Raw genomic sequence first — 57,671 nt, 5'->3', positions numbered from 1 at the left:
GAGAATCTGGCGGGCACCGTCCTCGTCGCCCATATCCAGATAGGCGCGTGCAAGGTCGAGCTTGGTCGACATGCCATTGGCCTCGGCAGCGATGACCAGGTCTTCATCGTCGCCGGCTTCCGGCAGACTGGTTTCACCAAAGTCCGCCGACAGATCCAGGTCGTCCTCCAGGTCGCCGTCGTCGCGGAGGCTGTCCTCGATTTCAAGGCCCGCAAAGTCTGTCTCCAGGGCGCTGTCGACCTCATCGGCAAGTCCCGCCGGCGGCTCGGAGAAGGATTCCCCGCCGCTGAGCAGTTCCCGGCCGCGCGCCACGCTGGCACTGTCGCCCAGCGCCTCCAGCTCGCGCAGCTGCGCCTCGGCCGCGGCGCGATCACCGATTTGCAGCTCGGTTTCCAGCAGTTTGAGGCGGTAAGCGCCGTTGCCTGGCTCGGCATTGATAGCGTTCTGCAGCAGATCCCGCGCCTGCGGGTAACGACCGTAGGCAATGTAGATATCCGCCTCTGCCAGCGCGTCGCCGGTTTCCACATCTGAGGCGTACTCGTCGTGCTTGCGCTCGCCGTAGCCGCGGTTGTCGCGGACTGGCTCGAGTTCTTCCTCGGGCTCGGCTACGACTGGCTCTTGTTCGGCTTCCGGTTCCGCCACGGCGACCGGCTCCGCCTTGAGTTTGACATCGGCAAAGGCGTCGTCAGTGGCAGTACTGCCGCTGTCATCCTCCTTGCCGCGGCGCACGAACACAACACCGAGGATCACCAGCAGCAACGCGCCCAGGCCATAAAGCAGGTAGCTCATCATCCCGCCTTCCTGGGCGGGAGCAGGGGCCGGGGCGGGCCTGGCCGCGGGTTCAGGCGCCGGCTCGGGCTCGGGCTCGACCATACCGGTAAGCTGCTCGCTGGCCTCGCCGGGGGCTCCGGCATCAGCGGAATCCGCGGTATTATCGCCGGCCCCAGGGTCAGCACCCGGCTGCTCAGCGCCTTCCATGGGCGCCAGTTCAGCCTCGTCGACGCTGCCGCCGGATTCTTCCAGGGCCGCCTGCAGGGCCGCGATCTGGTCATCTTTCAGGTTGACGATGCGCTGCAGCGTGTCCACCTGCTGCTGCATCGAAGCCAGCTCTTCCGCCATGGCGGCCTGTTCCAGCCCGGCTTTTTCCCGTTCCTCGGCAGCGGCAGCACCGCCAGCGGTGTAACCACCAGCATCAGCGGCGCCTGTCACACTCTCCTCGACCGGGTCGGCGGAGATGCGCAGTTTGGGGCCGGTCTCAATCGGCTTGCTTGCCCGCCCGGCCTGCCAGTCCTCGTTCTGCTGTTTGACTTCTGCCAGTGCCGCGGCGAGATCCTGGGAACTGATATCGTCTTCACCGGGCAGGTAGACGATATAGCCGGCCTTTATGCGGTTGATATTGCCATCGATAAACGCATCCGGGTTCATTCGCTGGATATCCAGCATGGTCTGGTGGACGGATGCGCCGACGGGTTTGGCCGCCGATGCGATCTCCCACAGGGTATCGTCCCGGTGAATCATGTAGCGGGCGCCTGAACGCGGGCTACCCGATGTTCCAGCGCTGAAATCGCGATCCGGCATTTCGCCGGGCGCGAGCTGGGATTTTTTGGTGTCTACCCGGGTGCCGCTAGTCGCCGCCGGGTCCCGGGCTTTTTTTTCGCCATCATCTGGCAGCGGAGTCCCCTCCACTTCCGCTACGCGCTGGGTGGCGGATGCCACCGGCGACGAGCTATCGAATAGCGGCGGGTCGACCAGCACCGTGTACTCACGGAGCAGGCGGCCACTGGGCCAGCGGGCTTCAACGATGAAGTCAAGATAGGGTTCCAGCACCGGGTCGTCGGAGCTGATGGAAATCGTGCCGCGTCCCTGAGCATCCACAGCAACGTCGAACTTGATACTGGTCAGGAAGTAGGCGCGCTCGACGCCCATGCGTTCGAAATCCTCGCGGGTGGCAAGGCGGATACGTATCTCGTCAGCGTGCAGGCCGTCTGTGTTGAGCAGGTCTACCTGCGCCCTCAGCGGCTCATTGAGAAACGAATCAAGCTTCAGCTCGCCCAGGCCGAGGGCAAATGAGGAGCTGGCATGAATACACCCCATAGAAAATACAACAGCAGCTAACTTACGAGCCATACTCCGACGCCCTTATTATTTTTCCCGAAAAACACCAAGCCGGCCTCCCCTGGCGCGACTTCCGAACTGATTACCGCCTTATCGTGCGCTAAAAGTTCCAGCCCTGAAAGCACTTTCTTTACTTTTCTCAAGTATTTACAGGGTGCTTCCATGCACGGGCAATCTGCCTGATTGGCTGAAAAGTATCAGTGAATCAGGGGCATTAATCAAGGTAAGTTGCAATAAGGCTCTCGGCAATTTGCACACTATTGAGGGCGGCCCCCTTGCGCACATTATCGGCCACAATCCACATATCCAGGCCCCGCGGGTGGGATATGTCCTCGCGAATCCGGCCGACATATACCGGATCGGTACCCGCGCTCTCACTCACCGCGGTGGGATAGCCACCATCGGCGTGCTCATCCATGACTTCCACGCCGGGAGCCTGGAGCAGCAACTCCCGGGCCTGCTCCGCGGTGATCTTGTCCACGGTTTCGATATGGACCGCCTCGGAGTGGCCAAAAAATACCGGCACGCGCACACAGGTGGGATTCACCTGGATACTGTGGTCGCCAAAGATCTTCTGGGTTTCCCAGACCATCTTCATTTCCTCGCGGGTGTAGCCGTTATCCTGGAAGGTATCGATATGGGGCAGCGCATTGAAGGCGATCTGCTTCGGATAGACACTGCACTCGGCTTCCTGGCCATTGAGCAGGCGCGCGGTCTGCCCGGCCAACTCCTCGATCGCTTCCTTGCCGGTGCCGGACACCGCCTGGTAGGTGCAGACGTTGATGCGCTCGATACCCACGGCGTCGTATATGGGTTTCAGTGCCACCAGCATCTGGATGGTGGAGCAATTGGGGTTGGCGATGATACCGCGGGTGGTATAGCCGGCCAGGGCTTCGATATTGACCTCCGGCACCACCAGCGGGATATCCTCATCGCGGCGAAAGTGCGAGGTGTTGTCCACGACCACGCAGCCCGCTGCCGCAGCGATGGGTGCATACTTCTCGGAAATGCTGCCGCCGGCGGAAAACAGGCCGATCTGCGCCTTGCTGAAGTCGAATTCAGCCAGGTCGGTCACGGTAACAGAGCTGCCCTTGAACATGATGGTTTTGCCGGCGGAACGGCTGCTGGCCAGCGGGTAAAGATTGCCCACCGGAAAGTCCCGCTCCTCGAGAATGGCAATCATCGCCTCACCCACCGCACCGGTGGCACCGACTACCGCTACATCGTACAACTTGCTCATATCCTTACTCCTCTATATCTGTATTCGGTTCAGCTGGACTGCAGCGCCGCCAGTACCGCATCACCCATCTCCACGGTGCTCACCAGGGTAGCGCCCTCGCTTTGTATGTCCGGGGTCCGCAGCCCCCGGTCCAGCACGGCGCTTACCGCCTGCTCTATGGCCGCGGCGGCCCCGGGGCTGGCCAGGGTGTAGCGCAGCATCATCGCCACGGACAGAATGGTGGCCAGTGGGTTGGCCTTGCCCTGCCCTGCTATGTCCGGAGCGCTGCCGTGGCAGGGTTCATACATGCCGCGCCCGGCCTGGTCCAGCGAGGCGGAAGGCAGCATGCCGATGGAGCCGGTAAGCATGGCCGCGGCATCGGACAGGATGTCGCCAAACATATTGCCAGTCACCATCACATCGAACTGTTTGGGATTCCTGACCAACTGCATGGCCGCGTTGTCCACGTAGATGTGGCTCAGTTCGACGTCGGGATATTCCTTCGCCACCTCTTCCATCACCTCACGCCACAACACTGTGGCTTCCAGCACATTGGATTTGTCGACACTGCACACCCGGTTGTCGCGCTTGCGGGCCAGGCCGAATGCGAGATGGGCAATGCGGCGCACCTCCGATTCGCTGTATTTGTAAGTGTTGTAGCCCTCGCGTTCGCCATTCTCCAGGGTGCGTATGCCGCGGGGCTCGCCGAAGTAAATGCCGCCGGTCAATTCGCGCACGATTAACAGGTCCAGCCCCGCGACGATTTCCGGCTTGAGGCTGGAGGCGCCGGCCAGCTGCGGATAGAGAATGGCCGGCCGCAAATTGCCGAACAGCTGCAGCTCGGAGCGAATGCCCAGCAGGCCGCGCTCGGGCCGCAGGTGGCGCTCGACATTGTCCCACCTGGGGCCGCCCACGGCACCCAGCAGAATCGCGTCGACTTCGCGGGCACGGGCCAGGGTTTCGTCGGGCAGCGGCACCCCGCACTGATCCAGCGCCGCGCCGCCCAGCAGGCCGTATTCCAGGTCGATACCCAGCTCGAAGCGCTTGTCAACTTCTTCCAGCACCTTGAGGGCTTCGGCCATGATCTCGGGGCCGATATAGTCGCCGGGAAGCACCAGTACTTTTTTACTCATAATCTGTTCTCGCAGTGGCCGCGCCAGGGCGCGACCGGGGGATTCACTTGATAACGTCAAACAACCAGGGCGACTGCTGGCGCGCCTTCTGCTCATAGGCGCGGATCGCGTCGGCGCTCTGCAGGGTCAGGCCGATGTCATCCAGCCCTTCCAGCAGGCAGTGGCGGCGAAACTCATCCACCTCGAAGCGGATCGACTCACCGCCCGGTGTCAGCACAGTCTGGCTCTGCAGGTCTACCGTCAGCCGGTAGCCTTCGCTGGCGTACATTTCAGCGAACAGCCGTGACACAGTGCCGGCGTCCAGGGCAATGGGCAGGACACCGTTCTTGAAACAGTTGTTGTAGAAAATATCGGCAAAGCTGGGCGCTATCACGCAGCGAAAGCCGTAATCTTCCAGCGCCCACGGCGCATGTTCGCGGCTGGAACCGCAACCGAAATTTTCCCGGGCCAGCAAAATGGACGCACCCTGGTAGCGGGGAAAATTCAGCGGAAATTCCCCGTTAAGAGGCCGCTTGCTGCAGTCCTGTCCGGGCTGCCCCTCGTCGAGATAGCGCAGTTCATCGAACAGGTTGGGGCCGAAGCCGGACCGCTTGATCGACTTGAGAAACTGCTTGGGTATGATCAGGTCCGTGTCCACGTTGGCCCGATCCATCGGCGCGACAATACCGGTCTCTACCGTAAATGCTTTCATCACTTGTTCTCCTGCCACTCACGCACGTCGACAAAATGTCCTGCCACTGCCGCGGCGGCGGCCATCGCCGGACTGACCAGGTGAGTACGGCCGCCAAAGCCCTGGCGACCTTCAAAGTTACGGTTCGAGGTCGACGCGCAGTGTTCACCCTGGCCCAGCTTGTCGGCGTTCATCGCCAGGCACATGGAGCAGCCGGGTTCGCGCCACTCCATGCCCGCCGCGATAAACACCTGGTCCAGGCCTTCGGCTTCCGCCTGCTTCTTGACCTCGCCGGAGCCCGGCACCACCAGCACCTGCTTGACGCTGTCGGCCTTTTTCCTGCCCCTGACCACGGCGGCGGCCTCCCGCAGGTCCTCGATGCGGGAATTGGTACAGGAACCGATAAAGACCCGGTCCGGGCGGATAGCGGTGATCGCCGAGCCGGCCTCCAGGCCCATGTACTCCAGCGCCCGGCTAACCGCGGAACGGCGTGACTCATCCTCGATGGTGGCCGGATCCGGCAACTGGCCGTCTACCGGCAACACCATCTCCGGCGAAGTCCCCCAGGTCACCTGGGGTTTGATGTCCTCGCCCCGCAGTTCCACCACGGCGTCGAAATGGGCATCCTCGTCCGAGTGCAGGTCACGCCAGGCAGCCACCGCCTGCTCCCACAGCTCGCCTCTGGGGGCGTAGGTGCGGCCCTTGACGTACTCCAGCGTGGTGTCGTCAACGGCCACCATACCCATGCGGGCACCGGCTTCGATCGACATGTTGCAGACCGTCATCCGTCCTTCCATCGACATGTTGCGGATTACCTCACCACCGAATTCGATGGCGTAGCCGGTACCGCCGGCGGTCCCTATCTTGCCAATAACCGCCAACACCACATCCTTGGCAGTCACGCCAGGCTGCAGCTTGCCGTCTACCCGCACCAGCATGTTGCGCATCTTCTGCTGAATCAGCGTCTGGGTAGCCAGCACATGCTCCACTTCCGAGGTGCCGATACCGTGGGCCAGGGCGCCGAGCGCCCCGTGGGTGGAGGTGTGGGAATCACCACAGACCACCGTCATCCCCGGCAGCGTGGCACCCTGCTCGGGCCCGACCACATGCACAATGCCCTGGCGCACGTCGTTGATCTCGAACTCCACCAGTTCAAAGTCGGCGCAGTTCTCATCCAGGGTCTGCACCTGCAGGCGCGACACCGGGTCGGCGATGGCGGCCACGCCGCCCGCGCGCTCCACGGACTCTGTGGGTACGTTGTGATCCGGCACCGCCAGGTTGGCATCGCGGCGCCAGAGCTGGCGCCCTGCCAGGCGCAGACCTTCAAAAGCCTGTGGTGAGGTCACCTCGTGGAGCAACTGGCGATCGATATAGATCAGTGCGCTGCCATCCTCGCGCTGTTCAACCAGGTGGTTTTGCCACAGCTTGTCGTACAGGGTTTTACCGGCCATGGGACGCCTCATGCATGAATATTTCCGGAATTATGCGCTTGCATAAAGAATTACTCAAATTTATTATTTTTATCCATTGAATTCCAAATGGTAATACTTAGTGGACACGCATCAACTCAAGGCCTTTCTCCAGGTGGCGGAGACCGGCTCCTTTTCCCTGGCGGCGGAAAAGCTGCACCTGTCCCAACCAGCGGTCAGCAAACGGATAGCCCTGCTGGAAGAGCAGCTGGACAGCGAGCTGTTCGATCGCATCGGCCGGGTGATTACCCTGACCGAGGCGGGACGGGCGCTGCTGCCCCACGCCAAGGCAGTGCAGCAGGAGCTGGCGCAGGCTGAACAGTCAGTGCGCGACCTGGCCGGCGAGGTGGCGGGCCGCCTGCGGCTGGCCACCAGTCATCACATCGGCCTGCATCGCCTGCCGCCGGTGCTCTCACGCTTCAACCGCGCCTATCCCGAGGTCAACATCGACATCGACTTCATGGATTCGGAGCAGGCCTACGAGCTCATCATGCAGGGCAAGGCGGAGCTGGCGGTGGTAACCCTGGCGCCGGAGGAAGAGGCAAGCGTGGTTTCATTGCCGGTTTGGCAGGATCCACTGGATGTCATGATCGCCCGCGACCACGATGTGCTGCGGACCACGGGCCGTCCCAGCCTGGCGTCCCTGAGCCAGCACCCGGCCATCCTGCCGGGGATGAACACCTATACCGGGCAAATCATCAAGCGCCTGTTTGATGAGCACGCGCTGCAGCTGCAGGTCACGCTGGCGACCAACTACCTGGAAACCATTCGCATGATGGCCTCGGTGGGCCTGGGCTGGACAATATTACCGCGCAGTATGGGTGATGAATCCCTGGCCATTATCGACATTCCCGGGGTGAAAATTGAGCGAACCCTGGGCCTGGTTTACCACCGGGGCCGCAGTCTTTCCCGGGCGGCCCGCGCATTCATCGATGCGGTTCAGTCCGTGGGCGACTGATCCCCGTCACCGGCCAGCCCGCGCAACAGGCCGGGGTTGACCACGCCGTCCTGGGACATCCCCGGGTGGTCCGGGAAATAGAAGGTGGCATTAAACCGGGCCACCACGCCCCGGCTGCTGACGATGACCCCGCGGGAGAACCCGAACAGGCGCTTTAGCGACACGCCTTCGCAGCGGGCCTCCAGCCACTGCCCCTGGCGCCCGGCGGAGATAAAATCCATGCTCAGGTTGATGGTCGGCGCGCCGGCGATCACCCCCCGTGCCAGGTTGGCCCAGGAGGCGGCAGCGATGTCGGCCAGGGTCATCAGTGCCCCGCCGTGGCAGATACCCATTGAGTTGGCGTGCTGTGGCTGTACCACCAGGCCCAGGAGCAGTTCCTGGTCACGCAGGCGGCGATAGCAGGGCTTGAGGTTATCGGTAAAACCGAGCCCGTCGGGCAGCAACTCAAACCCCTCTGGTACCGCCTCGATGTGATCCTGTTCCATTGTCTGTCCTTAAAAAATACCCATGCCGAGTCCCGCCGCCAGCGCCTGTCCGGTATCGAAAGCTGCCGCCAGCTCCTCCTCCCCCGGTTCGCCACGAAAAATTTGCGGGGGATTGGCCACCTTGAAGGGAATGCCCTTGAATATGCGTTCCGCCTGCCTCACCGCACCGCGGCCATCGTTGCCCGCGCTCACCAGCAGCGCATAGGGCAATACCAGTTGCCGGTCTATTGCCGGATAGAAAACCCGGTCCAGGAACTCCTTGGCGCCACCGCTGAGACTACCGCTGTTCTCCGCCGCCACCAGCAGCAAACCACTGGCCTCAACCAGATCGGCAACCCCGGCGTCACAGGCCCGCAGCAGCCTGGCCTGTACCCCCGTTTCTGCGCTGGCGCCTGCCAATGCGGCCCGGGCCAGGGCGGCACTGGCGCCACTCTGGCTGTGATAGACGATCAGCAATGAGGTCATGTTAGAGGTCATGTTCAGAGGCTCCCCCGGTCGGGGGGAATTTGAACACAGCCGGGGCACGGATGCCACGTCGCGGCCGTCCACCCCGGCTTGCTGTGCAGCAGTGCGGCCCTGGCCGGGTCTCGCCTGCAGTCGCCCGAGCAGCCGCTCAAGCCAGCCGACCCTGAATAGTTATCCACAGGCCAGGCTGTGGATAACTATGGGGACAGTCGCCTGCCCGCCGCCTGCGTCAAGCCTGTTCCGCTCCATGCACCGTCATAGTGCATGGAGCGGCATTCCGTTCTTTTGGGCAAATAATCAGGCACTTACAGCTTTTTTGCCAGCATTTTCCAGGCCCGCATCGTTTATACCCTGTATATACAGGGCTTTTTGCGCCAATGTGGATAGAGTTCGCCGCTCCAGGTTTGCAGTCGCTCACGCGCGAAGCCAGCAGGCCCCGCAGGTTTCCTAATTTGGCCGAACGGAAAGTGGGCCTTGAGCGCCCTGGCGATGAGTGATTTGCCAGCAACAATGCACCTTGCGCTTGCGCTGGAAATCCGGGTCGAGGGTGTTATTGGTGATATCGCGGCAGCTGAACTGCTGCGCAATGCCGGCATCCAGGCTAAAACCACGGCGATTATTGGAAAAGTACAGCGTGCCGTCGCCGCGCAGCCGGGCCATGGCTGCCCGCAGCAGTTGCGGGTGATCCCGCTGGACGTCGAAACTGTCGTCCATGCTTTTCGAGTTGGAGAACGAGGGCGGGTCGAGCAGGATGAGGTCGTAGCTGCCGCTATCCTCCTCCAGCCACTGCAGGCAATTGGCGCGCACCAGGTGGTGGCGGGTCTCCGCCAGGCCGTTGTGGGCCAGGTTCTTGCGCAGCCACCCCAGATAGGTGTTGGACATGTCCACACTGGTGGTCGACCTGGCGCCGCCGATAGCGGCGTGCACAGTGGCACTGCCGGTGTAGCAGAACAGGTTGAGGAAATCCCTGTTGCGGGACTCACTGGCGATCTTCAGCCGCAGCGGCCGGTGATCGAGGAACAGGCCCGTGTCGAGGTAGTCCCACAGATTGACCAGCAGCTTGGCCTGTCCCTCACGCACACTGAGGTACTCTCCCCTGCTGGCCTGTTTTTCATACTGGGCGCTGCCCCGCTGCCGGCGCCGCTGCTTGTAGGCAATGACCTCAGGCGCCACCCCCAGGGCTTCCGGCAACGCCGCCCGCACCTCACCGAGGCGCCGGTCAGCGGCCTCCTGGTCAACGCCGCGGGGCGCCTGGTATTCGGCGACGTGCACGGCGCCACCGTAAATATCCACCGCCACCGCGTACTCCGGCATATCGGCATCGTAGAGGCGGTAGCAGTCTATACCTTCCCGCTGCAGCCACGAGGACAGGCGTTTGCGGTTCTTGCGGATGCGGTTGGCAAACATTTTCGCACCGTCGCTGAGCTCGCTGCCGGAGGTGCCAGGGGGGCGGCCGCCATGATCGCTGGCGGGGGCGGCGTCGCGCAGCCGGTTGCCCTCCAGATTGAACAGCAGCAGGTGCGTTTCCAGGGCTCCATTGAACAGGGTATAGCGCTTGTGACTGCGCAGCCCGGTAGCCCGACCCAGGTCCAGGTCGGAGGTGAACAGCGCCGCCTGCCAGTCCGGGAATTCACGCACCATCATTGCACCCAGTTCGCGATAGAGGAACTTGAGGCTGTCCTTTTCCCCCAGGCGTTCACCGTAGGGCGGGTTACAAATCACCAGGCCCCGGGTCAAGGGTGTGTGCGTGGGTTTGCGCAACTCCCCCAGCGCTTTGCAGCTGACCCGCACATGCTGCTGTAAACCGGCGCGGGCGATGTTTTCCTGGGCCCGGCGTATTACTGACGGATCCGCGTCATAACCGCGCACTTCCGGTAACTGGCGGGCTTTTCCGCGTTCGGCCCGCCCGCTGGCGTCTGCCAGGATGGCCTGCCACTGGGCTTCATTATGGTCTTTCAGGCGCTCAAAACCGAAGCGCCGGCGACCCAGCCCGGGGGCCATGTCGGCGGCCATCATTGCCCCCTCCAGCAACAGCGTGCCGGAACCACACATGGGGTCGATCAGGGCGCCTCCGCGGGCCGCCATCCCGGGCCAGTCGGCGCGCAGCAGAATCGCCGCCGCCAGATTCTCCTTCAACGGCGCCACCCCCGCTTTCTGCCGGTAACCCCGCTGGTGCAACGAGCCTCCCGAGTAGTCGATGGAAACCACCACACGCCCCTTGCTGAGACGGATGTTGAAGCGCACATCAGGCTGCCTGCGCTCGACACTGGGCCGCTGGCCCTGGCTGTCGACAAACCAGTCGACAATGGCATCCTTGCTGCGCTGGGCACCAAACTGGGTGTTGCGAATGCTGCGGCTTTCACCGGAAAAATCGATGGCAAAGGACTGGTCGACGGAAAACAGCGAACCCCAGTCGATGGTTTTCAGCTGCCGATACAACTGGTCGGCATCCGCGACTTCGAGGGTAGCAAGCGGCCGCAATATGCGGTTGGCCAGCCGCGACCAGAGGCAGGCGCGGTAGCCGATGGCGCTGGGGCCGTGGAAATAAACCCCGGCCACCGTCTCACGGGTACGCTCGCTGCCCAGGCTTTGCAGTTCCGCCACCAGGAGATTTTCCAAACCTCTCGGGCAGGCGGCAAACCACTGGTCTGCAGCCCCATCATTCATCCGGTTATACCTTTTTGCGTTTGGCGGCAGGCGCGCGCTTACGCTTGGGGGCGGCCTTTTTCTTCGCTGTAGTCTTGCGGCTGGTGGTTTTGCTGGCGGTGGTTTTGCGACTTGCGGTGCTGCTGCCGGAGCCGGCCTTACTGGTGGCGGAGCGACGTTGCGGGGCGCTCGCGGCGGCGGCCTTTTCCTTCTCCATGACATCCAGCACCAGGTTGCAGGAACTCTCCATGTAGCGGATAAAGCGGTCGTATTCGTCATCGTTGAACTGGCGCAGCGAATCGTGTTGCCGGTAGAGGTTGACGAAACGGCGTTCCCGTTCATATTGCTTGGGCAGCGCCAGTACGCCCAGCTGTTCGAGGGTTTGCTCCAGCGACGGATTATAGGTGCGCATGAACTTGATCAGGAACGGGATCGGGTCATGCCGGGCCAGTAGCGACGCCGCTCGCAGCATGGCCTCGAGCGGCATGATGGTCTGCCCGCTTTCGATATCCTCCAGCACCTTCTTGTCGCTGATGCCCAGGGTCTCGGACAGCTCCTTGATGGACAGGCCCGCGGTTTCCCGGGCGTCGCGCAGGAAATGCCCCGCCTCGGCCATGGCTTCGAGCCGCTCGGGCTCCAACTGGTTGAGCACAGTGGAGCGCAGCCAGGTCTCGCCAAACATGGCTGTCATGGTGGCGGTGTTCCTGGCCAGCTCAAACGTGCCCCCTGCCACCTGTCCAGTCAGGCGGCGCAGGGACTCCAGCAGGGAGTCGTTGTCATGGTTGTCTCGGGCCATACGCCAAGCATAGCCTATTGTGCCGTGTTGGAGAAACTACTATTGTCGCCACCAGCTGCCGGCGGCAGGCCGGTCTCAAGGGCGAATATCTGTCGCAGAATCTGCCGCCACTCGGTGTATTGACTGTCAAGCGTGCCGGTAAGGCGGAACACCCTGCCGCTGGTTGCCATAATGGTAGGCGCAATCTCGTTATTGAAGCCCAGGGCCAGTTCATCCAGGTCCTGCTCCTGGATGCGGAAATTGCGGTAGGCGAAATAACTTTGCTGCATCGCGGCAAAACTGCCGGCACGGCCCTGCTGCTCCCGGTTCGCGGCGCGCTGCTCGTAGTCCTCGCGAAACAGGTTTTGTTCCCGGTCGTACGCCAGCCACAGGACGTAGGTAGCCGCCATCTGGTCGTGCAAATCGCCGAACTGCTCATCCACGTTATCGATGAACAGGTACTCCTGGTTGCGGATCCGCTCCACCCGGGACATCATCGGGTCCCCCTCCGCAGGCAGGCGCTGCAAGCGCTGATGGCCCTCCCCGTCGCGCCCGAGATAGGCGGCGAAAGCATCCGGCGACAGGCTCTGGGCATAGCGCATGAGCGCTACGCCGCGAATCTCGCGCAGCTGGCTGGCAGTGAGACCACGCCGGTAATCGAGCATATCGGCGGCTACCCGGGCGTAGAGCTGGCGATAGGGTTCGTTCCCGGGGGGAGATGTCGTGACGGCGCTGGCGGCATATTCCCGGTCCAGCCAGCGGCGGCCGGTGGCATCGATGACCCGGGCGTGAATTCGCTGCTGGCGCCCGTTGGACTCCAGTATGCGCCCCTGCACGGTCAGCTCCGACAGCACCCCCAGTTCCGGCAGCACCCGCACCACTCCCCACTGGCCACTGTCGACCAGTTCCCGGCGCAGTGTTACTGGCAGGTACTTCGCTTCCGCCTGGCGAATGCGGGGGAATATTCCCAGCTCATTATGAGTGGACTCGTCGGCGGGGATACCGGGGTCGAAAATCGCCACGCCCACGTCGAGCCGGCGCTGGTCGGCTGCGGCGGGCAGCGCCAGGCACACCAGCATTAGCAGCACCAGCGGCCTCACTGCGCCGGTCTCTCGGTGGTGCATACCTTGCCCCGGGTCAGGGTCTGTTTGCAGCGTATGCCCGAGCTGCTGGGGTCGTAGCGGCGGTAGACCCGGTCGACGGTAAAGGGCCAGGATACCTGGTCCGAGCGCAGGGTGGTGGCGATCTGCAGGCGCTCACCCTGTGGCCCCAGGGTCAGCCGATGGTATATCGACAATCCCCCGGGCAAGACAATATTGAACAGCAGCTGGTGGCTGTCCCAGCCGCAGACTTCGCTGCCCAGGGGCGACTCGATCCGGTGCAGCTGACCAGGGAAAAATTCACAGTAAAGGGCGAAACTGCCCTCGCGCTTGATGGTAATTTCAGTCTCACTCTGGCTGATGGCAAGCAGTTGCGGCTCGGTGATGATCTCCGCCATGCGGGCCAGTGCGTACAGACTGTTACCGCTATTGGCCGCCATCGAGAGGGTACCGCCACCCTGCTGCATGTTGCGGCTCTGGCGCTCCGCCTGGCGCTGCAACTCCCGCAGCAAGACATCAAAGGAGTCGCGGATGTTCTCACTCTCGCTGTAATCGACCTCCCAGTCACCGGAAAAATCCACCGCAGCAAGACCCTGCCCGGCGGGCGGCGTTTCGGTGGCCGTTCCGCAAGCGGACAGCAGTAAAATCACCAGCAGGGCGCCGGGGAGCGGTAACAATGACATGAGAGAAGGCATAGCGGCGCCCATGTTAACCGATCAGGCGCCCAATCCACATGCATTCACCGTGCTTTCACTGCTATTTCCTGAGCTCGGAGATAATCGATTGCCACATCGCGTCCGGAGCCGCGTAGGGCGCATAAATGGCCAGTCGGTCGGCATGCTCCCCATAGCTGGCTTGCAGCCTGGCGGCGATCTCTCCGGGTTTGCCCCGGGTGGTGAAGGCATCAAGAAAATCGTCGTCGATATGTTCCGCCAGTGCCTCCCACTGACCTTCCTTGGACAGCCTGTTCAGTTCCGCCTGGAGGTCACCATAGCCCACCGCCTCCATGGGCGGCCGGTAGGCCGGCGTGGACGCATAGAAACCCAGCAGGTCCTTAACCTTGCGGGTAGCCACTGCCACGGCCGCGTCAGTATCGCCGGTGATGACGATGGCGTTGATCTGGAGAATGAATTCCCCGCGCTTGCGGCCGCTCTTTGCAAGCCCGCGATGCACGGCGGGCAGCGCCGTGTTTTCCAGGAAAGGCGTGCTGTTGAAGGGATGCACGATCAGGCCATCGGCAACCTCCCCCGCCACCTCGGTCATTTTCGGTCCCAGGGCGCCCAGCAGCACCGGTGGGATACCGTGGGGGTTGGGCCCGGGATCAAACATCGGCGTCATCAGGGTGTGGCGATAAAACCTGCCCTGGAAATCCAGCCGGGTGCCGTTCTGCCAGCAGTCGAAAATCGCCTTGAGGGCCTGGATATACTCGCGCATACGGGATGCCGGCGGGTCGAAGTCAACGCCGAAGCGCTTTTCGATGTGGGCCTTCACCTGAGAGCCCAGACCGAGATAGAAGCGCCCCGATGAAAACCTCTGCAGGTCCCAGGCCTGGTAGGCCAGATGGATGGGGTTGCGGGGGAAGGCGACCGCGATACCCGTCGCCAGGTCCAGGCCGGGGGCGTGCTCGGCCGCCATGACCAGGGGCAAAAAAGGGTCCCAGCTGCCCTCCAGGGTGTAGATACCATCGTAGCCGATCGCCGCCAGTCGCCTGGCCTCCGCCGCCGCCTCGCCCAGTTGGGCGTAAAATGGCCCGTCTATTTTCATTTGCGCTCCCGGTCCTGATAAGCTTCCCAAGCTCTCTAGAATAAGTGCTAAACGAGGAGGCTGAGTAATGAAAATCGGGATTTGCCTGCCCTACATGAAAGCCGGCCTCAGCCGGAATGATTATCTGGACTGGTTCCGGGCCATCGATAACGGGCCTTTCCACGCCCTGTCCTGCGGTGAGCGCGTGCATGGCCCGACCTACGACATGCGCGTGCTGCTGGCGGCCGCGGCCGTGGCCACCGAGCGGGTCGAGATTACTCCCACCCTGTACGTGCTGCCGATGCACAGCGCCACCCGGGTTGCCAAGGAAGTGGCCACCCTGGACATCCTGTCCGGCGGCCGGGTGAACAAGATCGCCCTGGGCTACGGTGGCAGGGACAGCGACTACCAGGCCGTCGACGCCAGTTTCCAGGGCCGCTACGGGCGCATGGACCGACAGGTTGCCCGGCTCAGGCAGGTGTGGGCTGGCGATGAAGTCATCGCCGGCGCAGGACCGATCGGCCCTGCACCCACCTGGGACAGGCAGCCCCTGTTGCTGGCCGGGGCCATGGGACCGAAAAGCATCGAGCGCTGTGCCCGGTGGGCCGATGGCCTTTACGCCTGGTCGGGCAATGGCGAAAGCGATGAACTGCAACGCACCTTCAGCATGGCGGAGGCGGCCTGGGAGCGCGCCGGGCGTGAGCACGCACCCTACCGGATGGGCGGCTTCTGGTACACCCTGGCCGAGGATGGCCAGCGCAAGCTCTACGACTATGTCTACGAGTACCTGGCTATCGCCGGGCCCGAAATCGCCACCATGATGGCGGAATCCGTACACCGCAGCTCGGCAGACGCCATCCGCGAGGCCCTGGACAACGCCCGGGCCGCCGGCTGCGAAGAACTGTTCATGGTCCCGGCGACGGCGGAGCTGGTGGAGATCGAGGCGCTGGTGGACATTCTGGCCAGCTGCTAACTGCCTGCAGAATTGGCCCTGTGCCCGAGGCGCAGTTGGCGTATACTGCGCGACTAAAAATACCCCTTAGCACAATCATCGCGAGATACACACTATGGCCAAACGAGTCTACCTCTTCAACGAGGGCAACAAGGACGACCGTGAACTGCTTGGCGGCAAAGGCGCCAACCTCTGCGAAATGACCTCCATGGGCCTGCCGGTGCCCTATGGCTTCATTATCACCACTGCCACCTGCCGGGAGTACTTCCAGGCGGGTAACAACCTGCCATCGCTGCTGGAACAGGAGTACCGCGTGGCCCTGGACCTGGTGGAGAAAAAAATGGGCGCCCGTTTCGGTGACCCGGAAAACCCGCTGCTGTTTTCGGTCCGCTCCGGTGCCCCGGTCTCCATGCCGGGCATGATGAACACCATCCTCAACCTGGGCCTCAACGACGACATTGCCGCCGGACTCGCCGCCAGGACCAATAACCCGCGTTTTGCCTACGACAGTTACCGCCGCTTTATTTCCATGTTCGCCGATGTGGTGATGGGCGTACCCGGGGAGAAGTTCGAACACGAAATCGACAAGTACAAGCAGGCGCACGGCAAAACCCTGGATGTCGACATGTCGGCAGAAGACTGGCAGGAAATCATCGCCATCTACAAAACCCTGGTCGACTTTCCCGAGGACCCTTTCCAGCAGCTGAAAATGGCGGTGGAAGCGGTATTCCAGTCCTGGCATACACCCCGCGCAATCATCTACCGGGAAATGAACAATATCGCCGACACGCTGGGTACCGCGGTAAACGTGCAGGCCATGGTATTCGGCAACTTCGGTGACGACTCGGGCTCCGGCGTGGCCTTTACCCGCAACCCCTCCACCGGTGAAAAAATGTTCTTCGGTGAATTCCTGTTCAACGCCGCCGGCGAAGACGTGGTCGCCGGGATCCGGACTCCGCTGCAAGTGGAGGCCCTGAAAGAGCGGCAGCCGGAGGTTTACGCGGAGCTGTACAAGACCCAGGCGCTGCTGGAGAAACACTACCGCGATATGCAGGACCTGGAATTCACTGTCCAGGAAGGGCGCTTTTACATGCTGCAGACCCGCAGCGGCAAGCGCACCGGACGCGCGGCGGTCAAGATCGCGGTGGACATGGTCGGCGAGGGGCTGATCAGCGAGGGCGAAGCACTGATGCGGGTTTCCCCGGAGCACGTTGAGGCTTTCCTGCACCCGACGGTGGATCCAAAGGCGAAAAAAGATATTGTCGCCACCGGCCTGCCGGCCAGCCCCGGTGGCGCCACCGGTGAAATCGTCTTCTCCGCCGAGGAGGCAGAGGAAGTGGCCGCCCAGGGGCGCCCGGTCATCCTGGTGCGCAGGGAGACTACGCCCGAAGATATTCACGGCATGAAGGTTGCCGCTGGCATTCTCACCGAACTGGGCGGCATGACCTCCCACGCGGCGGTGGTCGCTCGCGGCATGGGGGTGTGCGCCATCACCGGCTGCGGCAGCCTGAGCATAAACTATGCCGAGGGCAGCGCCCACACCGACGACGGCGTGGTGCTCAAGCGCGGTGACACCATCACCCTGGACGGCACCTCCGGGGAGGTCATGTTGGGAGACATACCGAAAACCGAGGCCAGTTCCTCTGACGACTTCCAGACCCTGTTGGGCTGGGCCGACAAACACCGCCGGCTCAAGGTGCGGGCCAACGCGGAGACGCCCGAAGATGCGGCCAAGGCCCGGGAACTGGGCGCCGAGGGCATCGGGCTGTGCCGCACCGAACACATGTTTTTCGAGGCGCGGCGCATCGAGAAAATGCGCGCGATGATTCTTTCGGAGTCAAAAGAAGAGCGCCAGCAGTATCTGGATGAACTGCTGGAATTCCAGCGCCAGGACATGCTGGAACTGTTCCGGGTCATGGACGGGCTACCGGTGACCATTCGCCTGCTCGACCCGCCGCTGCACGAATTCCTGCCCCATGAAGAGGCGGAGATGCAGGCCCTGGCCGACGCGGTGGGCAAACCGCTGGAGAAAATCAGGGAAATTACCGAAGGCCTTTCCGAGGTCAATCCGATGCTCGGTTTCCGCGGCTGCCGGCTGTCAATCGTCTACCCCGAAATCACCGAAATGCAGGTCAAGGCAATCATGACCGCCGCGGTGGACGCGGTGGAACAGGGCATCCAGCCCAAGCCGGAAATCATGATTCCACTGGTGGTGAACGTGCGCGAGATTCGCCTGATCACGGAAATCATCGACCGCGGTGTGCAGGAGGTGCTGCGCCAGCGGCAGGTCTCCGTGCCCTACAAGGTCGGCACCATGATGGAAACCCCGCGGGCCACACTCGGCGCCGACAGGCTGGCGCCGGAAGTGGAGTTCATGAGTTTCGGCACCAACGACCTGACCCAGATGACCTACGGCTTCTCCCGCGATGACGTGGGCAAGTTCATCCCCAGTTACATCGAGAAAAAGCTGGTCGACTCGGACCCCTTCGTCAGCCTCGACCAGCGGGCAGTGGGACGCCTGATGGAAATGGCGGTGCAGGAAAGCCGCAGGGTCAAAAAAGGCATCAAGTACGGTATCTGCGGTGAACACGGCGGCGACCCGCGATCGATTCGTTTCTGCCACAATCTCGGTCTGGACTACGTCTCCTGCAGTCCGTTCCGGGTGCCGATCGCCCGCATGGCGGCGGCCCAGGCCCACGTGGAGGCCTCCCAGGAGGATTGATTACGCGGGAGCAGTGCTCCCGCGCCCGGTGTCAGCCGACGATATCTTCCTTGAGCACAAACTTGAGCACTTTACCCGCCGGGTTGCGCGGCAGCGCCTCGACAATCTCCAGGCGCCGCGGCAGTTTGTAGCGCGCCAGGTGCGGCTCGGCAAACTCGCGCAGTTCCTCCAGGCTCAGGCTCTGGCCCTCCTGCAGCGCCACCACGGCGGTGACCGCCTCGCCCCACTTCTCGTCGGGGGTGCCAATCACTGCCACTTCAGAAATGGCCTCGTGCTTGTACAGCACACCCTCCACCTCCGCCGGATAGACGTTCTCGCCGCCTGAAATCACCATATCCTTGAGGCGGTCACAGATAAACAGGAAACCGTCCTCGTCGAGATAGCCGATGTCGCCGGAGTGAAACCAGCCCTCCCTGTCGATGGCGTCGGCGGTGGCGTCGGGCCGGTTCCAGTAGCCCTTCATGATGTTGGGACCGCGCAGGCAGATTTCGCCGCGCTCGCCTGCCGGCAAGGGCTGGTTGTCAGCGTCGACGATGCGAGTGTCGCTGAAGATCGGCGGCTGGCCCGCCGAGCCCAGTTTCTTCACCGCCCATTCCGGAGTCAGGAAGGCGGAAAATGGCGCCGTCTCGGTCAGCCCGTAACCTTGGCAGAAGGGCACACCGCGGGCACCCCACAGCTCGATCAATGACTCCGGCACCGGCGCCGCGCCACAGATCAGGGTCTGGATGGAACTGAGGTCGGTCTCGGCGAATTTGGGCTGCTGGGACACGAACAGGAACATCGCCGGCGCCCCGAACATATGGGTGACGCGGTGTTTTTCGAAGTTTTCCAGCACCTCGGCCGGTTCGAAATTGCGCATGATGACCACGCAGGCACCCAGGTGAAAGGCGTGCAGGGTCATCACATTGAGACCGCCAATATGGAACAGCGGCGCGGCCGACAGCACCACGTCCTCGCGGGTGCCACCGAAGGCCATACTGGCATTGATGTTATTCCACAACAGGTTGCCGTGAGTCAGCATGGCACCCTTGGGCAACCCGGTAGTGCCTGAGGTATACATAATGACTGCCAGGTCGTGCTGGTCCACCGATACCGCCTCGTGAATGGGCTCTGCCGCGGCCCGTTCGCTGTCGAGATGCAGCCAGCCCGCCGCCTCACTCTCGGAGCTGAACAGATGGCGGCAGCAGAGCTCATCGCGGGCAGGTTCAATAACCGGACGCAGGGCATCGTCAACCACCAGGCTGTGAATACCGGCGTCATTGATGATGAACGTCAGTTCCTCCGCCGTCAGGCGGAAATTGAGGGGGACAAAGATCGCGCCCAGGGTCTGGGCGGCAAACAGGGTTTCCAGCAACGCCGGGTGGTTGAAGCCCAGGTAGCCTACCCGATCTCCCACGCACACGCCCTTTTCACGCAGCATCTGGGCCTGACGCCGCACCCGGTCGGCAAACTCGTCATAACGGGTTTCCTTGCCCTCGAATATGACGGCGGTACGCTCGGGATTGAGTTGGGCACGCCGCAGCATGACGCCGGCAAAATTGGGCTCTATACCAGGTCTGTTCACGATTCGATCCTCTTGAAATTATGGTTCGGGCAGGCAAGTGAACCACGGATTAAGATAGCGCTCAACAGTGCACCCCGCCGCTCCCGCCCTCAAAGCCATAGCTGCGATCAATGGGCGCTATTTCCCCGGCTTACTTAAGCCCAAAGCCGAAACCTGCTAGGGTGTCGGCCTCGCCAACAGCCAGTGGAAGCAAGACCATGACCAGCAGCTTTTTCCCACCCCAGCGCACCCTGATGGGCCCCGGGCCCTCCGATGTTTCTCCCCGTGTTCTGGGTGCCCTTGCGCGCCCGACAATCGGCCACCTGGACCCGCTGTTTGTGCAGCTGATGGACGAGATAAAAGAACTGCTGCAGTACGCCTTCCAGACCGAAAACCCCCTCACCCTGCCCGTCTCTGCCCCCGGCTCTGCTGGCATGGAGGCCTGTTTTGTCAATCTGTTGAGTCCCGGCGACAAGGTCATCGTCTGCCAGAACGGCGTGTTCGGCGGCCGCATGCAGGAAAACGTGGAGCGCTGCGGCGCAACCGCGGTGATGGTCCAGGATGACTGGGGACAAGCGGTGAGCGTTGACAGGGTGGCCCAGGCCTTTGCCGATCATCCCGACGCCGCAGTCCTGGCATTCGTCCACGCCGAGACCTCCACCGGTGTGCGCTCCGACGCCCGGGCTCTCTGCGCCCTGGCCCGGGAGCACAACGCGCTGTCAATCGTCGACGCGGTGACCTCGCTGGGAGGGATTGAACTCAAGGTCGACGAGTGGGGAGCCGACGCCGTGTACTCCGGCACCCAGAAGTGCCTGTCCTGCGTGCCGGGCATCTCCCCGGTGACCTTCAGCCCCGCCGCCGTCGACCGCATCCAGAATCGCGAGCACAAGGTACAGAGCTGGTTCCTGGACATGCAACTGGTGATGGGCTACTGGGGCGGCAGTAGCAAGCGCGCCTACCATCACACCGCGCCGGTGAACGACCTGTACGCACTGCATGAATCACTGCTCATGCTGCGTGAAGAGGGACTGACGGCGGCCTTTGCCCGCCACCGGCACAATCACCGCGCCCTGGTTGCCGGCCTGGAAGCCATGGGGCTGTCCATGGCGGTCGCCGAGCCCCATCGCCTGCCCCAGCTCAATGCGGTCAATATCCCCGAGGGGGTCGATGATGCCGGCGTTCGCGGCGCCCTGCTCAGGGATTTCAACCTGGAAATCGGCGCTGGCCTGGGCGCCCTGGCGGGCAAGACCTGGCGCATCGGGCTGATGGGCTTCTCCAGCAGCGAACAGAACGTCCTGGCCTGCCTCACCGCCCTTGAAGCGGTCCTGTCTGCCCAGGGCGCCGACATCAGTCGCGGTGCGGCGCAGGCAGCGGCGGGAGCGGTGTTCAGCGGCCGGTAATCATATCCCACATCAGCGGCACCCGGTCCCGACTGTCCTCCCGGTGAGTCCGGTACTGCACATGCTCCCGGGGCGTCGCCCCCGGCTTGAGCTCGATGCTCCACAGGGGATCGATCTGGTTGGGCAGGAGGGAGTAGCGGATGTCGATAACCCGGTTGCTGTAGACCGGGTCCCGGGCAATATAACCGTTACTGAACCAGCGGAATCGCTCCACGTCCCGGGCCTGCTGCGAGCCGGGATCCAGCCAGGGCATGTCTCGCTCCAGGACCAGTTTCTCCACTGAACTGCCGGGATATACCCGCGGCTTGACAGTGGCCCGCACCGCGTCGACGTAATAGCGTTCTGCGGTCTCATACACCGTTTTCCACACCAGGATGTTGGCAAAACTCGGTTTCGCCTCCAGGCGCAGGGGCTGGTGCCCGCGCTGGGCCGCCAGCTCATGGCCCATCGCCACCGCCGCGTCCCGCTGCACCAGGCCCAGGCCGATGTACAGCACTGCCCAGGCCAGTCCGAAGCGCGCCAGCACCGGTTTGCGCCAGATCGCCGCCAGCACCACCGCCAGCAGCAACGGCAGGGTAAACAGGGGGTCGATCACCGAGATGGTATTCCAGGCAAAGCGCTGGTCACTGAAGGGCCACAACAGCATGGTGCCATAGGTGGTGCAGGCATCCAGTAGCGCGTGGGTTGCGTAGCCCAGGGTGCAGAACAGCCAGCTCTGCCCCAGGGACAATCCCCGGCGCCGGCCAAACAGGTAGTGCAGCGCCAGGGCACAGATTGCACCACCGAAAGGAATGAAAACGAGCGCATGGGTAAAGTGCCGATGGTATTCGAGGAACAGCAGGGGGTCTGAGGACGAGCGGATCAGCACATCAAGGTCCGGCGCCATACCGGCGAGAAAACCGAGCAAGGCGGCGCTCCCCGCCTGCTGTCTGGCGGCGGTCGACTGGGGAAGGGCCGCGCCCAGCGCGCCCTGGGTCAAGGGGTCCATCTTCAGGTCCGAGTCACTACAAACGGCACAAACTACCGAATTGCCTTGCATTTAACCAGTCGTGAAAGGTTATTATTTTTTCACATAGTTTTACAGAACAACAACAGCCACGCGCTGTCCAACTCAGCCACCAAACCAAGGAGAAACGACTCGATGCGACCTTTGATGCCACTTTCCGCTATTGCCGCTGCCACCCTGCTCGCGGCCTGCACCACCAATCCCTACACCGGGGAACAACAGGCCAGCAAGGCCGCCACCTATGGCGCCGGGGCGGCCGCTGTGTGCGGCCTGGTAGGCGCCATAGACTCCGGCAAGCATGCCCGCAACGCGGCCCTGGGCTGTGGCATCGTCGGGGCTGGCGTCGGTGCCTACATGGACGTGCAGGAGGCAAAGCTGCGCGAACAGCTGCAGGGAACCGGGGTACAGGTGGTGCGCGAGGGCGACAATATTCGCCTCATTATGCCTGGCAACATCACCTTTGAGACTGACTCCTACAACCTGCGCAGCAGCTTCTACCCGGTCCTGAACTCCGTCGGCGAGGTGCTGGCCAAATACGCCGACACTACCCTCAGGGTCAGCGGCCACACCGACAATACCGGCAGCGCCCAGTACAACCAGACCCTGTCAGAGCGCCGTGCCGCAAGCGTGGCCGACTACCTGGTCACCCGCCGGGTCGATCGCAGCCGGATGCTGGTACAGGGTATGGGCTTTACCCAGCCGATTGCCGACAATGGCACCGCGGCAGGTCGCGCCCAGAACCGTCGCGTCGAGCTTTACGTCCTGCCCAGGCAGGCCTGATCAGTCGATATCGAAGGAATAGTAAAGGTCAGCGGAGTTTTCCAGCTCGCTGACCACTTCCAGCCACAACCGGCTTTGCAGGTACAATCGCGCGGTCAGCACATTGAGCGGCTGGTACAGCCCGCGACCGAATGAAAGGTAAAGCCGGTTACCAATATAACCGCTGACAGTAGCCGCGGTATCGTCCTGCTCACCGCTGGCGCCAAAGGCCACATCGCTGATCAGGGGCAGGCGATTCAAGCCATCGACGATCCCGCTCCTGTTGACCACACTGGCGCCCATCGACAGGGCCAGCGCGGTGCCGTCCGCGCCGGCGCCGGCATCCAGGCCACGGCCGCGCACCAGGTAGGACATGGCCTCACTCTGGGACATGACCGGATCGGAGTACACCTCGAGCACCGGCTCATTGAGCGGCCCCTGCAGGCGCGCGCCCACGGTGACGTTATCGGCGCGGATATCCCGCTCTGCGGTAACGTCCAGTGCCGGATTGTCCACCGGTCCGGAAAATGCGATGGTGCCGTTGCGTATCTGCAATCGCTGCCGATAGGCTTCGAGCTCGCCGCCGATCAGGTTGAGATTGCCGAAGACCTGTGGGTCCTCTCCCGGTGCCGCTACCACATGCAGGTCGCCACCGAGGGTGGCGCGCAGGCCCTCCCCCTCAACCTGGAAACGGTCCCTGATGCGAACCCAGATATCGGCGCTGAGGTCGAAGGGATCCTCTTCGGTAATCACGTTGCCCAGGGTATCGACCACCACCACCTCCCGGGACAGGCCAACACTGCCGGCCGGCAGTTCCGCATGCCGCAACACCCCCTCGTGCACCTGCACCTCACCCTGCACATCGAGCACCTTGCCGTCCAGTGACAGCGCCAGCTTCTCCGACACCAGCACCTCTGAAGCCGGCGGCAGCAGGATCAGGTGGCGCCCGCCACTGACCGTCAGCTGCACCTGTAACAGCGGTTCCCTGGTGACTTTTCCCTGCATGGAGATCGCGCCATCGCCAAGACTGGCGCTGCCCGCCAGATCAGCCTGTTCACCATCGAGACGCAGGTCCAGGGCGAGCTCGGAAAGGACGGTTGGGTTGGCCACCGCCACCATGCGCCCGTCTCGCAGGCGCAGGTTTCCGGTGGCCAGGGGCACCTGCGGTGTTCCCGTCAGCAGCAATTCACCGGACAGGGAGCCAGCCAGTTCCGCCAGTTCCGTCACCCAGGGCGACAGCATTGACAGCTGCAGGCTGTCCAGAGCGATGCGCGCCTGCATCTCACCTGCAGCGCTGGCGGGCAACGTCCCATCCACGGTCAGCACCCTCAAATTGTCGCGCGTAATGAAGCCGCTGACAGCCAGGCTATCGTCGTCCTGTCGCGCCAGAACCAGCTCCATGGCCTGCCAGTCAACACTGACCCGCTCGCCCATGCCGTAATGTCGGGTGGCGCGCATGTTGCGGCCGTCGATCCGGGCATCCAGCTGCATCCGCTGTCCGGGCTGCCAGGCGACATCCAGGCGGGCATCGAGCTGGCCGCCCACCCGGAACCCACGTGGCAACAGGCCGTTGAATGCGCGCACATTGCCAGCAAGGTCGAGGTGAAGTTTACCGCTGCCGCCAGCAGTGATGGGCTCTGCGCACAGGGTGAATTCCGGGTGGCGCCAGCAATGGCCGGCGATGCTGAGCTGGCTGGCCCCGGACAGCCACTCCAGGCCAACTGCCTCGGGCAACACCCAGTCGCCGGAACCGGTGGCCAGCCGCGACGGCGCCAGGCTCCCGGACCACTGCCCGGAATTCCAGCTGCCCGTAACATCCAGGGTACCGCTGATATCCCCCGCAGAAGCCAGTTGCAGGCGATGGCTGGCGAAGGAACCATCCAGCGTCAGCTGGACATTGCGCATCTGGTAGCCGCTACTGCTGATAGCCGGGGCCCGCACACTGGCAGCCAGGCGCTGCTCTTTACCGGCATACTCCAGCGCCAGATTTACCCGACCCAGATCGACGCCATTGACCCGTATGTTGTCGGCCCGACCGCGCAGCTGCAGTTGTTCCCGGCCCAGCGTGCCACTGCCATCCATTTCAATCTGCCCCTGGGCGCCGGCGATCCAGCGCCCGAGGTCGTCGAGCTGAAACTCCAGCCTGGCAGCGCCCTGCCCCCGCTCGGCAAGCACCTTCAGTTCGGCCCCATTGGCGCCAAGCTCCGTGGTCCCGGGCAACAGCTGCAGCTGGGAATCAATGCCGCCATCGCCCCGGGCCACGGCGGGCAAGCCGCGGTAATCGCCACTGATATCCAGCGCCTGCCAGCGCAGCGACCAGCTGTCCCCGGCTCCTTCCAGCAGCAGTTGCAGACTGCCCGCCAGGCGCCCCGCCGATCCTCCGCCCAGGTCAGGCAGGGCCAGGCCGGGGGACTCGACAGCGGCTACCAGATTCCAGCCCTGGCCCCAGTCGAGCTTGCCAGTCGCCAGCAAGCGGCTCTGGCTGTTGCCATCAACAAGCTCCAGCGACCCAAGCTCCAGCCCGGTACCGGCCACTTTCCCGGCGGCCTGCAGTTGCAGCTGCTGGTAGCCCAGACCACTGGCAGCAGTGGCGATGTTGAACTGCAGGCTGTCCAGCGTGCCCTCGAAGCCGGCTGTCGCCGGGCCGTTCAACACCACGCTGTCCAGCGGGCCATCGCTCGCCATGATTTGTCCCAGACTGGTGCCATCCGGCCACTGGGCACTGGCGCCGCCCTCAAGGGGCAGCCCCGCGGCCATGACGTTGGCCTGCAGCTCAAGCGCCAGGGCCGGTTCCCCGGCGGCCGTTACCTCGAGCAGCAGCTGCTGCAGATCGCCTTGTAAGGTCGTTCGCAGCCGCCGCCGGGCGAGCAATTCACCCCCGGTATCCGCCAGCGTTGCCTCACCATCAAGGGAAAAACTCCAGTTTGCCGCAAACTGCACCTCGCCCTCGACCGCCGCCTCGCCGAGGGCCTCGCTGCCCGCTGCCAGTTCACTCAGCTGCAGCTCGTACTGCCGCCATGAACCGGCGAGCGACAGGCGGTCGATCTGCGTCGTTTGCTCGCCGAGCTGGAACCGGGCCGCGGTAATTTGCAGACTATCTACGTGCAGCCCCAGGGGCATGAAAATGGGGGGCGGCTCGAAGCCCTGGTACCCGGCGTCGCTACTGGCGTCAGCGGCGATAAACAGCACGGGTGAGGCAATATGCGCCGAGTACACTTCCAGCACCGAATTTGCCAGTTGCAGGTCGGCGACCAGGTTTTCCTGCTGCCAGTGGCCGCCGGGCCAGCCGACGCGCAGCTGCGCTACCTGCAGATTGCTGGCGCGATAGATGAATGGGATTTCGATCAAGGCCGGCGGCTCCGGGTCCGCCTGCCCGCCTCCCTCCGCGACGTCCAGGCGCAGTGACTGTACTCGCAATGTGTCGAAACAGAACGCGCTGCGCCAGAAACAGTCGATATCGAGGCGGGTGTTCACGTCTTCCAGCACCAGCTCGATGCTGTCCAGCTCCAGTGCGACGCGCTGTAAACCGAGTTCACCGAACAGGCTACCGCTGCCGTATTCCACCTGCAGCAGCCCGGTCCCGTTGACCGCGTGCGCCAGCACCCGGGTACCGGCGGCGGAGAACGGCAACGCCAGTAACAGCAAACACAGCAGCAGCACCACTGCCGCAATCGAGGCCAGGAGTTTCAAAATTCAGCGCCTATGGACAGGTGGACACGCCAGGACGGGCTGTCGTCGGTAACCGGGTTGGCCAGGTCCAAGCGTATGGCCCCGATCTGGGTGACGTAATGGACGCCGATGCCGGCGCCGACATTGGCATCGAAATCACCCTCATCGAAGGCATCGCCGGCGTCAACGAACAGGGCCCCGCGCCAGTTCTTGTTAAAGCTGTACTGGTACTCGACGCTGGCGGTCAGCAGGCGGTCACCGCCGACCACCAGGGTGACGTCCTCGCCGTCATCGGCGACCCGCGTGATCTCGTTGCCGATGGACTGGTAGCTGTAGCCGCGGATGCTCTGGCTGCCGCCGGCAAAAAAGTTGAGCGAGGGCGCCAGCTGGTCGCGGTCACTTGCGGCCAGGAACACCGCTCCGATATCCGTGCGCAGCACCAGCCGGTGACGCTCTGCGAGGGTATGGATGAAGCCATAATTGGCGGTCAGGCGCAGCAGATCCACATCTGAACCCAGTTCCCGGGCACCGCCCTCGACACGATACCACTGGCTGAAACCGGCCGTGGGATTGACCAGGGCGCCCTGGTGCACGCGCTGCGACAGGGAAAAGCCCGGCAGCAGGTACTGGTTCTCCCGATCCAGGCCCTGCGCGTTCCAGGATTCATTCAGGGCTCGCAGGGCATAACTGTATATCCACTCATCCCGCTTGATTTCCCGGCGCACGCCCAACTCCCGCTGGTTGCTGTCCAGGTCGCCGAACTCGTTGTCCTCCACCCGGCCCGTCAGCTGCAATACATCATTGAGCGGGTCTGACAAGGGAATATTATAAGTGACGCGACCGCTGGGATTGATCCTGGAGTACTGCAGCCGGGTTTCCTGGCTGTGACCGTGGCGATTGATTCTGGGCGTGCGCCAGGTCAGGGACACCCGTTCCTGGGTGTCAGTGCTGAAACCGACCCCTACGTTAATGTTGTGGCGCTTGGCGGGAAACAGATCCAGTGTCAGCGGCACCTGGCCGTCGCTGGCAGCGGCTGGCTGGGGCCGCAGGATGACCGTGGAAAAGTAGCCGGTACGCTGCAGTCTGGCCTGGGTTTCCTGCAGCTTTTGCTGTTCATAGGCTTCGCCCTCGCGCGTCTGCATCAGCGGCTCAAGCAGTCCCGGCCTGACGATATCCTGGTCGTAGGAGAGCGGCCCAAATACAAACCGGGAGCCGCTATCGTAGTGCAGCGTCACGTCAGCCACGCCGCCAACCGGCTCCACTGCGACCCGGGCCTCACGGAACCGGCCGTTGAAGTAGCCACGGCGCAGGCCCAGGCTGCTGATGCTGCGCCGAAACCTGTCGTAGACGCCGTGGTTGAGGATCTCTCCGGACTTCAGTGGTGACTGCCGCACAAGCTCAATGAAGGCACTATCGGCGCTGGCATCACCGCTGATGCGCACGTCGATATTGCCATACACCACCGGCTCGCCGGTGTCCACGGTAATCAGCAGGGTCCAGGTCTCGCTGCCGCGGGTCAGTTTGAAGTCGATGTCGGGGCGATAGTAGCCCAGGGCCTGCAGGCTCTGCTCCACCTTGCGCCTGGCGGAGTAGAGATAGTTGCTGCGCGCCTGGGGCGTCGCCGGCGGGTCACCCAGCCAGGCCAGGGTATTCTCCCGCAGTTCACCCTCCAGTCCGTCGAGGGTGACCTCCAGTAGTTGCGCCCTGGCGGGCAGCGAACACACAGCAACCAGGACAGCCAGCAATAACGCAGGATATCGCAACAGCTACCTCAAACCGCCCTGGCGCCGCCCCAGAAGTTGTAACCGGCAAATCTGGGCGTGCCGGGAATATAGGCCTGCTCAAGGGCGCTCATGGTAAAACCTGCCTGCTGCAGCAGCGCGGGAATGTCCCGGTTGAGATTACAGCCGCCGGCGATAGCGCGCCAGAGAGGATTGATACGGTTCTGCCAGCGTTGTACGACGGCATCCGGCGCGATGCCATGCTCACAAAAAATGAGCTCGCCGCCGGGGCGCAGGACCCGCGACATGCCTTCCAGCGCTGCCACCGGATCCGGGATCGTACACAGGGCAAAGGTCACCAGTACAGTGTCGACACTGGCGTCCTCCAGGGGAATCTGTTCGCCTGGCAAACCGATGAATTCAACCTCAAACTGCAGCCTGGAGGCACGCTCGGCGGCCAGTTCCCAGGACTTCTCCGAAGGGTCGAGACCAATCACCTTCCGCACCCTTGCGGGGTCGTAATACGGCAGGTTCAGCCCGCTGCCAATACCGATTTCCAGCACCGTGCCGGCGGCCCGGGGAACAACTTTTTCCCGCTGTTTCATCATCGGCCTGGTGCTGCAGGCGCAGTTAATCGCCCGCGGTAGAACATATTTTTCGTAGATACCCATGCCGAAACTCCTTGTGTGCCCCGATTATAGTCGCTTCGCCGGGGCAAAAATACGTTAAAGTAATCGCTTAAGCTGTGATCCGGAAACACCACCGCCCATGTTCGACCAGTTTGAAGCCCAGGCACCCCTTGACAAGCATAGCTATGAAACCCAGGCGCTGGCGCTGCGCCAGCAACTGCTGGAAATCCAGTTCGCCCTGGAAGGCAGCCGCCACCCGGTTCTCATTGTACTTGCCGGGCTGGACGGCGCCGGCAAGGGCGTGCTGGTTCACCGGCTCAATGAATGGATGGACCCCCGGGGTATCGAGACCAACACCTATTGGGAACGCTCCGACGAGGAAGATAATCGCCCCTATTTCTGGCGCTTCTGGCGCCAGTTACCGCAGCGGGGCCAGATTGGCATTTTCCTCGGCTCCTGGTATACCCAGGTAACCCAGCAGCGCGTCGAGGAACTTATCGATGACGAGGCGCTTGAAGCGTTCTGCCGACGCATCAGCGAATTTGAGCGCCAGCTCACTGACGACGGCGCCCTGGTCATTAAAATCTGGGTCCATGTGTCGGAGGAAACCCAGCGCCGGCAGTTGGAAGAAAAAGCCCCGCTACGCCAGCAAAACCCGCGAGTTACCGAAAACCCCTATGAACTGGTGGGGAAATACCAGCAGGCCATGATCACCTCAAAGAAGGTCATTCAGCTGACCCAGACCTTCCAGTGCCCCTGGCATATCGTTGATGGCGAAGACCGCAACTACCGGGAGATCAAGGCCGGAGAAATCATCCGCGATGCCGTGCTACGAAGGATTGAGACGCGCGAACCACCCGCCCCCCGCGAGCAGTTCCCGCCCCCCGTGGATGCCCTGGCCAGCGTGAAACTGGACAGCGTGCTGGCAAAGAGTGCTTACAGGAAAAAGCTGCTCAAGTACCAGTCCCGGCTGCAGGACCTGGCCTGGGAAGGGTATCGCCAGAAACGCTCGCTGGTGGCGGTTTTCGAGGGCTGGGACGGCGCCGGCAAAGGCTCGGCGCTGCGGCGGGTGACCGGCGCGATAGACCCCCGGCTATACAAGCTGGTACAGATCTCCGCGCCAACTGACGAGGAGCTCGCCCATCACTACAGCTGGCGCTTCTGGCGCCACCTGCAGCGGGACGGTCGGGTGACGCTGTTTGACCGCTCCTGGTACGGACGCGTCATGGTCGAGCGGGTGGAGAAATTCGCCAGCGAGGACGAGTGGACACGGGCCTATCGGGAAATCAATGAATTCGAGCGGGAACTCACCCTGCACGGGTCAATCGTTGCCAAGTTCTGGCTTCATATCGACCAGGATGAGCAACTGACACGCTTCCGGGCGCGCGAACAGGCGGCCCACAAGCGCCACAAGATCACCGCTGAGGACTGGCGCAACCGGGAGAAGTGGCCCGAGTACGAGGCGGCGGTCAACGAGATGATCGCCCGGACCCACACCCCCCATGCCCCCTGGACCCTGGTGCCCGGCAATAACAAGCACTATGCCAGAATCAACATTCTCGAGACCCTGTGTGAAGCCATGGAACGGGCGCTGTTCTGAGGCCAGGCGAGCGTTCACCTCACCTGCTGTTCACTTGTAGGCCCCGGGGTCCAGCCGGCGCATCTCGGCCTCGATCCAGCGTTCGATTTCTTCCATCAATTCGCCCTGTTCCCGACCATCAGCCGATACCGGCTGGCCGATAGACACATCAATCGTGCCCGGGATAAACCAGAACGAACGCCGCGGCCAGCAGCGCCCCGAGGTCACCGCTATCGGAATGACGTAGGCCCCTGTGGCTACCGCCAGGCGAGTGGCGCCGGTTTTGTAGACCCCCTTGCTGCCACGTTCGGTACGGGTACCCTCGGGAAACATGATGATCCACTTGCCCTGGTCCATCAGCACCTGGCCTTCTTCTGCCACCTTGGTCCAGGCGGCAGAGCGCTTGCTGCGATCGATGTGGACCATATTCAGGCGCGCCATTGCCCAACCGAAGATGGGAATCCTCAGCAGCTCTTTCTTGAAGACGTAGGACAGCGGGTGGGAAGCCATGCTGGGGAAATAAAACGTTTCCCAGGTGGACTGGTGCTTGGGACAGAGGATCACCCGCCGCATGTCATCCGGACCGGGCAGGTTTTCTTCGCCGTGCACCTGGTACTTGACCCCGCCGACAATACGGGCGGCGCCGATAACACCCCTCAGCCAGGGTACGGCAAACCACCACCAGAGCTTCTTGTCGTCGAGGAACAGGGAACTGAGCAGCAGTGCCAAGCCCACCGGAATCACGGTGAGCACAATCCAGCAAAAAACCAGTAGCGAGCGGATGACGTTCATTAATTTTCCTTGGCAGCTCCAGGCTATGCATTAAACCAGAGCCGGGGTTGACTGAAAACCTCGCCATGGCCAGGGCCAGACCCGACGCTGGGCGAGCACCGGACCAGCTACTGTAAATACACACCCTGCGAGGTATACTGGGAGGTTTGTGAACCAGCTGCATCCGCAGCTCAACCGGGGAGCCGTGAAGAAACCCGTTTCCAAAGCCGAGATCAGGGCGGAACTGGAGCGCGAGACCGAGCGTTTCCTGCAGCGCGGCGGACAGGTGGAAAACGTTCCCCAGGGGCGCAGCGGCACGGAACCGGGCGATCCCCCGCTATTCCTCAACCGGCGACTGTTCATCGAACCCAGGTCTTCACGCACCCTGGTGCCGGAGGTCGTGGCCGCAATCGAGGCTCGTCGCCAGCAGCGATTGCAACGCAAGCCTGAGCCCAGGCGAAGCCGCCTGCCGCGGCCCCGCCGCAAAATCATCTATGATGACTTCGGCGAACCCTTGCGCAAGATCTGGGTCGACGAGTAGTCCCTGCATGCCGCAGTCCGTTTTCACCCACTGCTGCCCTACCCCCGGCCATGGTGTGAAATGTCAATGCTTTCGACAGATTCAGCGCTGGTGGCGAGTAGGCCGAGGCACTATCTTGGCCAGTCAGCCACCGGGAGTATCACATTGACAGCTTTTGAACCTGCAGAACTGGAAGCCCTTACCGGCCAGCGCCTGGGACCCTACAACAGTTTCAACCCCGTCAGCCGGGTGCAGATATGGCAGTGGTGCAGCGCCATGGGCGACCGCAATCCGCTGTACCTGGATGAGGCCTACCAGGCCAGCGTGGGTCTGCAGCAGGCAGTCGCGCCGCCCGCCATGATGCAGATGTGGACCATGCGCGACTTCAATATGGACTACGCGCCCGGGTCCACCAGTGCTGAGCCCTACAGGGTCTTCGACGAGCTCAGCTCGCGCGGCTATGCCGAGAACGTGGCGGTGAGCTATGACATCAGTTTTCACCGCTACCTGCACGAGGGCGCGCGGCCCCATCACTACACCACGGTGGTCGCGATCAGCCCGCTGAAGACCACGGCCCTCGGCCAGGGCTACTTTGTTACCGAGCAGGTCGAGTACCTGGATCAGCACGAGCAATGCTTCGCCGAGGCGCTCATCACCTATTTCCAGTATCGCGCCGCGGCCACCAGTGCCAGCACAAGCACCGAGGCCGACACCGACACCGACAATGCGGCAGCGAGGCATTTTCCGGAGAACACCCCGCCTGATTTCAGCCCGCTGGAATTCTCCAGCCTGGAACTGGGCCAGCAGCTGCCGGCACTAACCATCCCCATCACCCACAAACTGGTGGTGGGCGGCGCCATTGCCTCGCAGGACTTTATCCCTGTGCACCACAACGCGCCCGCCGCACGGGCCGCGGCCATGCCGGATATCTTCATGAACATACTCACCACCTGCGGCCTCTGCGGCCGCTACCTCAGTGACTGGTCCGGCCCCGGCGCCAGGCTGCAAAAACTGCGGTTGAAATTGCTGGCGCCCAACGTGCCCGGGGATACAATGGTGATGCAGGGTGCGGTCAGCGCACTGGGTGAGGACAAGCTGGTGGATGTGGAGTTCAGCGGTGCCAACAGCCGCGGTTTCCACGTTACCGGCAGCGCGACCCTGTCCCTCTAATTTCGAACACATGAACGCCTGGAGAAAACACCATGAGTGAAGCAAGATTTGCCGGCAAGGTTGCCATCGTCACCGGTGGCAGCATGGGTATTGGCCGGGCGACCGCCCTGCAGTTGGCCAGGGAGGGAGCACAGGTCGTGGCCTGTGCCCGGCGCATGCCCCGCCTGGAAAGTCTGGCTCAGGAAATCGACGATTTCGGCGGCAAGTTCAAGGGCGTCGAGCTGGATATTGGCAACCTGGAGGCTTTCGCCAGCCTGATCGAGCAAACCGCCAGCGACTATGGCCGCCTCGATGTACTGGTGAACAATGCGCCCACGGTCATCGGCGGCATGATCCTCGACCAGAATATCGAGGACTGGCGCGCCAACTTCGGCGTCTGTGTGGAAAGTGTTTTCATTGGCGTCCAGTCGGCCCTGAAGATCATGCAGCCCCAGGGCAGCGGCTCGATTATCAATATTTCCTCGGTCAGCAGCCTGCGGGCAGGTATGGCCGCAGGGGCCTACTCGGCGGCCAAGGCCGCGGTCAACCAGTTCAGCATGTGCGCGGCGATGGAAGCCGCGCCCCATGGCGTCCGGGTCAACGTGGTCGCTCCCGGCGCGGTGGAAACGCCGGGGCTGGATGCATCGGTGATGAAAAACGACGCGATGAAAAAATTGATGGCAAGCTCAATTCCCATTCAACGCCTGGGCACCCCGGAGGACCTGGCGAACAGTATCTGTTTCCTCGCTTCCGACCAGGCCGCATTCATCACCGGCGTGGTACTGCCGGTTGATGGTGGCAAGACTCCCCAGTTGCATGTCCCCGACTGGGAGCTTACGCTGGACAATCGGGACGTAAAATAGCGAGGAATAATTAATATGGGTACTTACGTTATTACCGGCGGCGCCAGCGGCATCGGCAAGGCCATTGCGGAACAGTTGCAAAATGAAGGGCACCGTACCCTCGCTGTCGACATTCAGAATGCTGATATTGTTGCCGACCTGGCCTCGCCGGAGGGGCGGGATGCCGCGGTAGCAGCGATCATAGAGGCGACCGGCGCGGGCTTACAGGGACTGGTCACCAGCGCGGGGGTCGGCTCTCACGTATCCAACAATACCCTGGTTACCAATGTGAACTACTTTGGCACCGTGGAATTGATCCAGAAACTCGAAGACCACCTGGCAGAGCACAATGCCAGCGTATTGCTGGTTTCATCCAACTCCGCACCCATGGAAACCAATCCAGAGTTCATCCACAGCCTGTTACAGGGCGACGCCGGGGGCGCCTGCGCTATCGCGGAAGAGATGCAGGGTCATCCGGTATACTCTGGCACCAAGCAGGCGGTGACCATCTGGATGCGCCGCAATGCCGCCGCCTTCGCCGGCAAGGGTGTTCGCATGAACGCCATCGGCCCCGGCTACACCCGCACCCCACTGAGCCAGGCGGCCGAGGACAATCCCGACTACAGTGAGTCAATCAAGCAATTTATTGCGTCCATTCCGGTAGGCAGGCCCGGCACGCCCGAGGACATGGCGGACGCCGCCAGCTTCCTGCTCGGTGATCGCGCCACCTTTATTTGCGGCGCCATGCTGTTCGTCGACGGTGGCCACGACGCATTGATGCGCCCCGACAGTTTCTAGGGCGAATTCAGTTAGCGTTAACAGACCCTGTAAGGTACAGCGCCCCGCAACGGGGCGCTGATCGGCTCAGTACTGGCTGATTGTCTTTTCTGCAAATCCTTCGATGCCGGCGAGTTTTTTCTCCAGGGTAATAGCCGGGTCATAGGGATTCCAGGGGTTCACACAGATATCGGTCACGCCCAGCGCCTCCAGGCGTTGGTAGTCATCCATGCTGCGCGCAGTCACATCAAAGGCATGCACTTCAAATTGGGTTCGCTCGTCAGTGCCGTACTGCTGACGGAATTCCGCAAGCGCCGCCAGAATCTCTTTCAGGGTCTCGTAATCACTGTTGGCTGACACCCAGCCATCGCCAAGCTGGGCCGCCCTGCGCAGGGCAGGCTTGGAATGACCACCCACCAGAATCGGTACCGGCGCTGTGGGAGCCGGTGACAGCTTACAGCGACCAATTGCGAAATGATCACTCTGGTATTCAAAGTATTCACCGCTCATCGCCGCCCGGATGATTTCCAGGCACTCGTCAAAAATCTTGCCGCGCTGGTCGAAGTCGACCCCGTTAAAGGTAAAATCCTCCTTCCAGGGGCTTAATCCGGCGCCCAGACTGACGCGGTTACCGCTCACTACCGCCAGTGACGACAGCGCCTTGGCCAGCACCAGCGGCTGGCGCACCGGCACCTTCATCACTGCCGGGTAAAAGCGCAGCTTTTCGGTTGCCGCGGCCATCGAAGCCATGGCAATAAAGGGATCCAGCACCGGCATTCCGTCGAGCACCTGGCGAACGGCGTCGGTGTTCATATAGGGATAGTCGGATTCGGTGATTTCCGGGTAAAAAATGCTGTCCGGAATCGCCAGCGAATGAAACCCTGCCGCCTCTGCGGCGCGAGCAAGTTCTGTGTAGTCCTCGGTACCGCCAAGTCCTGTGTGCAAAGAGAATCGCATAGTCAATCCTGTCTTTTCAGTAAAGGCCCGATGATGCTAGCCTGGCACCGGGGCAAAAAAAACCGTGCCTGGGCTTCAGGCACGGTCAATGGAGGCCCTAGAGGGGCACTGCTTAAAACTCGTAGCCGACCGATACCGCCCAGGTACGGGGGTTGTTGTAGCCGGCAGTCTGGAACAGGGTCAGGTCGAAGGTGTTGGTCAGCACCCGGGTGTCCTCCAGGTTCTTGCCTTCCACCGCAATCCGCCAGTTGCTGCCGGGGCTGCGGAATACCGCCAGGGCATTCCAGATCACGTGCTCGTCCTGAACCTGCGCCGCCGCGGCAGCTTCGTTGGTCAGGTCTATCGGCGAATTGGTGTACGACTCGGTACGGTAAGAGAAGTCCGTTCCGAGCATCAGGCTGCCCCAGTCGGCGAGATCAAACTCGTAGCTCACCCGCCCGGCCACGGTCCACTCCGGGGAGAAACCGATGGCAGTCGTGTCGGCGATGTCGCCACCGGCGGATTCAAACTTTTTGACGTCTACATCGAGATAACCCACGTTCAGGCCGACTGTCAGGCCGTCGACAGCGGGCAACCAGGTCATCTCCAGGTCAACGCCACTGGTTTCCATTTCACCGACGTTATCGACTGTCTCCTCGAAGTTGTTATCAACCAGGCCGATGGTGGCCAGTTGCTTGTCCTGGTAGTCGTTGTAGAAGATTTCGCCGTTCACGCGCAGGGTGCCATCCAGCACTGTAGTCTTCATGCCCAGGGTATAGGCGTCCACCACCTCGGGGTCGAAAGCATCACTCTTGCCGCTCTGGTTCTGGAAGCCGCCGGACTTGAAGCCCGAGGAAAAGCCACCGTAGAACATCAGGTCCTCACCGGCAAACCAGGTCAGCTTGGCGCTGGGCGAGAATTCCGTCCAGTCATCCTTGGCGTAGGTCGGCTCGGGGAAACTGATATTGATGGCCTCGGTATAGGGTGTCGCCCAACCCACAAATGAGGGGCTGGCTGCCGCAGTGGCTTCCTGGCCGGGGGCGATCGCCAGGGGAACAACGCCAAAGGGCGTATTGGCCAGGGCCAGGGCGTAGAGTTCCTGGTCCACAGTCGCGGTCTGGCTCTCCTCTTTTTCGTCCTTGGTATAGCGGCCACCCACGGACAGCTGCCAGCTCTCGGCGAAGTCCCAGTCAATAGTGGCGTAGACCGATTGGGAGGTCAGGTCGCGCTCATCCAGGTGAGTGTCCTTGAACTGGGTGGTAGTGCCCAGCAAACGCGGGGTCTGCAGCGTGGTTCCGCTGATCTCGGTAGTGGCGTCGAGGTAGTAAACACCCAGCACCGCCTGCAGGTTCTCGCTACTGTAGTTGAACTGGAATTCCTGGCTGAAATCCTCGAATTCCCGGTCGTTGAGGGTGTAAATAAAAGTCTGCTCACTGCCGTCAAAGTCGAAGGGCTGGACGTGGTCAGTATTGCGCTGGGCGGTGATCGATTTCAGGGTCCAGCTGTCGCTGATATCCCAGTCGACGGTCAGGGCGACGGTGGCTGACTCGATCTCGAACTTGTTGAGCAGATCGCCTTGCTCGGTGGAGACCTCGTCGGGGTCGCCGGCCACTGCCGCGTCATTGGGAGTCTGCAGAAGCCCGGTACCCGGCGCCAGGAAGAAATTGGCGCCATTGGTGAAGAAGTCCAGCTGCTGCAGGAACCCGGCATCAACGCCACTGCGGTTGGGCAGGCGCGGGACTGATTCGTCCAGGTTATAGTCCCCGGACAGCTTGACCCGCAGCGTGTCAGTTGCATTCCACACCAGAGCGCCGCGATAGGCAGATACATCCTGGTCCCAGAAGCCGGCACCATCGAAGGTGTTTTTCTGGATGGGGTCGCGTTCGCGATACAGGGCGCCGAAACTACCCAGCAGCGTATCACCGATGATCGGCCCGGAAACATTGCCTTTTACCTGCAGGAGGTCGAACTCGCCTGTCTTGACCTCAATGTCACCGCTCAGTTGCTCGGTGGGTTCACGGGGCACGTATTTGATGGCGCCGCCAATGGTGTTGCGCCCATAGAGGTTACCCTGGGGGCCCTTCAGAACCTCAATTCGCTCCACATCGTACACTTCCAGCAGGGATCCGGTGGCCCGGTTCATGTAAATATCATCAACGTAAATGCCGACACCCTGGGCGAAATTGGGGTCATTGCCAATACCGCGGATAAACGCCGCTACCGAGCCTGCCTGCAGGCCGCCGGTCTCGGTGAGGGTGAGGTTGGGGGTCATCCGCTGCAGGTCTTCCATGCCCTCCACCTGGGCGTCCTGCAACTGGGCGGAGTTAAACGCGGAAACCGCCATCGGGACGTCCTGCAAACTCTCGCTTCGCTTACGGGCGGTGACTACCACCTCTTCCAGCTGGGCACTTGCGTAGTCGGAAGAGCCGATCGCTGCCACAACTGCCAGGCTCATCAAAGTGTGTTTGTAGTGCTTGTTCATTCGAGCATCTCCACGTTATAGGTTATGGTATTCAAATCCCTACGCTCGCAGCTACCGGAGTCTGCGGCTTGCTAATCAGCGGAAGTATCACCGCTGGGCGCCTCAATCTGTAGAACCTCTCACTTCAACTTAATATACATTTACGTTCACTGCCCCGGCACAGCAGAGAACGCAGATGTAAACAAGATTGACCGCAGGGGTCCTTTGTCCCCGCCGCCGGCCAGCTATGATATCCTCTGGTCACTTACTGGAGTCTCCTTCAATGTCCGCAGCACTTAACCACCTGCTATCCCCGGGCAAGATAGGCCCTATGACCTTGCGCAACCGCATTGTGCTGGCGGCCATGGGATCCAATTTTGCCAGCGAGGACGGCCATTGCACAGAGCAACTGCTCGCTTACTACGAGGCGCGTGCCCAGGGTGGTGCCGGTTTGCTGGTGCTGGAGACTTCTGCCGCCTGCTATCCCCGCGGCGCTACCATGCCCCGCACGCTGGCATTTTCCGATGATAGCTATCTTCCCGGACTGCGCGAGCTGACCTCCCGGGTCAGGCAGCACGGCGCAAAAATCGTGGCCCAGCTCAACCACGGCGGCAAAATGGCCCAGGAAGACACCGCCGCCGGGCGGCTTATTCCGGTGCCCTCGCCGCTCACCCCCTCCCCCAGCAACATGTTCAAGGTGCTTACCCGCGCGGAGATCGGCAACTTCATCAAAGCCGCAGGGCCGGACGGCAAGGGGCCGCAGTACCAGGAAATGAGCGAGGACGACATCGCGGCTATCGTCAACGAGTTCAGGGATGCCGCACTGCGGGCCCAGGCCGCCGGATTCGACGGCGTCGAGGTCCACGCCGGCCACGGCTACCTGCTGGCCAGCTTCCTGTCGCCCTATACCAACAAACGCCAGGATCGCTATGGCGGCAACCACGAGAACCGGGCGCGTTTACTGACCGAGATCATTACCGCCACGCGCGCCGCCACCGGGCCCGACTTTGCCATTCTGGTGCGCCTCGACGCAATGGAATATCGCACGGAGGGCGGGATTACCCCCGCTGACTGCGTGGTGACCGCCAGCCTCTGTGAAGCGGCCGGCGCTGACGCCATCGATGTCAGCGCCTACGGCAATGTGGCCCATGCCATCGCCTTCACCGAGGCGCCGCTGGTGCACGAACCCGGCGGCTTCATCGACTTCGCCAAACAGGTAAAAGCCGCCGTCAGCGTTCCGGTGATCGGCGTCGGCCGCATTGAGCCGGAGGTGGGCGAACGCCATATTGCCGCCGGCGATTTCGACTTTCTTGCCATGGGTCGCAAACTGCTGGCGGACCCCGAACTGCCGAACAAGCTGATGGCGCGCACCCCCGAGCAGATCCGTCCCTGTATTTACTGCTATATCTGCGTCAGCCAGATCTTCATCAACAAGCCCATGGTCTGCGCCGTCAATCACAGCATGGGCAGGGAACACGAGGGGGATATCCTCGCCCGCAGTGGTGCCAGACAGCGAGTGCTGGTGGTCGGTGGCGGACCCGGCGGCATGGAAGCGGCGCGTATGCTGGCGGAACAGGGGCATGACGTCAGCCTGTGGGAGAAAGAGAAGGACCTCGGAGGAACCGCCCGTATCGCCGCCCTCGCCTACCAGCCGAATGAACGCCTGATCCAGTACCTGGCGGCGGAAATGCGCCGACTACCCATTGACCTGCAGCTGGGAAAACAGGCCAGCGCGGAGGACATTGCCCGCTTTGGGGCCGACCACGTCATTCTGGCAACGGGCGCCATCCGCACCGCACCTGACATCCCCGGCAAAAACCAGCGCCACGTATTTGACGGTGATGAGTTGCGGGGGGTGCTCTTTGGCAGTGACAAGGCGGCTGCGGCCAAACTGTCGCCGTTTTCCCGCCTGATGCTGTGGGCAGGCAGGCTGAGCCAGGCACTGCGCAGCATTGCGCTGATGCGCTACGCATCCCGGTTCTGGATGCCGCTGAAAAAAGAAATCGTGATTATCGGCGGCGGCCTGGTAGGGCTGGAGCTGGCCGAGTACCTGGTTGAACGAGGCCGCCGGGTAACGGTGCTGGAACCGGGGCCGGACCTCGGTGCCGAGCTTGCCATCGTCCGGCGCGCCAGGGTACTGCACATGTTGCGCGAGCACGGGGTTGCGATCCATCGCAGTAGCCCGATTCGCGAGATCACCAGCGATGCGGTGGTTTACGAGCATGAGGGTGAGCAACAGTCCCTGCCGGCCAGGCAGGTAATCATCGCCATGGGCGCCGAGGGCGATAGCCGTCTCGCCGATGCCCTCGGTTCCAGCGAGGCCCAGGTACACCGTATCGGTGACTGCCAGGACATCGCCTACATTGATGGCGCCATACTGTCGGCCCGTGAGGTGGTTCAGCAGATAACCGCCTGAGCCAACCGGGTCACGACGCCAGGCCAGGGGCTTTCAGCCCCCGGCCGATTTACACCCTTTACCGTATCCCGAGCTGGACCTCGACCGCGGCAGGCGCCCCCGCCGGCAGCAGCACTCGCACCTCGCCGCTGTGTTCATAACCCAGCTCGGCGAGGCCGGCGGCGAACCGGGCCAGCACATCAGCCGGGTCCTCAGGCATTTCCCTCAAGATAACAGACGCGCAGTTGAAAGCTTCGCTGTTGTAAATACGATAGCGACCGAGAGCCTGCGCTGTACCGCGAATGGGTAGTGCAAGACCGTATTCTCCTCCCGGCAGCGGAAGCACATGCAGGGGACCGCCGGCGCTGCCACCGGCCTTCACCAGGCTGACGTTAAGGCGTGGCGCCAGCTCTCGCACCCGGCCCAACAGGCTGGTCAAATCCGCGCCCTCAGCGCTGTAGAAAAACCGTGTGGCGGGAACCGTCTTGAGGGTGATGTCCAGCGTGGAGGCTGCCCCGGTCGTCTCACTGTCTATTTCTGCGCTTGCGGTCGCAGGTGCAGGGGCCGCGGCCAGTTCTTCGTACTTGCCCTCGGAACCGTAGCAGGGGCCCCGCACCCGCCGCCGCTCAGACTCGGTGGCGGGAGCGGCGCCCATGAACCGCAACCACTCGCCAGCCTCGGCATGGGCACCACCGACCAGGGTTGCGTTGATGAATGCCCGCCTGGCCTGTTCCGGCCTGTGCTGCTTGAGCAGGGCCACTCCCAGCAGCAGGTTGGCCCTGCTGACAAAGCGGTCCTGGAGCTGTTCGCCGCAGGCCTGGAGCACGGTCCTTTCCACCGCAGCCCAGCGTTCGTCCTCCATTTGCAGCTGGGCCAGGTACAGGTAAAGCTCGGTATCGCCGCTGCTGGCGACCGCCTGCTCCAGTGCGGCCAGCGCCCTGTCCCGCTCCCGGGCCTGCAGCCACAATTCAAACAGCTGGCGCTGGCGCCGCGCATCCGCTGGTATTTCACCCTGCTCCATGGCCAGCTGCAGTGTGCGGGCGGCCCCGTATGGATTGCCGTGGAGGGCCTGCAGGTCAACCAGCAGCTGTAACTCCGCCACCGTGAACGCCAGACCTTTTTCCCGCGCCAGCCGCAGTTGGTCCAGGGCCTGCTGCCCTTTTTCCTGCTGCAGGTAGACCGACACCAGCTGATGCCAGTGCGCCGCGTTGCCAGGCTCCATGGCGAGCAGTTGCTCCAGGATGTGTTCACACTGCTCAAAAGCTCCGCTGCGGTAATACAGCGCCAGCGCCTGCCGCAGCTGGTTGACATCCAGAGGCAGACCCTCGGCGCTGATGCCATCGAGGGCCACCACGGTGGCGACATAGTCTCCCTGGCGGAACCGGGCCTGGGCCAGCAACAGGAAGTCCCTGGCGTCCGGGACCAGGTCTATCGCCAGCGCCCGCTGCAGGGTATCCGCCGCAGCGGGGTAGTCTTGCTGCAGCAGGTAGACCTGGGCCAGCTCGCGCAACATTTCCCGGTTGGCCACGGCCGCGAGCCCGTCTGCTGCCAGCGCCTGCTGGTAGTAGGTCACCGCCGCCGGGTAATCCTTGCGCTGCAGGTGATGGCGGGCGAGAAACCGGCCCGCGCTGGACCTGGCATAGGGATCGTCGATGCTGTCGATCTGCTGTTCCAGCTCCGCCGCCGACAGTTCACTGCCCTGACCCGCTTCACCCAGCGGATCCAGCTGGATCCTGCTGCGGTACTGGCCCTGCTCCCGGGCCATTCCCGCGGCGGCGCCCAGGCACAGTAGCAGCGCCAGGGGGAACTGGCGCCTAATCGACATTGGGGAGATTATTCGGGTAATCCTGCCAGCGCACCTCGACCTTCTGGGTCAGCACCACATTGCTGGCGGACTGGCGGGAGAAATTTACCGAATAGTGCCAGTCTTCCACGGCGGCAATAACCTTGTCTTCAAACACCCCCCGGGGATTGGCATCGAGCACCCGCACGTCCCGGGTCTCGCCGCGGGGTGTGACGGTAAAAGCCACCAGCACCCAGCCACTGATCCTGTTCTCCCAGGCCACCTCGGGAACGTTGGGGCGGCGGGTATTGTAGGGTACGACCTCGACAAAGCCGTTGGCGTCCTGGCCATTGCCGGGTATATTCACACCGGCTGCTCCCCCCGGGGCGCTGAAGCTGGACCCCACGGGCTGGAAATCAATATCGATCGCGCCGGGGTCAAAGTCAGGCATTTGCGGCTCGGTGGCCAGCTGCGGTGCCGGTGCCGCCACCTGCAGGGCCTCCATTTGCGGTTCGGCGGCCGGGGCATCCTCCGGCTGTGGCTGTTCCTCCTGGACATCCGGCTCCGGCTGGCGGGGCAGTATTTCCACCTGTTCGTAGACCGGCAGGCGAAGGCTGCCGTCCCCGCTGCGCTGGATCAGCCCCTGCATGAACAGGAAAATCGCCAGGGTCAGGCCCAGGGCACCGGCGAACGCGGGCAGCAGGCGCAGCGGTGGCAGGCCGGTCACTGCGCGCCCCGCTCGGCGGCAATCGCGATCCCCTCCACACCCGCCAGCCGCACCTGGTCCATGACTTCCACCAGTATGCGGGTGGCAGAATCTGCATCCGCCTGGATGACCACCGAGCCCTCCAGGTTGTCGGCGTGCAGGCGGGCGACAATCGCCCGCACACTGCGCGGGTCCACCGGGCGGCGGTCTACCCAGACTTCCCCCTCCGCGGTAATGGCGATAAAGATATTGGCGCTTTGCTGGGGCGTGGCCGAGTCGGCCCGGGGGCTGGATACGCTCACCCCGGATTCCTTGACGAATGAAGTGGTGACGATGAAAAAGATCAGCATGATGAACACGATGTCGAGCATGGGCGTCATGTCCAGCTCGGTCTCGCCGCTTTCCGGCAGGTGGCGCCGGGCAGTCATGCGACGCTCCGGGAAGCGCGGTCCGCGCGCAGGGCCAGGGTGTCAGCCAGAGCGCTGGTGCGCCGATCAGCCAGTTGTCCCAGGCGAACAGTGAAGTAAATCCCGGTCAGGGCGACCACCAGTCCCGCCATGGTAGGTATGGTCGCCCGGTACACGCCGCGCGCCATCGCCTGGGCGTCGTCGTTGCCGCTGACCGCGATCACTTCGAATACGCCGATCATGCCCAGTACCGTACCGAGCAGCCCCAGCAGGGGACACAGGGCCACCAGCACCCGGATCAGCGGCAACTGCGCGTGCAGGGCCAGCGACGCTTCCGAGACCATGGCCTCACGTATCTTGCGGGCCCGCCAGGAGGAACAGTCCCGGCGCTGCTGCCACTGCCGGACCAGCAGGCGGGCCCGCTGTGGCCAGCTGATGCGCAGGAACCACGCGCGTTCGAGAATCAACAGCCACAGCAACAGGCAGGTGAAGAATAACAGCCACAGCACCGGCCCTCCCTCGGCAATAAAATCCGTTACCCGATACCAGCTATCCACCGCTAGCGCTCCTTCGCCTCGGCACTGCGGGCCAGTGCCCCGGCGCACTGCTCGTCGAGGCGCTGGACGGTGGCCCTGGCCAGGTAGGCAACGATGCTGTGGCCGAACAACAGCGGAATCGCCATCACCAAGCCCAGTACCGTGGTCACCAGGGCCTGGGATATGCCCCCGGCCATCAGCTTCGGATCACCGGTACCGAACAGGCTGATCGCCTGGAAGGTGAGGATCATTCCGGTGACCGTGCCCAACAGCCCCAGCAGGGGCGAGGTGGCGGCAAACAGCTTGATCAGGCTGTTGCCCCGCTCCAGCGCAGGAATTTCCGCCAGTACGGCTTCATCCAGCTTCAGCTGCAGCAGCTCGTCATCCTCGGTGGCAAGACCTTGTACCGCCAGCAGGACTCTTCCCAGCGGATTGTTCGCCCGCGGTGAGGTAATCTCCCGCAGCTGCCGTCGAATACGCCGGTCAACCACCAGCAGGTAGCTTAGTCGAAACAGGGTTAGCAGCAGGCCGGCCAGGCCCAGGCCGATAATAATCAGGCCGATGCTGCCGCCCTGCTCAATGCGCTCGCGCAGGTCCGGGGTGAAGCTGAGCATGCCCAGCAGGCTGCCCCGGGTGGGATCTATGGCGAGCGTATACAGGCCGCTGCCCTGCCCGCCAAAATTGCGCGCTGCCCGCTGGAAGCGCGCCGGCGGTTGCCGGCTCAGGGTCAGCAACTCGGCTGTCTCCGGCACGTAACGCAGGAAGTTGCCATTGTCCCAGGCGGAAAATGGTCCCACCCTGAGCACACTGGCCTCGCGGACCGCGCCGCGGGTGTCGATCACCGCTGCCGGAAAACGGCTAATCCTGCCACTCTCGATCATGTCTTCCTGCAGCAGCAGCCACAGGGCCTGTATTTCCCCGATCGTCACCTGGCCATCGGCGGCGGCCAGTTTCTCGACCTGCGGCAGGCGCTGCGGCAACTGGGCACTGAGCATGGAATCACGGAGCACGGCGGAGAAGTCGCCGGCAAACTCGCGAAAGGTACTGCTGAGATCGCCCATGTCGGCGGTGACCTGTTCCAGTTCCTCTTCCAGCCGTCCTATCTCTGCCGCTTTGCGCTCGGTGATCGCCAGCAGCGGCTGGTTCTGCTGTTGCTGGCGCTCGAACTCGGCGCGGGCCGCAGCCAACAGCTGCTGCTGGCGCTGCCTGTCGGCAAGAAATTCCTGCTCTCGCTGGCGGTTCAACTCACGCTGCTCCACCTGTTGCTGCTTGACCCTGGCCAGCAGCTGGTCCAGGTTCTGCGGCGCATCGGCGGCGTGGCTGGCGGCCGCGAGACAAAGGCTCGCCAGTAACAGCAACAGCCGGTTCACGATTCCGTTCCCCCGGCCGGCAAGGGCAGAGCCAGCAGCTGCGGCGCGGTTTGCTTGCGGGCGACACGCATCGCCTGGGCCAGGCTCCGGTTGTGTTCCGCTGGCAGTGCTTGCCAGTCGCGCTTGATGATGTCCCAGTAAGCGCTGCTCTTGCGGTCCAGACTCTGGTAGTAAAGCGCGGTGCGACCGAGTCGCAGGTATTCAACCGACAGGGTCCCACCGTCAACGTCCAGCGGGCCCCGCCAGGCCTCCAGCGTGGTGCCGTAGTGCTGTTCAATCTGGTAGGCCTCCAGCAGCAGCCGCAGGCGGGCCGCCACCGAGAGCTCAGGATTATCCAGTCGCTGCCTGAGCTGTAGTACCCCCGCCAGTCGCTCCTGCTGGTGGAAAGGCAGGTCCAGGACCACGAACTCCTCCAGGGCGTCTGCCATCGAGCGCATCAGCGGCAGGATTCGCTGGCGGGTGATCCTGGCCTGGGCAATCTGCCGGTTGAGGGACTCGATGCGTGCATCCTGGGACGCCTGCAAATGCTCCAGTTCGCGGGTGTATGCCTGCTGGTACTCGCTGCTCTCTTTCAGGCTGCGGTATTCTTCCAGCAGGATGCGGGTTTCCCGGGACAGCGCATCGATCTTTTGCTGTGAACTGGCTGCGCTGCGATTGGTATCGGCGACCACCTCCAGGCTCTGCCCCAGCTGTTCCCCTGCCCCCTGACCTCGAGCAGGCAAGGTCGGCAAGGCGAACAGCAACAGGGATATCAGGAATAGCAGTGTGGTATTAGCGGCCATCAAGTGCGTCATTATTGCGGTTTGTGTTGCTGCTGCCACGATCAGTGGCAGCAGTCAGTAGTCAAGTTTCCTTTGCTGTCGCAACTGTTGCAGATCGGGCAGGCCCATGCGGGCGCGGAACTCCTCGGTCAGGGCGATGATCTGCTGGTAGAAAAATTCATGCGCGGCGGAACCGAGCACCCGCTGCGGTCGCACCGCCACATAGCGGATACTCAGGTCGCTGAGCCCCGGGATCGGCAAGGCCACCAGGTAGCGGGACAGGTTGAACTGTTCCATCAACAGCGGGGGTGCGGGGAACAGGCAGTCGGTTTCGCTGACGATTTGCAGCGCGGTTTGCAGGTCATCAGTTTCCACCTGGGCCTCGGTGCGTCGCTGGTACTCCTCCACCTGCTCGGCACTGTTCTCGCTAAGACGCAGTTCGCCAATGTCGGTGGACATCAGCGCAACCTGGGGGAAGCGGGCTACATCGTCAACGCTGAACTCGGTGTTTTCCAGCGGGTGCCCCTTGCGGGCCATCAGCACCGGCTGGGCGAAGGCCAGGGTAGTCAGCTCCAGTTCCGCCGGGTAGTGCCGGCGTTCGATTTGCAGGGCCATATCCAGGCCTCCGGTAGCGAGCTGCTCGAACAGGTCGTCCGCCTGGGAACAGACGCGCAGGCGCATGCCCGGTGCATCGCGCTGCAGCCTGGCCACCAGGGCGGGAATAAACCAGGCGCCCAACGGCCCCTGGGCCAGTAAATTCATCTTGCCTTCGTAGACCCTGGGGTCAAACTCCAGGGGCTGGATCATGCTCTGCACCGCCTGCAGCACCTCGGGCAGGCGCGCCCCCAGCTGTTCGGCCCGCGGTGTGGGTACCATGCCGCTTCCCCGGCGCACAAACAGCTGGTCGTCAAATAACTCCCGCAATCGCCCCAGGGTTTTGCTCATCGCCGACTGGGTGATGTACAGGCGGCTGGCCGCCTGGGAGACAGAGCGCTCCTCCAGCAGCGCCTCCAGCGCTACCAGCAGGTTCAGGTCCAGCCTGCCGAGATCGCGGATGTCCATTTACCGTCCCGACATCGCAGCTGAATGAATAAAATTCATTTTTAAAATGAATTTATGCCATTTGAAGAATAGAGCATCGATCCCTACATTGAACATGAGGCTGGCACCCGGAGTGCCGGCGTAATGAGAGGGTCTCATCATGGCTTATATACTTTCACTGGCAGTAACCGTACTTGGCCTGGGTATCTGGCAGGAATGCACCGGCTCCGGCCACTCCGAGGGCGACCTCGGCTCCGAACGCCACGGACAGCGTCTGCGCTAACCATCAGCGACCGGAAACCCGGGTATGCAACAGGGCCGCCCAGCTGTTAAACAGGTTGGTCATATCGGTTCCCGCAGCCCGGGACCATTGCGCCGCACCTACCGACTGGCGATCCCGGACAACGGCGAGCAGTTGTCCGGACTCCCCATCGAACAGCCTTATCTCAATCGACACATGAACCACATCCCGGTTGCTACTGACCGAAGAGCCAGGGCTTGCCGCTGAGGTATTGGTCGCCCGCCCGGGGCTCAGCCGGGTCAGGGCCGCTGCGACTGCCAGCCGCTTACCCGCCTCCCCTGTTCTGGGGTAATCCGCAAAAGCGTGACGGGTAGCATTGCGCCAGGCGGCGACCAGTTTGTCCTCGCGCTCGGCAGTCATCTGCCAATCCCGGCGCGTGGTGCCGGTCTGGGTGGTAGTGCTCACCTCCACATCACCCGCGTTGAAGGGCTCAAACAGCACCTCGCCATAGGCGGGCAAATTCGCCTGCGGCAGGATAAACGCCGATTCAAAGCCCGTATCACTTGCCCGATGCAATCCCGCGCTGGCGAATTCAGTGGCCGGCTGCTGCTCTACGCGCGGCGTACTGCAGGCCACCAACAGGGATAAGGGCAATGCCAGAACCAGATAGCGCCGGGACTTCATTGATTGCTCCAGAGACAAAAAGGCGACCAGCAGGCAGTTACCCGGTGGTCGCCCCGATAGCACTTGCCGCCAACGGCCGGATCAGGCAGTCGCGGCCTCGGGCTTGGGTTTGATCAGGAAACAGGCCAGGGCCGGCATCAGAATCAGCGCGCCGAACATGTTCCAGATAAACATGAAGGTCAGCAAAATGCCCATATCAGCCTGGAACTTGATCGGCGACATGACCCAGGTAATAACCCCTGCGGCCAGGGTCACACCAATCAGCGCCACTACCCGCCCGGTAAAGTTCAGCGTTTCGTAGTAAGCGGTGGTCAGGTCCATTCCCTGCTTCTCCTTGGCCAGGATCACCGTTAGCACGTATAGCGCGTAATCCACGCCGATACCTACACCCAGTGCGATCACCGGCAGCGTTGCCACCTTGACCCCGATGCCCAGCCACACCATCAGGGCCTCACAGAGAATGGAAGTGAGCATCAGGGGCAATACGGCACAGACCACGCCGGGAATGGAGCGGAATGTCAGCATGCACAGCAGGGTTACAGCGCCATAGACATAAAACAGCATCTCCCGGTTGGCTTTTTTCACCACAATGTTGGTGGCGGCCTCAAAGCCGGAGCTGCCCGCGGCGCCCAGGAACTCGATCTTCTCGATCTCGCCCCAATCGGCATTGAACGCATCCAGCGTGTCCACCACCCGGGTCAGGGTGGCGGCCTTGTGATCAGCCAGGTAAATCAGCATCGGCCAGATGGAACAGCCCGGATCCACGTATTCCAGGGTCACCAGTTCGCTCACCGCGTAGTTGACGGTATCCTGGTTGCGGAATAGGGCCTGCCACTTGGGGAAACCCTCGTTAATACCCATCATGATTTCCCGGGTACGCACATTCAGGCCGCGCACGTCTTCCACGCCTTCCACCTGGCGCAGGCGCCACTCCAGCTCGTTTGCCAGGCTCAGCCCCTCAAGATCGATGCAGCCATCGGGTGCGGTTTTCACGATGATGGCGAATACGTCGGTACTGACGGAATAATTTTCCATCATGAACGCCACGTCCTTGTTGTAGCGGGAGTCCGGTCGCAGTTCGGGAGCCCCCTTGTCCAGGTCACCAATCTGCAGGTCCTGGGCAACATAGATACCCACGCCTGCGAGCACAATGCTGACCACGATCGCCGCCGCGGCCGGGCCGCGCCTGGTAAACTTGAGCAGGAAGCGCCACAGGGCGTGCATTTCCTCGATACTCTTGACCGGCCGTGCCGCCCGCTCGGCGCAGGTTTTACCGACACCGGTATAGGACAACACAATCGGTATCAGGATCAGGTTGGTGAAAATCAGCACCAGCACGCCGATACTGGCCGTGATCGCCAGATCCTGAATCACCTGGATCTGGATAATCATCAACACCGCAAAGCCCACACCGTCAGACAGCAGGGCCGTCACCCCCGCCAGGAACAGGCGGCGGAAGGTATAACGCGCGGCGATGTAACGGTGGGTGCCGCGGCCAATATCCTGCAGCACACCGTTGAGCTTCTGTGCGCCGTGACTTACCCCGATAGCAAATACCAGGAACGGCACCAGGATGGAAAACGGGTCCAGCTCATACCCGAGCATGGACAGTATGCCCAGCTGCCAGGCTACCGCCACCAGGGTACAGGCAATCACCATTACCGTTGAACGAAGACAGCGGGTGTACCAGTACAGCAGCGCGGTGGCGATGACCACCGCCACGGCAAAGAAGGCCATCACCGCAAACAGGCCGTCGATGAGGTCGCCGATCAGTTTGGCAAAGCCTATAATGTGAATGGAGCGATCGGGATTACCCTCGGTGAACTGGTCACGGATATCCTCGAGCTTGCCACTGAGTTCGGCGTAATCCAGACGCTCACCGGTTTCCGGATTCTTGTCCAGAAGTGGCACAATGATAGCCGCCGACTTTTCATCGTTGGCGACCAGGTCGCCCATGATGCCCGCCCGGAGAATATTTCGTTTCACCTCGCCGATAGAACGCTCTGAACCATCGAAGTCGCCGGGAATTACCGGCCCCCCCTCAAAGCCCAGTTCGGTCACCACCCGCCAGCGGGTGTTGGGGGTGAACAGGGATTTCATGCCGTTGCGATCCACCCCGGGGATGTAAAAGATCGCGTCGTTCACCTCTTCAAGTAACTTGAGGTTCTCCCTGGTGAATATGGTCCCCTCTTTTACCGCCACAACCACTCGCAGGTTATTGCCCAGCCCCTTCAGCTCGTTGCGATTGGCCTGGTAGTTGATCACGAACTCGTGGGCCTTGGGCAGGGTTTTCTCAAATCCGGCCCGGAGCTGGATTTTGGTAGCCTGGTAGCCCAGTACCAGGGTCACCAGGGCGCAAAGCGCCATCACCATGCCACGATTGTTGAAGACCAGCCGTTCCAGGAAGGTCCCGGAGTCGTAATCAAACTCCTGCAGATCCGAAATTACCGGAAGGTCTGACTGTTCTGAATGCGCCATCGATATCTCTCCGATAAAATTCGTTTACTGGGGTAACTGCAGCTTTTTGATGCCGGCGGGGCCGCCGACCAGCAGGCTGCCAGAGGGGCCCGGGCTTACGGTGTAAACACGGCTGCCGCTGGCAAGGGGCAGGAAGTTGAAGGAGCGGCCGTCATCGCCACTGATCAGCAATTCACCGGCAATGCCCGCGACCACCATGCGGCCATCGTCCAGCATGGTGGAATCGACGATCGAGCTGGTCGGCGGTTTCTCGACTTCCTGCCAGCTGCTGCCCTCATCCTCGGTGCGGAACATGCGACCGCGGAGCCCGCCCAGGACGACAGCACCACTGGCGCTGGCGGCGCTGGTAAAAAAACTCCCCTGCCAGGGTACTGACTCGGTCATTACGGCAGTTTCCTCGCGGGCGTCACCAATCATAAACAGTCCGGCTTCGCCGCTGAGGAAAAAACGCGCGTCGCCGGGCAGGTGGGCATAGTCGAACAGGTGGTAAAACGAGTCGTTCTCGGTGGTGTGCAGGACGTGCTCCCAGCTCTGGCCACCATCCTCGGTCTTGAGCATCATGCCGTAGGCGCCAAACACGTGGCCGTATTGAGCATCATGGAAAAACACCTTGAACAGCGGCTTGTCAGCACCCTGGGAAATGGCGAACTCCATCTCCTCCACCAGGAAAGGATAATCCTCATTATCCGGGTTCTCCGTCGCCAGCTCCTGGTAATAGGCCAGCCCCTCCTCACCGTAGCGCAGGCCGTCGTACTGTTTGGTCCAGGTCTTGCCGGCATCGGCGGAATGCAGGATTACCCCCTCGTGACCCACAGCCCAGCCAAGCTCCGGCGTGGGAAAGTGAATATCCAGCAGGCTACTGCGCACCGGCACTTCTGCCTGTGTCCAGTTCTCGCCGTCCTCGGAATACAGGATATGCCCACGGTGACCGACAGCAAAATACCGGTCAAAGTATTTGTGGATGGCAAACACCAGCGACTTCTCGGCCAGTTCGCTGGGAACGGCCGGCAGTTCGAGCACGTCGTAGGATTTCTCGGCCAATACCGACGTCCAGGGTGTCAGCAGCATCCCGGCACACAGGGCAACCAGCGTTTTTCTTATTCCCATGGGACTTATTCCATTTATTGCACGTTTGCGTAAATCAAAAAAAGGGGCGTGGCAAACGCAACGCCCCCGACCTCAGATCGGCCTAGCGTACGCCACCGCGGGCCATACCCTTGGGCGTGAAGTAGCTATCCGGCTGGGATACGCCATTCTTGAACCCGCCAGGGAGGGGCTTGGTGTTGATATTGTAAATGCCCTGCAACAGGTCGTAAGCACCGTAGGCGAAGTGGTAATTCGACTTGATGTCGTACAGGTTGGCGCCGTAGGCGAACTGGACCCGCCACAGGTTACCCTGGCCATCGTAGTTCTCCGCCGCCAGGCCCTGCCAGCTGTCCTCGTCAAAGTAGAAGCGACGCTTGCTGTACAGGTGACGGTTACCCTCCTTCAGGGTTGCCTCCACAATCCACACGCGGTGCTTCTCCCAGCGAATCACATCGGGGTCGAGGAATTTTTCGCCGAGCACATCCGCGACCTCGGTCTGGAACACGAAGTCATAGCAGGAGTAGGGGATGATCATTTCCTTCTTGCCAATCAGTTTCCAGTCGTAGCGCTCCGGGGAACCGTTGATGATGAAGGAGTCATCATAAGTAGAGGTACCCGCCACACCGGGGTTGGGGGTATCGAAGTTCACCGCCGGTGCCAGGCGCACCCGGCGCTGGCCAGTCAGGTACTGCCAGGCCTTGCGGCCCTTGCCCTCGGTGAAGTCGGCGCCCGGTTCATGCACCAGCAGGATTTCACCGGCGCGGCGGGCCGGGGCCTTGTAGTTGATGCGCAGCTTGACCCAGGGAATGTCACCGATCACCTTGTCGGGCTCCTGGTACATGGGCAGGACGTTGGTGATATAGCCGGTGGTGGACAGAATCGGCTTGCCGTTAGAGCTGACGTAGTAGGTGTCGTAATCCACCGTGTGGTCCGTCAGGTAGCGGGTCAGGTGATTCCACAGTACTTCCAGGCCCGACTGGGGAATGGGGAAAGGCACGCCGGGATAGGCGTTGGCGATGCGCAGCCCGTCATCTTCCAGGGAGGCGCCGGTGGCGTTCTTGGCGGTATTTTCGTAGATCCAGTCGGGCACGACAAAATCGCGCTTGGTTGGATAAACGTGCATCTTGAAACCGTCGGCGCCCAGCTTTGCAAACATCGCCCGGGCACCTTCGGTGAGGACTTCCGAGTACTCGCTGTAGTTGTTGCCGTCGATCGTATAAATGGGCTCTTCCCCGGCGTAGGCATCGACGTAGTTGTCGGAGCCAGCGACAAAGTCAGCGGGAATGGGCGTGCCCTTGGGGTTCCAGGGCGGGATGCTGCCGTCGGCGTTACCGGCGGCTTCGGCTCCCATGGGGGTGAGGTCCTTGCCCAGGCGGGCTGCCTCCTCCGGGGAGACCGCCGCCAGCGTGGAGCTGGCGACAAAGCCACCGATACACAGGGCGGCCAGTGATTTCTTGAACAACATAGTTAATTCCTCTTATACGTATACGGTACTGAAATCGTTACACAGATAGACTAGACCAATCCTAGAATGTTCGCTTGACCGTGAGTGAAATGTTGTCGCGGTCCTTCAACAAGCCACCAATGCCGGCGTAAACGGGTCCGAAATAGGCATTATAGCGGGCATCGACTGTCCACTTCTGGTCGATATTCAGTTCAAAACCTAGACTGCCGCTGCCGCGCTCCTCGTCACCGCCAAAGGTGAAGGGACTTTTCTCACCGTCAATGGTGTAGGAAATAGAGGCAATGGCGCTGAGGTCCCAGCCGGGATACACCTGGTACCAGGTGGGCTTGAATACCCCGCCGAAAGTGCTGACCACGCGGTTCTCATAGACGCGGAAGTCGAGCAGATCACAGTTCTCGGTACAGTCATCGAGCATCTGGAACGTGGCTTCCAGGATGTAGCTGCCGCCGTCCCAGAGCGCACCGCTCTTGAGCAGGCCCAGGCCGTTGATCACCACGGACCAGACATCACCGACCGGGCCGAGATAGTTGCTGGAGTCATAGCTTTCATAGTCACCGGGGATATGGCCCAGGCCCAGGGCGCCCTCGATAGCGGGAACAAACGCCTCCGGCGCACCATAGAAGCGCTGGAAAGAGGCGTTCAGGTCAGGCGCAAGGCCGGTGCCCTTGCGCAGCACGATGTCAGCACCGACGCTGATCCCGGCGATTTCCTTGGCCAGGGAGATGGCATACAGGTCGATATCGTCCTTGAACAGCCAGCGGGACTGGCCCACGATGATGGTGCCTGTTTCCGGATCAACCACCGGGGTATTCGGCGGACAGGGCTCCAGCACGCCAGCGGCACAGCCCCCGTTCCAGGTCGCCAGCAGCGCTCCTGCCAGCGGGTTACCAGCTTGTGCCTGGACTGCCGCCAACTGGCCGGTGTCAAAGCCCGAGTGCAGACCGTGCAGGTTTTTGTCGACGTAGTTCAGGTAAATGAAACTGGTTTCCAGGGCCAGGGAGTCCACCCAGTACTGGGCATTGAAACCCCATTCGTCACTGTCGTGCTTGTCCTTGTTGCCCTGCAAACCGACCCGCAGGGGCTCGCCGGCGATGAAGGTCGCAAATTCGGTGTCCTCGGTAAGCCCCTCGGCCGGGCTGAAGAAGGTACCGGTTTCCGGCAGGCGATAGCGTTCGTGCTCAAAACTGTAATAGGCGTTCAGGGTCAGGTTATCAGTCACCTGGAACACGGTGGACAGTTTGGCGGTGGGACGGAACAGTTCCTTGGCCTCGGAGCCCGGCACCGAAAGCGCCTTGAGGAAGTCTACCGGCGCCATCGCGCCACCGACCCCGGCAATGGCGCCGGTGGCCAGCAGGCTGTTACCCCAGTAGATGGTGTGGCGACCGGCGCGCACGCCCAGCGACGTATCGCCGATGAACCAGTTACCGAACACAAACGCATCCAGGATCTCGCCGCCGAAGTAATGCAGGTCCTCGGCGGAATCACTGTACTCGCCAGGATCGACGCTGGGTGAAGCCCAGGTCTGGAAGCGGTCAGAGGGATGATCGGAATCCTTGTAGGCGTGGTCGTACCAGCCAGAGGCGCTGATACGGAAACCGAAGTCCTGCTTCCAGATCACGTCGAATTCGGACAGCACATCGAGGCGCGTGCTGACGAGACCGAGGCTGGTGCGATCCACCGACAGGTCGGCGTCATCCGCCAGGCCCGCTCCCACCGCGCTGTTGCCGCGGCCACCGAGATACACATCCCTGTTCTGCTTTTCGACCCGGGACATGATATTGGCCTTGAACGTGTTGTCCCAGCGAACCTCCCAGTCATCAGGCGTATCGAACTGAAAGGCCTGAGCTTGCATACTGATGGCGGCGAGAACCGACATGGCGAGCAGCTTCTTCTTCATATTACTTCCCTCTGCGAGTGTATTGAGTGCGTTATTTGTAATGCGGCTGCAGCCGCTAATTTTTATCCGGGTACCAAGCGTGTTTGCTGCTGTTATGGAGGCAAGCCGCCAGCACAGCGCCTGGTGGATCCCTGATTGTTATTTACCCATCGGCGAGCGCATCGCTTCATTATGTGGCGATACCTGTCGCCTGTTTGCCTGCGCTTCGCGCCTGTCGGACAAGCGCCCCGCTGCCCTCACGGCAGCCGTTTCCCTGTATGCGCCAGTTCCGGCGCCTGGACCCGTTATTTTTGTCACCAACTGAGCAGCTGCAAATTTTACCTCAAGCATACTCACGACCGGATATTGAATCGGGACATGATTTTGTGATTTTAGGCCAGTTCTGGGGAATAGCAAAGTCCCAGGCGGAATAATTCAGCTTTCGTCCAGGCTGTCTCCGGCTATTACGCCAGCTGCCCTGCCTCCTCGGCGGAAATCTCACCCTCCTGGTAAAGCCAGCGAATACTGTCGGCCAGGGTTTCTTCCAACGGCCGGAACTGGAAGTCGAGCTCGGATTCTACCCGCCGGTTGTCGAGCCTGACCCACTGGGTGGCATAGTTGAGTCCCTCGCGACTGATCGGCAGGTCCACGGGCAGATAGGGCGCCAGGAAGTCGGCAAGGCTGCCCGCCATGCGCATTAAGCGGCCGCTGATGGGCAGGGTAAAGGGCTTGTTGCCGGTAATTGACTCCAGCACCGCCGGCAGTGACTTCCAGCTGATGTAGTGACCGCCCAGCACATAGCGCTTGCTGGGTACCTCGTACTGGATGATATGCGTGTGTACCCTGGCAATATCCCTGGCATCGACGTACTGGTTGCCGCTGCTCATCAGCGGCACAAACTGGCTCAGGTAGGTTTGTAGACCGATATGCGCTTCGGTCATCTCCGGCGCATCCGGGCCGAGGACAGTCGCCGGATAGGTAATGTAAACCGGGTGCCCTTCCTCCTGCAGCGAGCGGGCATAGGCTTCGCAGGCCACCTTGGAGCGGCCATAGCCGGTTGGCTTCGGCCCGGGTGGCGAGTCCTCATTGAGTATGCTCGCTGCGGGGTCGTACAGCGCGGTCACGCTGGAGACATGGATAATGGTCTGCAGTCCCTGAGCCACCGCGCCACCCAGCACGTTGCGCGCGCCCTGCAGGTTGGTCCGGTACACCCGCTCCGCATCCGCCGCCCGGGTGGACACCAGCGCCGCCACATGCACCACGCCGTCACAGCCGGCAAGCGCCGCGTTAACCGCGTCGGCGTCACCGATGTCGCCCACGGTGTAGTGCTTGATTGTCCCTTTGGCGTAGATACGCTCCATCTTGTCGACTGAGCGCACCAGCAGGCTCACTTCCAGGCCCGCCTCCAGCAGCGCCATTACCGTGTGATAGCCGATGAACCCGGTACCACCTGTCACCATTACCCGCATCCTTTCTCCTTATTATGGCCTGTTCACGCTAATTGAGCCGGCCTCAGGCAATCAATGCCTGGCCACCGTCAAGACCGATAGTCTGGCCGTTCACATACGACGAGCTGTCAGCGCACAGCATGGCCACGAAACGCCCGATATCCTGTTCGCAGTCGCCCACCCGGCGCTGCGGGATACTGTTGATAAAGGCCGCCGCCTCGTCCGGATTGTTGTCCATCCACCACGCCAGCCCGGGGGACTTGGCATGAGGCATTATCACATTGCTGCGAATCCCCTCCGGACCCCACTCACAGGCCGCCGCCCGGGTCAGGGAACGAATGGCTTCCTTGGTCGCGGCATAGGCACCGTAACCGCTCATGTCCCAGCGCTTGCCGGCGGAGCTGGCCAGGTTGACAATGACGCCATCCCCCCGCAGGTGCGGGTAACAGAGCTTCATCAGCCGCAGGGTCGCCAGCGGTCCGGATTCGAACCCGGCGGTGAAGGCTTCATCGGTGACCTGGTGCAGCGTACCCAGCGGCACTTCCTGGGCGTTGTTCACCAGTATCTGTAAACCGCCAAAATGTCCGGTCACCGTGTCGACACAGTTGACCAGCGAGTCCAGTGACTTCACCTCACACTCGACCGGCAGCGCCTCCCCGCCGCGCTCCTCGACCAGCTTGCAGGTGGCCTCAAGCTTTGACAGGGTCCGCCCGGTGACCGCGACCCGGGCACCCTCTGCGGCCAGCGCCAGGGCAATGCCCTGCCCTACCCCCTGGCCAGCACCGGTCACCAGTGCAACTTTTTCTCCTAACAGCATTTCTCATCTCCAGTGGCTTGTATACGGGTCTTGATTATCTCCGATTCGCCACGTCGGAGTTTAAACCACTGCGGCCAAATCGGTCGACTTTTACGTTCAATCAGCGCTCTCGCCCAGCGCCTGGATTTTCTCCCGGTAGCTGCGCGGGGTCTCGCCCGTCCAGTTCTTGAAGGACCGAACGAATGAACTGGGCTCGGTGAAACCGAGAAAATCCGACAGGTCGGCAATCCTGGCGTCTTCGTTGAGCAACTTGTCGATGGCCACCTGGCACCGCACCTCGTCCTTCAACTGCTGGTAACTGGTGGACTCACTCTGCAGCCGCCGGCGCAGGCTGGACTCTGACATATGCAGTTGCGCGGCCAT

The 57,671-nt window shown here is 62.2% G+C and carries 48 protein-coding genes (2 of these 48 cut by a window edge); 13 read left to right on the top strand and 35 right to left on the bottom strand.

Translation table 11 applies throughout. From position 1 onward, the window contains the following. From DWB85_RS05390 to leuC, 5 genes are all read right to left on the bottom strand, one after another. Window positions 1-2,094, bottom strand: partial view of a type IV pilus assembly protein FimV gene (locus DWB85_RS05390; protein WP_162846017.1) — the 5' portion only. The gene continues 72 nt to the left of window position 1, outside the view; only the first 2,094 of its 2,166 coding nucleotides appear in the window; it begins with the start codon at window positions 2,092-2,094; its stop codon lies off the left edge, out of view. 235 nt (window positions 2,095-2,329) lie between these two features. Next, window positions 2,330-3,355, bottom strand: coding sequence for an aspartate-semialdehyde dehydrogenase (locus tag DWB85_RS05385; RefSeq protein ID WP_117953185.1), 1,026 nt, complete (start codon window positions 3,353-3,355; stop codon window positions 2,330-2,332). Window positions 3,356-3,384: 29 nt separating this feature from the next. After that, entirely contained in the window at window positions 3,385-4,467 is a 1,083-nt protein-coding gene (gene leuB / locus DWB85_RS05380) for a 3-isopropylmalate dehydrogenase (protein ID WP_117953184.1), read from the bottom strand. A gap of 43 nt (window positions 4,468-4,510) precedes the next feature. Further along, window positions 4,511-5,158: a 3-isopropylmalate dehydratase small subunit gene (gene leuD / locus DWB85_RS05375; RefSeq protein WP_117953183.1), complete on the bottom strand. Its 648-nt coding sequence runs from the start codon at window positions 5,156-5,158 to the stop codon at window positions 4,511-4,513. Further along, on the bottom strand, window positions 5,158-6,588 hold the full coding sequence (leuC, locus tag DWB85_RS05370; RefSeq protein WP_117953182.1) for a 3-isopropylmalate dehydratase large subunit: 1,431 nt from the start codon (window positions 6,586-6,588) through the stop codon (window positions 5,158-5,160). Before leuC ends, leuD begins: the two co-directional genes overlap by 1 nt. Before the next feature lie 100 nt (window positions 6,589-6,688). On the opposite strand from leuC, the gene DWB85_RS05365 reads away from it, so the two are divergent. Next, window positions 6,689-7,564: a LysR family transcriptional regulator gene (locus tag DWB85_RS05365; RefSeq protein ID WP_117953181.1), complete on the top strand. Its 876-nt coding sequence runs from the start codon at window positions 6,689-6,691 to the stop codon at window positions 7,562-7,564. Here the strand turns inward: DWB85_RS05365 and DWB85_RS05360 are convergent. The 7 genes from DWB85_RS05360 to DWB85_RS05330 all read right to left on the bottom strand — a co-directional run bounded on the left by DWB85_RS05360 (window position 7,546) and on the right by DWB85_RS05330 (window position 14,799). Further along, window positions 7,546-8,049, bottom strand: a complete 504-nt coding sequence (locus DWB85_RS05360) for a PaaI family thioesterase (protein WP_117953180.1) — start codon at window positions 8,047-8,049, stop codon at window positions 7,546-7,548. The genes DWB85_RS05365 and DWB85_RS05360 overlap by 19 nt on opposite strands. 9 nt (window positions 8,050-8,058) lie before the next feature. After that, window positions 8,059-8,526 carry a flavodoxin family protein gene (locus DWB85_RS05355; protein ID WP_239017226.1) on the bottom strand — a complete coding sequence of 156 codons (468 nt, stop codon included), beginning with the start codon at window positions 8,524-8,526 and terminating at the stop codon, window positions 8,059-8,061. 435 nt (window positions 8,527-8,961) lie between these two features. Continuing rightward, window positions 8,962-11,181, bottom strand: a complete 2,220-nt coding sequence (rlmKL, locus tag DWB85_RS05350; RefSeq protein ID WP_117953178.1) for a bifunctional 23S rRNA (guanine(2069)-N(7))-methyltransferase RlmK/23S rRNA (guanine(2445)-N(2))-methyltransferase RlmL — start codon at window positions 11,179-11,181, stop codon at window positions 8,962-8,964. A gap of 4 nt (window positions 11,182-11,185) precedes the next feature. Next, window positions 11,186-11,956 (bottom strand): helix-turn-helix domain-containing protein, encoded by a 771-nt coding sequence (locus tag DWB85_RS05345; RefSeq protein WP_117953177.1) that lies wholly within the window; start codon window positions 11,954-11,956, stop codon window positions 11,186-11,188. A gap of 14 nt (window positions 11,957-11,970) precedes the next feature. After that, entirely contained in the window at window positions 11,971-13,059 is a 1,089-nt protein-coding gene (locus DWB85_RS05340) for a hypothetical protein (RefSeq protein ID WP_117953176.1), read from the bottom strand. Next, window positions 13,032-13,718: a hypothetical protein gene (locus DWB85_RS05335; RefSeq protein WP_117953175.1), complete on the bottom strand. Its 687-nt coding sequence runs from the start codon at window positions 13,716-13,718 to the stop codon at window positions 13,032-13,034. Before DWB85_RS05335 ends, DWB85_RS05340 begins: the two co-directional genes overlap by 28 nt. A gap of 73 nt (window positions 13,719-13,791) precedes the next feature. Then, the gene (locus DWB85_RS05330; protein WP_117953174.1) at window positions 13,792-14,799 is read right to left on the bottom strand and encodes a TIGR03617 family F420-dependent LLM class oxidoreductase; all 1,008 of its coding nucleotides are present in this window, start codon (window positions 14,797-14,799) and stop codon (window positions 13,792-13,794) included. Window positions 14,800-14,866: 67 nt separating this feature from the next. Here DWB85_RS05330 and DWB85_RS05325 point away from each other — a divergent pair, with 67 nt between their 5' ends. Next, entirely contained in the window at window positions 14,867-15,751 is an 885-nt protein-coding gene (locus DWB85_RS05325) for an LLM class flavin-dependent oxidoreductase (RefSeq protein WP_117953173.1), read from the top strand. A gap of 94 nt (window positions 15,752-15,845) precedes the next feature. After that, window positions 15,846-18,452 (top strand): pyruvate, phosphate dikinase, encoded by a 2,607-nt coding sequence (ppdK, locus tag DWB85_RS05320; RefSeq protein ID WP_117953172.1) that lies wholly within the window; start codon window positions 15,846-15,848, stop codon window positions 18,450-18,452. A gap of 31 nt (window positions 18,453-18,483) precedes the next feature. Here ppdK and DWB85_RS05315 read toward each other — a convergent pair whose 3' ends face one another. Continuing rightward, window positions 18,484-20,016 (bottom strand): acyl-CoA synthetase, encoded by a 1,533-nt coding sequence (locus DWB85_RS05315; protein ID WP_205422663.1) that lies wholly within the window; start codon window positions 20,014-20,016, stop codon window positions 18,484-18,486. Window positions 20,017-20,213: 197 nt separating this feature from the next. Here DWB85_RS05315 and DWB85_RS05310 point away from each other — a divergent pair, with 197 nt between their 5' ends. Further along, complete coding sequence (locus tag DWB85_RS05310; protein WP_117953170.1) at window positions 20,214-21,395, top strand: pyridoxal-phosphate-dependent aminotransferase family protein; 1,182 nt, start codon at window positions 20,214-20,216, stop codon at window positions 21,393-21,395. Here DWB85_RS05310 and DWB85_RS05305 read toward each other — a convergent pair. Then, on the bottom strand, window positions 21,382-22,383 hold the full coding sequence (locus DWB85_RS05305; protein ID WP_117953169.1) for a metal-dependent hydrolase: 1,002 nt from the start codon (window positions 22,381-22,383) through the stop codon (window positions 21,382-21,384). The genes DWB85_RS05310 and DWB85_RS05305 overlap by 14 nt on opposite strands. Window positions 22,384-22,536: 153 nt before the next feature. On the opposite strand from DWB85_RS05305, the gene DWB85_RS05300 reads away from it, so the two are divergent. Further along, window positions 22,537-23,181, top strand: a complete 645-nt coding sequence (locus DWB85_RS05300) for a YiaD family glycine zipper/OmpA-like lipoprotein (RefSeq protein ID WP_117953168.1) — start codon at window positions 22,537-22,539, stop codon at window positions 23,179-23,181. On the opposite strand, the gene DWB85_RS05295 is transcribed toward DWB85_RS05300, so the two are convergent. The 3 genes from DWB85_RS05295 to DWB85_RS05285 are packed head-to-tail and all read right to left on the bottom strand — an operon-like array spanning window position 23,182 to window position 29,221. Further along, on the bottom strand, window positions 23,182-26,850 hold the full coding sequence (locus DWB85_RS05295; protein WP_117953167.1) for a translocation/assembly module TamB domain-containing protein: 3,669 nt from the start codon (window positions 26,848-26,850) through the stop codon (window positions 23,182-23,184). Continuing rightward, on the bottom strand, window positions 26,847-28,553 hold the full coding sequence (locus tag DWB85_RS05290) for an autotransporter assembly complex protein TamA (protein ID WP_133300566.1): 1,707 nt from the start codon (window positions 28,551-28,553) through the stop codon (window positions 26,847-26,849). The genes DWB85_RS05295 and DWB85_RS05290 overlap by 4 nt, the downstream gene beginning before the upstream one ends. A gap of 47 nt (window positions 28,554-28,600) precedes the next feature. After that, window positions 28,601-29,221, bottom strand: a complete 621-nt coding sequence (locus DWB85_RS05285) for a class I SAM-dependent methyltransferase (RefSeq protein WP_117953165.1) — start codon at window positions 29,219-29,221, stop codon at window positions 28,601-28,603. A gap of 97 nt (window positions 29,222-29,318) precedes the next feature. Between DWB85_RS05285 and pap the strand changes: the two genes are divergently transcribed. Beyond that, the gene (pap, locus tag DWB85_RS05280; RefSeq protein ID WP_117953164.1) at window positions 29,319-30,779 is read left to right on the top strand and encodes a polyphosphate:AMP phosphotransferase; all 1,461 of its coding nucleotides are present in this window, start codon (window positions 29,319-29,321) and stop codon (window positions 30,777-30,779) included. A gap of 30 nt (window positions 30,780-30,809) precedes the next feature. Here pap and DWB85_RS05275 read toward each other — a convergent pair whose 3' ends face one another. Then, entirely contained in the window at window positions 30,810-31,550 is a 741-nt protein-coding gene (locus DWB85_RS05275) for a lysophospholipid acyltransferase family protein (protein ID WP_117953163.1), read from the bottom strand. Between the two features lie 148 nt (window positions 31,551-31,698). Here DWB85_RS05275 and DWB85_RS05270 point away from each other — a divergent pair, with 148 nt between their 5' ends. From DWB85_RS05270 to DWB85_RS05255, 4 genes are all read left to right on the top strand, one after another. Continuing rightward, window positions 31,699-32,070, top strand: coding sequence for a hypothetical protein (locus DWB85_RS05270; RefSeq protein WP_239017225.1), 372 nt, complete (start codon window positions 31,699-31,701; stop codon window positions 32,068-32,070). A gap of 144 nt (window positions 32,071-32,214) precedes the next feature. Continuing rightward, window positions 32,215-33,219, top strand: a complete 1,005-nt coding sequence (locus tag DWB85_RS05265; RefSeq protein WP_162846016.1) for an FAS1-like dehydratase domain-containing protein — start codon at window positions 32,215-32,217, stop codon at window positions 33,217-33,219. A 32-nt stretch (window positions 33,220-33,251) separates the two neighbouring features. Then, window positions 33,252-34,061: an SDR family NAD(P)-dependent oxidoreductase gene (locus DWB85_RS05260; RefSeq protein WP_117953161.1), complete on the top strand. Its 810-nt coding sequence runs from the start codon at window positions 33,252-33,254 to the stop codon at window positions 34,059-34,061. 15 nt (window positions 34,062-34,076) lie between these two features. Continuing rightward, window positions 34,077-34,838, top strand: a complete 762-nt coding sequence (locus tag DWB85_RS05255) for an SDR family oxidoreductase (RefSeq protein ID WP_117953160.1) — start codon at window positions 34,077-34,079, stop codon at window positions 34,836-34,838. A gap of 66 nt (window positions 34,839-34,904) precedes the next feature. On the opposite strand, the gene DWB85_RS05250 is transcribed toward DWB85_RS05255, so the two are convergent. Next, window positions 34,905-35,774: a TIGR03619 family F420-dependent LLM class oxidoreductase gene (locus DWB85_RS05250; RefSeq protein ID WP_117953159.1), complete on the bottom strand. Its 870-nt coding sequence runs from the start codon at window positions 35,772-35,774 to the stop codon at window positions 34,905-34,907. A 112-nt stretch (window positions 35,775-35,886) separates the two neighbouring features. After that, window positions 35,887-38,235, bottom strand: coding sequence for a TonB-dependent receptor (locus DWB85_RS05245; protein ID WP_117953158.1), 2,349 nt, complete (start codon window positions 38,233-38,235; stop codon window positions 35,887-35,889). Between the two features lie 262 nt (window positions 38,236-38,497). Here DWB85_RS05245 and DWB85_RS05240 point away from each other — a divergent pair, with 262 nt between their 5' ends. Next, window positions 38,498-40,630 (top strand): FAD-dependent oxidoreductase, encoded by a 2,133-nt coding sequence (locus DWB85_RS05240; RefSeq protein ID WP_117953157.1) that lies wholly within the window; start codon window positions 38,498-38,500, stop codon window positions 40,628-40,630. 58 nt (window positions 40,631-40,688) lie between these two features. Here DWB85_RS05240 and DWB85_RS05235 read toward each other — a convergent pair whose 3' ends face one another. From DWB85_RS05235 to DWB85_RS05205, 7 genes are read right to left on the bottom strand one after another with little or no spacing between them, the layout of a single operon-like run. Then, on the bottom strand, window positions 40,689-42,434 hold the full coding sequence (locus DWB85_RS05235; protein ID WP_117953156.1) for a tetratricopeptide repeat protein: 1,746 nt from the start codon (window positions 42,432-42,434) through the stop codon (window positions 40,689-40,691). After that, window positions 42,424-43,119: a TonB family protein gene (locus DWB85_RS05230; RefSeq protein ID WP_117953155.1), complete on the bottom strand. Its 696-nt coding sequence runs from the start codon at window positions 43,117-43,119 to the stop codon at window positions 42,424-42,426. The genes DWB85_RS05235 and DWB85_RS05230 overlap by 11 nt, the downstream gene beginning before the upstream one ends. Continuing rightward, window positions 43,116-43,526, bottom strand: a complete 411-nt coding sequence (locus DWB85_RS05225) for an ExbD/TolR family protein (RefSeq protein ID WP_117953154.1) — start codon at window positions 43,524-43,526, stop codon at window positions 43,116-43,118. Before DWB85_RS05225 ends, DWB85_RS05230 begins: the two co-directional genes overlap by 4 nt. After that, window positions 43,523-44,062: a MotA/TolQ/ExbB proton channel family protein gene (locus DWB85_RS05220; RefSeq protein WP_117953153.1), complete on the bottom strand. Its 540-nt coding sequence runs from the start codon at window positions 44,060-44,062 to the stop codon at window positions 43,523-43,525. The genes DWB85_RS05225 and DWB85_RS05220 overlap by 4 nt, the downstream gene beginning before the upstream one ends. 2 nt (window positions 44,063-44,064) lie before the next feature. Beyond that, the gene (locus DWB85_RS05215) at window positions 44,065-45,411 is read right to left on the bottom strand and encodes a MotA/TolQ/ExbB proton channel family protein (protein ID WP_117953152.1); all 1,347 of its coding nucleotides are present in this window, start codon (window positions 45,409-45,411) and stop codon (window positions 44,065-44,067) included. Beyond that, complete coding sequence (locus tag DWB85_RS05210; RefSeq protein WP_162846015.1) at window positions 45,408-46,193, bottom strand: DUF3450 domain-containing protein; 786 nt, start codon at window positions 46,191-46,193, stop codon at window positions 45,408-45,410. Before DWB85_RS05210 ends, DWB85_RS05215 begins: the two co-directional genes overlap by 4 nt. Before the next feature lie 54 nt (window positions 46,194-46,247). Continuing rightward, on the bottom strand, window positions 46,248-47,234 hold the full coding sequence (locus DWB85_RS05205) for a LysR family transcriptional regulator (RefSeq protein WP_117953150.1): 987 nt from the start codon (window positions 47,232-47,234) through the stop codon (window positions 46,248-46,250). 139 nt (window positions 47,235-47,373) lie between these two features. On the opposite strand from DWB85_RS05205, the gene DWB85_RS19835 reads away from it, so the two are divergent. Continuing rightward, the gene (locus DWB85_RS19835) at window positions 47,374-47,496 is read left to right on the top strand and encodes a hypothetical protein (RefSeq protein ID WP_275399732.1); all 123 of its coding nucleotides are present in this window, start codon (window positions 47,374-47,376) and stop codon (window positions 47,494-47,496) included. A gap of 3 nt (window positions 47,497-47,499) precedes the next feature. Here DWB85_RS19835 and DWB85_RS05200 read toward each other — a convergent pair whose 3' ends face one another. The 5 genes from DWB85_RS05200 to DWB85_RS05180 form a co-directional block, all read right to left on the bottom strand. Beyond that, the gene (locus DWB85_RS05200) at window positions 47,500-48,138 is read right to left on the bottom strand and encodes a DUF3313 domain-containing protein (RefSeq protein WP_117953149.1); all 639 of its coding nucleotides are present in this window, start codon (window positions 48,136-48,138) and stop codon (window positions 47,500-47,502) included. 81 nt (window positions 48,139-48,219) lie between these two features. Then, the gene (locus DWB85_RS05195) at window positions 48,220-50,616 is read right to left on the bottom strand and encodes an efflux RND transporter permease subunit (RefSeq protein WP_117953148.1); all 2,397 of its coding nucleotides are present in this window, start codon (window positions 50,614-50,616) and stop codon (window positions 48,220-48,222) included. A gap of 24 nt (window positions 50,617-50,640) precedes the next feature. After that, a complete protein-coding gene (locus DWB85_RS05190; RefSeq protein WP_117953147.1) occupies window positions 50,641-51,723 on the bottom strand; it encodes a YCF48-related protein in 1,083 nt (360 codons plus the stop codon). An 82-nt stretch (window positions 51,724-51,805) separates the two neighbouring features. Continuing rightward, window positions 51,806-53,167 (bottom strand): DUF1329 domain-containing protein, encoded by a 1,362-nt coding sequence (locus DWB85_RS05185; RefSeq protein ID WP_117953146.1) that lies wholly within the window; start codon window positions 53,165-53,167, stop codon window positions 51,806-51,808. A 61-nt stretch (window positions 53,168-53,228) separates the two neighbouring features. After that, a complete protein-coding gene (locus tag DWB85_RS05180) occupies window positions 53,229-55,064 on the bottom strand; it encodes a DUF1302 domain-containing protein (RefSeq protein WP_117953145.1) in 1,836 nt (611 codons plus the stop codon). Between DWB85_RS05180 and DWB85_RS19395 the strand changes: the two genes are divergently transcribed. After that, the gene (locus tag DWB85_RS19395) at window positions 55,042-55,368 is read left to right on the top strand and encodes a hypothetical protein (RefSeq protein ID WP_133300565.1); all 327 of its coding nucleotides are present in this window, start codon (window positions 55,042-55,044) and stop codon (window positions 55,366-55,368) included. The genes DWB85_RS05180 and DWB85_RS19395 overlap by 23 nt on opposite strands. A 139-nt stretch (window positions 55,369-55,507) precedes the next feature. On the opposite strand, the gene DWB85_RS05175 is transcribed toward DWB85_RS19395, so the two are convergent. The 3 genes from DWB85_RS05175 to DWB85_RS05165 all read right to left on the bottom strand — a co-directional run. Then, window positions 55,508-56,503: an SDR family NAD(P)-dependent oxidoreductase gene (locus tag DWB85_RS05175; RefSeq protein WP_162846014.1), complete on the bottom strand. Its 996-nt coding sequence runs from the start codon at window positions 56,501-56,503 to the stop codon at window positions 55,508-55,510. A 52-nt stretch (window positions 56,504-56,555) separates the two neighbouring features. Next, a complete protein-coding gene (locus tag DWB85_RS05170) occupies window positions 56,556-57,308 on the bottom strand; it encodes an SDR family NAD(P)-dependent oxidoreductase (RefSeq protein WP_117953143.1) in 753 nt (250 codons plus the stop codon). 96 nt (window positions 57,309-57,404) lie between these two features. Next, window positions 57,405-57,671: the end of an AraC family transcriptional regulator gene (locus DWB85_RS05165; RefSeq protein ID WP_117953142.1), read on the bottom strand. It continues 822 nt past the right edge of the window; only the last 267 of its 1,089 coding nucleotides appear in the window; the start codon falls outside the window, past its right edge — the gene reads right to left on this strand; it ends in the stop codon at window positions 57,405-57,407.

It is taken from the genome of Seongchinamella sediminis (assembly GCF_003457605.1).
GTDB lineage: Bacteria > Pseudomonadota > Gammaproteobacteria > Pseudomonadales > Halieaceae > Halioglobus > Halioglobus sediminis.
The sequence above is the reverse complement of the archived record's forward strand: the minus strand, read 5'-3'. Positions and strand labels throughout refer to the sequence as shown.

Excerpts from the sequence above, each read along its gene's own strand:
- DWB85_RS05385 (WP_117953185.1), bottom strand. The coding sequence starts at position 3,355 with ATGAGCAAGTTGTACGATGTAGCGGTAGTCGGTGCCACCGGTGCGGTG.
- leuB (WP_117953184.1), bottom strand. The coding sequence starts at position 4,467 with ATGAGTAAAAAAGTACTGGTGCTTCCCGGCGACTATATCGGCCCCGAG.
- leuD (WP_117953183.1), bottom strand. The coding sequence starts at position 5,158 with ATGAAAGCATTTACGGTAGAGACCGGTATTGTCGCGCCGATGGATCGG.
- leuC (WP_117953182.1), bottom strand. The coding sequence starts at position 6,588 with ATGGCCGGTAAAACCCTGTACGACAAGCTGTGGCAAAACCACCTGGTT.
- DWB85_RS05360 (WP_117953180.1), bottom strand. The coding sequence starts at position 8,049 with ATGGAACAGGATCACATCGAGGCGGTACCAGAGGGGTTTGAGTTGCTG.
- DWB85_RS05355 (WP_239017226.1), bottom strand. The coding sequence starts at position 8,526 with ATGACCTCTAACATGACCTCATTGCTGATCGTCTATCACAGCCAGAGT.
- rlmKL (WP_117953178.1), bottom strand. The coding sequence starts at position 11,181 with ATGAATGATGGGGCTGCAGACCAGTGGTTTGCCGCCTGCCCGAGAGGT.
- DWB85_RS05345 (WP_117953177.1), bottom strand. The coding sequence starts at position 11,956 with ATGGCCCGAGACAACCATGACAACGACTCCCTGCTGGAGTCCCTGCGC.
- DWB85_RS05340 (WP_117953176.1), bottom strand. The coding sequence starts at position 13,059 with ATGCACCACCGAGAGACCGGCGCAGTGAGGCCGCTGGTGCTGCTAATG.
- DWB85_RS05335 (WP_117953175.1), bottom strand. The coding sequence starts at position 13,718 with ATGTCATTGTTACCGCTCCCCGGCGCCCTGCTGGTGATTTTACTGCTG.
- DWB85_RS05330 (WP_117953174.1), bottom strand. The coding sequence starts at position 14,799 with ATGAAAATAGACGGGCCATTTTACGCCCAACTGGGCGAGGCGGCGGCG.
- DWB85_RS05325 (WP_117953173.1), top strand. The coding sequence starts at position 14,867 with ATGAAAATCGGGATTTGCCTGCCCTACATGAAAGCCGGCCTCAGCCGG.
- ppdK (WP_117953172.1), top strand. The coding sequence starts at position 15,846 with ATGGCCAAACGAGTCTACCTCTTCAACGAGGGCAACAAGGACGACCGT.
- DWB85_RS05310 (WP_117953170.1), top strand. The coding sequence starts at position 20,214 with ATGACCAGCAGCTTTTTCCCACCCCAGCGCACCCTGATGGGCCCCGGG.
- DWB85_RS05305 (WP_117953169.1), bottom strand. The coding sequence starts at position 22,383 with ATGGACCCCTTGACCCAGGGCGCGCTGGGCGCGGCCCTTCCCCAGTCG.
- DWB85_RS05300 (WP_117953168.1), top strand. The coding sequence starts at position 22,537 with ATGCGACCTTTGATGCCACTTTCCGCTATTGCCGCTGCCACCCTGCTC.
- DWB85_RS05285 (WP_117953165.1), bottom strand. The coding sequence starts at position 29,221 with ATGGGTATCTACGAAAAATATGTTCTACCGCGGGCGATTAACTGCGCC.
- pap (WP_117953164.1), top strand. The coding sequence starts at position 29,319 with ATGTTCGACCAGTTTGAAGCCCAGGCACCCCTTGACAAGCATAGCTAT.
- DWB85_RS05275 (WP_117953163.1), bottom strand. The coding sequence starts at position 31,550 with ATGAACGTCATCCGCTCGCTACTGGTTTTTTGCTGGATTGTGCTCACC.
- DWB85_RS05260 (WP_117953161.1), top strand. The coding sequence starts at position 33,252 with ATGAGTGAAGCAAGATTTGCCGGCAAGGTTGCCATCGTCACCGGTGGC.
- DWB85_RS05255 (WP_117953160.1), top strand. The coding sequence starts at position 34,077 with ATGGGTACTTACGTTATTACCGGCGGCGCCAGCGGCATCGGCAAGGCC.
- DWB85_RS05250 (WP_117953159.1), bottom strand. The coding sequence starts at position 35,774 with ATGCGATTCTCTTTGCACACAGGACTTGGCGGTACCGAGGACTACACA.
- DWB85_RS05245 (WP_117953158.1), bottom strand. The coding sequence starts at position 38,235 with ATGAACAAGCACTACAAACACACTTTGATGAGCCTGGCAGTTGTGGCA.
- DWB85_RS05240 (WP_117953157.1), top strand. The coding sequence starts at position 38,498 with ATGTCCGCAGCACTTAACCACCTGCTATCCCCGGGCAAGATAGGCCCT.
- DWB85_RS05235 (WP_117953156.1), bottom strand. The coding sequence starts at position 42,434 with ATGTCGATTAGGCGCCAGTTCCCCCTGGCGCTGCTACTGTGCCTGGGC.
- DWB85_RS05225 (WP_117953154.1), bottom strand. The coding sequence starts at position 43,526 with ATGACTGCCCGGCGCCACCTGCCGGAAAGCGGCGAGACCGAGCTGGAC.
- DWB85_RS05210 (WP_162846015.1), bottom strand. The coding sequence starts at position 46,193 with ATGGCCGCTAATACCACACTGCTATTCCTGATATCCCTGTTGCTGTTC.
- DWB85_RS05205 (WP_117953150.1), bottom strand. The coding sequence starts at position 47,234 with ATGGACATCCGCGATCTCGGCAGGCTGGACCTGAACCTGCTGGTAGCG.
- DWB85_RS19835 (WP_275399732.1), top strand. The coding sequence starts at position 47,374 with ATGGCTTATATACTTTCACTGGCAGTAACCGTACTTGGCCTGGGTATC.
- DWB85_RS05200 (WP_117953149.1), bottom strand. The coding sequence starts at position 48,138 with ATGAAGTCCCGGCGCTATCTGGTTCTGGCATTGCCCTTATCCCTGTTG.
- DWB85_RS05195 (WP_117953148.1), bottom strand. The coding sequence starts at position 50,616 with ATGGCGCATTCAGAACAGTCAGACCTTCCGGTAATTTCGGATCTGCAG.
- DWB85_RS05190 (WP_117953147.1), bottom strand. The coding sequence starts at position 51,723 with ATGGGAATAAGAAAAACGCTGGTTGCCCTGTGTGCCGGGATGCTGCTG.
- DWB85_RS05185 (WP_117953146.1), bottom strand. The coding sequence starts at position 53,167 with ATGTTGTTCAAGAAATCACTGGCCGCCCTGTGTATCGGTGGCTTTGTC.
- DWB85_RS19395 (WP_133300565.1), top strand. The coding sequence starts at position 55,042 with ATGGCGAGCAGCTTCTTCTTCATATTACTTCCCTCTGCGAGTGTATTG.
- DWB85_RS05180 (WP_117953145.1), bottom strand. The coding sequence starts at position 55,064 with ATGAAGAAGAAGCTGCTCGCCATGTCGGTTCTCGCCGCCATCAGTATG.
- DWB85_RS05175 (WP_162846014.1), bottom strand. The coding sequence starts at position 56,503 with ATGGTGACAGGTGGTACCGGGTTCATCGGCTATCACACGGTAATGGCG.
- DWB85_RS05170 (WP_117953143.1), bottom strand. The coding sequence starts at position 57,308 with ATGCTGTTAGGAGAAAAAGTTGCACTGGTGACCGGTGCTGGCCAGGGG.